The 56,858-nt window shown below is 45.2% G+C and carries 61 protein-coding genes and 1 tRNA gene (1 of these 62 running past the window's edge); 3 read left to right on the forward strand and 59 right to left on the reverse strand.

Annotated elements, in window-relative coordinates; genetic code table 11:
* The 8 genes from NFR62_RS02235 to ruvC form a co-directional block, all read right to left on the reverse strand.
* Window positions 1-317 carry the 5' end (the start) of a YifB family Mg chelatase-like AAA ATPase gene (locus tag NFR62_RS02235; RefSeq protein ID WP_251613110.1) on the reverse strand. The gene continues 1,216 nt to the left of window position 1, outside the view, so the window shows 317 of its 1,533 coding nt (coding positions 1-317); it begins with the start codon at window positions 315-317; the stop codon falls past the left edge of the window.
* A gap of 54 nt (window positions 318-371) precedes the next feature.
* Window positions 372-1,913, reverse strand: coding sequence for a hypothetical protein (locus tag NFR62_RS02240; RefSeq protein WP_251613114.1), 1,542 nt, complete (start codon window positions 1,911-1,913; stop codon window positions 372-374).
* A 203-nt stretch (window positions 1,914-2,116) separates the two neighbouring features.
* Window positions 2,117-2,464, reverse strand: a complete 348-nt coding sequence (gene rplS / locus NFR62_RS02245; protein WP_251613115.1) for a 50S ribosomal protein L19 — start codon at window positions 2,462-2,464, stop codon at window positions 2,117-2,119.
* A gap of 174 nt (window positions 2,465-2,638) precedes the next feature.
* Entirely contained in the window at window positions 2,639-3,754 is a 1,116-nt protein-coding gene (tgt, locus tag NFR62_RS02250; protein WP_251613118.1) for a tRNA guanosine(34) transglycosylase Tgt, read from the reverse strand.
* Window positions 3,755-3,792: 38 nt separating this feature from the next.
* Window positions 3,793-4,815, reverse strand: coding sequence for a tRNA preQ1(34) S-adenosylmethionine ribosyltransferase-isomerase QueA (queA, locus tag NFR62_RS02255; protein ID WP_251613122.1), 1,023 nt, complete (start codon window positions 4,813-4,815; stop codon window positions 3,793-3,795).
* Window positions 4,816-4,829: 14 nt separating this feature from the next.
* Window positions 4,830-5,864: a Holliday junction branch migration DNA helicase RuvB gene (gene ruvB, locus NFR62_RS02260; RefSeq protein ID WP_251613124.1), complete on the reverse strand. Its 1,035-nt coding sequence runs from the start codon at window positions 5,862-5,864 to the stop codon at window positions 4,830-4,832.
* 71 nt (window positions 5,865-5,935) lie between these two features.
* The gene (gene ruvA, locus NFR62_RS02265; protein WP_251613127.1) at window positions 5,936-6,520 is read right to left on the reverse strand and encodes a Holliday junction branch migration protein RuvA; all 585 of its coding nucleotides are present in this window, start codon (window positions 6,518-6,520) and stop codon (window positions 5,936-5,938) included.
* Between the two features lie 13 nt (window positions 6,521-6,533).
* Window positions 6,534-7,025 (reverse strand): crossover junction endodeoxyribonuclease RuvC, encoded by a 492-nt coding sequence (gene ruvC / locus NFR62_RS02270; RefSeq protein WP_251613130.1) that lies wholly within the window; start codon window positions 7,023-7,025, stop codon window positions 6,534-6,536.
* A 103-nt stretch (window positions 7,026-7,128) separates the two neighbouring features.
* Between ruvC and NFR62_RS02275 the strand changes: the two genes are divergently transcribed.
* Complete coding sequence (locus tag NFR62_RS02275) at window positions 7,129-8,340, forward strand: argininosuccinate synthase (RefSeq protein ID WP_251613132.1); 1,212 nt, start codon at window positions 7,129-7,131, stop codon at window positions 8,338-8,340.
* A 14-nt stretch (window positions 8,341-8,354) separates the two neighbouring features.
* The gene (gene argH, locus NFR62_RS02280) at window positions 8,355-9,728 is read left to right on the forward strand and encodes an argininosuccinate lyase (protein ID WP_251613147.1); all 1,374 of its coding nucleotides are present in this window, start codon (window positions 8,355-8,357) and stop codon (window positions 9,726-9,728) included.
* Between the two features lie 65 nt (window positions 9,729-9,793).
* Here the strand turns inward: argH and NFR62_RS02285 are convergent, their stop codons facing one another.
* The 8 genes from NFR62_RS02285 to thrS all read right to left on the reverse strand — a co-directional run bounded on the left by NFR62_RS02285 (window position 9,794) and on the right by thrS (window position 19,671).
* Window positions 9,794-13,381 (reverse strand): M60 family metallopeptidase, encoded by a 3,588-nt coding sequence (locus NFR62_RS02285; protein ID WP_251613150.1) that lies wholly within the window; start codon window positions 13,379-13,381, stop codon window positions 9,794-9,796.
* 258 nt (window positions 13,382-13,639) lie between these two features.
* Window positions 13,640-14,875, reverse strand: coding sequence for a glutamate-5-semialdehyde dehydrogenase (locus NFR62_RS02290; protein WP_251613153.1), 1,236 nt, complete (start codon window positions 14,873-14,875; stop codon window positions 13,640-13,642).
* Window positions 14,875-15,618, reverse strand: a complete 744-nt coding sequence (locus NFR62_RS02295; protein ID WP_251613156.1) for a YebC/PmpR family DNA-binding transcriptional regulator — start codon at window positions 15,616-15,618, stop codon at window positions 14,875-14,877. The genes NFR62_RS02290 and NFR62_RS02295 overlap by 1 nt, the downstream gene beginning before the upstream one ends.
* A gap of 21 nt (window positions 15,619-15,639) precedes the next feature.
* Window positions 15,640-16,386, reverse strand: coding sequence for a TrmH family RNA methyltransferase (locus NFR62_RS02300; protein WP_251613160.1), 747 nt, complete (start codon window positions 16,384-16,386; stop codon window positions 15,640-15,642).
* Window positions 16,387-16,422: 36 nt separating this feature from the next.
* Window positions 16,423-16,782 (reverse strand): 50S ribosomal protein L20, encoded by a 360-nt coding sequence (gene rplT, locus NFR62_RS02305; protein ID WP_275556876.1) that lies wholly within the window; start codon window positions 16,780-16,782, stop codon window positions 16,423-16,425.
* A 16-nt stretch (window positions 16,783-16,798) separates the two neighbouring features.
* On the reverse strand, window positions 16,799-16,996 hold the full coding sequence (gene rpmI, locus NFR62_RS02310) for a 50S ribosomal protein L35 (protein WP_251613165.1): 198 nt from the start codon (window positions 16,994-16,996) through the stop codon (window positions 16,799-16,801).
* A 20-nt stretch (window positions 16,997-17,016) separates the two neighbouring features.
* The gene (gene infC / locus NFR62_RS02315) at window positions 17,017-17,508 is read right to left on the reverse strand and encodes a translation initiation factor IF-3 (protein ID WP_251613167.1); all 492 of its coding nucleotides are present in this window, start codon (window positions 17,506-17,508) and stop codon (window positions 17,017-17,019) included.
* Between the two features lie 201 nt (window positions 17,509-17,709).
* Window positions 17,710-19,671: a threonine--tRNA ligase gene (gene thrS, locus NFR62_RS02320; RefSeq protein ID WP_251613170.1), complete on the reverse strand. Its 1,962-nt coding sequence runs from the start codon at window positions 19,669-19,671 to the stop codon at window positions 17,710-17,712.
* Window positions 19,672-20,074: 403 nt separating this feature from the next.
* Here thrS and NFR62_RS02325 point away from each other — a divergent pair, with 403 nt between their 5' ends.
* Window positions 20,075-21,250 (forward strand): nucleotidyltransferase family protein, encoded by a 1,176-nt coding sequence (locus NFR62_RS02325; protein ID WP_251613173.1) that lies wholly within the window; start codon window positions 20,075-20,077, stop codon window positions 21,248-21,250.
* A 5-nt stretch (window positions 21,251-21,255) separates the two neighbouring features.
* On the opposite strand, the gene NFR62_RS02330 is transcribed toward NFR62_RS02325, so the two are convergent.
* From NFR62_RS02330 to NFR62_RS02540, 43 genes are all read right to left on the reverse strand, one after another.
* Window positions 21,256-22,044: a patatin-like phospholipase family protein gene (locus NFR62_RS02330; protein WP_251613177.1), complete on the reverse strand. Its 789-nt coding sequence runs from the start codon at window positions 22,042-22,044 to the stop codon at window positions 21,256-21,258.
* A gap of 50 nt (window positions 22,045-22,094) precedes the next feature.
* On the reverse strand, window positions 22,095-23,126 hold the full coding sequence (locus tag NFR62_RS02335; RefSeq protein ID WP_251613501.1) for a 3-deoxy-7-phosphoheptulonate synthase: 1,032 nt from the start codon (window positions 23,124-23,126) through the stop codon (window positions 22,095-22,097).
* A 20-nt stretch (window positions 23,127-23,146) separates the two neighbouring features.
* The gene (locus tag NFR62_RS02340) at window positions 23,147-23,611 is read right to left on the reverse strand and encodes a magnesium transporter CorA family protein (RefSeq protein ID WP_251613181.1); all 465 of its coding nucleotides are present in this window, start codon (window positions 23,609-23,611) and stop codon (window positions 23,147-23,149) included.
* Window positions 23,612-23,615: 4 nt separating this feature from the next.
* On the reverse strand, window positions 23,616-24,107 hold the full coding sequence (gene coaD / locus NFR62_RS02345) for a pantetheine-phosphate adenylyltransferase (protein ID WP_251613183.1): 492 nt from the start codon (window positions 24,105-24,107) through the stop codon (window positions 23,616-23,618).
* On the reverse strand, window positions 24,100-24,651 hold the full coding sequence (rsmD, locus tag NFR62_RS02350) for a 16S rRNA (guanine(966)-N(2))-methyltransferase RsmD (RefSeq protein WP_251613185.1): 552 nt from the start codon (window positions 24,649-24,651) through the stop codon (window positions 24,100-24,102). Before rsmD ends, coaD begins: the two co-directional genes overlap by 8 nt.
* 1 nt (window position 24,652) lies before the next feature.
* Entirely contained in the window at window positions 24,653-25,234 is a 582-nt protein-coding gene (locus NFR62_RS02355) for a hypothetical protein (protein WP_251613189.1), read from the reverse strand.
* Complete coding sequence (locus NFR62_RS02360; protein WP_251613216.1) at window positions 25,231-25,773, reverse strand: 5-formyltetrahydrofolate cyclo-ligase; 543 nt, start codon at window positions 25,771-25,773, stop codon at window positions 25,231-25,233. Before NFR62_RS02360 ends, NFR62_RS02355 begins: the two co-directional genes overlap by 4 nt.
* Entirely contained in the window at window positions 25,774-26,763 is a 990-nt protein-coding gene (alr, locus tag NFR62_RS02365; RefSeq protein WP_251613219.1) for an alanine racemase, read from the reverse strand.
* A gap of 82 nt (window positions 26,764-26,845) precedes the next feature.
* Window positions 26,846-27,265 (reverse strand): ATP synthase F1 subunit epsilon, encoded by a 420-nt coding sequence (gene atpC, locus NFR62_RS02370; protein ID WP_251613222.1) that lies wholly within the window; start codon window positions 27,263-27,265, stop codon window positions 26,846-26,848.
* Window positions 27,266-27,272: 7 nt separating this feature from the next.
* Entirely contained in the window at window positions 27,273-28,682 is a 1,410-nt protein-coding gene (atpD, locus tag NFR62_RS02375) for a F0F1 ATP synthase subunit beta (protein ID WP_251613225.1), read from the reverse strand.
* Window positions 28,675-29,565: an ATP synthase F1 subunit gamma gene (atpG, locus tag NFR62_RS02380; RefSeq protein ID WP_251613229.1), complete on the reverse strand. Its 891-nt coding sequence runs from the start codon at window positions 29,563-29,565 to the stop codon at window positions 28,675-28,677. Before atpG ends, atpD begins: the two co-directional genes overlap by 8 nt.
* Window position 29,566: 1 nt before the next feature.
* Complete coding sequence (gene atpA, locus NFR62_RS02385) at window positions 29,567-31,081, reverse strand: F0F1 ATP synthase subunit alpha (protein WP_251613232.1); 1,515 nt, start codon at window positions 31,079-31,081, stop codon at window positions 29,567-29,569.
* Window positions 31,082-31,089: 8 nt separating this feature from the next.
* On the reverse strand, window positions 31,090-31,308 hold the full coding sequence (locus NFR62_RS02390; RefSeq protein ID WP_251613236.1) for a F0F1 ATP synthase subunit delta: 219 nt from the start codon (window positions 31,306-31,308) through the stop codon (window positions 31,090-31,092).
* Window positions 31,301-31,792, reverse strand: coding sequence for a F0F1 ATP synthase subunit B family protein (locus NFR62_RS02395; RefSeq protein WP_251613239.1), 492 nt, complete (start codon window positions 31,790-31,792; stop codon window positions 31,301-31,303). Before NFR62_RS02395 ends, NFR62_RS02390 begins: the two co-directional genes overlap by 8 nt.
* An 8-nt stretch (window positions 31,793-31,800) precedes the next feature.
* A complete protein-coding gene (atpE, locus tag NFR62_RS02400; RefSeq protein ID WP_251613242.1) occupies window positions 31,801-32,064 on the reverse strand; it encodes an ATP synthase F0 subunit C in 264 nt (87 codons plus the stop codon).
* A gap of 28 nt (window positions 32,065-32,092) precedes the next feature.
* Entirely contained in the window at window positions 32,093-32,788 is a 696-nt protein-coding gene (locus tag NFR62_RS02405; protein WP_251613245.1) for a FoF1 ATP synthase subunit A, read from the reverse strand.
* A gap of 260 nt (window positions 32,789-33,048) precedes the next feature.
* A complete protein-coding gene (locus tag NFR62_RS02410; protein WP_251613248.1) occupies window positions 33,049-33,423 on the reverse strand; it encodes a YraN family protein in 375 nt (124 codons plus the stop codon).
* The gene (locus tag NFR62_RS02415) at window positions 33,423-34,064 is read right to left on the reverse strand and encodes a ribonuclease HII (RefSeq protein ID WP_251613251.1); all 642 of its coding nucleotides are present in this window, start codon (window positions 34,062-34,064) and stop codon (window positions 33,423-33,425) included. Before NFR62_RS02415 ends, NFR62_RS02410 begins: the two co-directional genes overlap by 1 nt.
* A complete protein-coding gene (gene ylqF, locus NFR62_RS02420; RefSeq protein WP_251613267.1) occupies window positions 34,061-34,903 on the reverse strand; it encodes a ribosome biogenesis GTPase YlqF in 843 nt (280 codons plus the stop codon). Before ylqF ends, NFR62_RS02415 begins: the two co-directional genes overlap by 4 nt.
* Before the next feature lie 5 nt (window positions 34,904-34,908).
* Window positions 34,909-35,607 (reverse strand): tRNA (guanosine(37)-N1)-methyltransferase TrmD, encoded by a 699-nt coding sequence (gene trmD / locus NFR62_RS02425; RefSeq protein ID WP_251613270.1) that lies wholly within the window; start codon window positions 35,605-35,607, stop codon window positions 34,909-34,911.
* Entirely contained in the window at window positions 35,597-36,109 is a 513-nt protein-coding gene (gene rimM / locus NFR62_RS02430) for a ribosome maturation factor RimM (RefSeq protein ID WP_251613291.1), read from the reverse strand. Before rimM ends, trmD begins: the two co-directional genes overlap by 11 nt.
* Before the next feature lie 90 nt (window positions 36,110-36,199).
* Entirely contained in the window at window positions 36,200-36,427 is a 228-nt protein-coding gene (locus tag NFR62_RS02435; RefSeq protein ID WP_251613294.1) for a KH domain-containing protein, read from the reverse strand.
* Window positions 36,428-36,448: 21 nt separating this feature from the next.
* A complete protein-coding gene (gene rpsP, locus NFR62_RS02440; protein ID WP_251613297.1) occupies window positions 36,449-36,745 on the reverse strand; it encodes a 30S ribosomal protein S16 in 297 nt (98 codons plus the stop codon).
* A gap of 37 nt (window positions 36,746-36,782) precedes the next feature.
* A complete protein-coding gene (gene ffh / locus NFR62_RS02445) occupies window positions 36,783-38,123 on the reverse strand; it encodes a signal recognition particle protein (protein WP_251613301.1) in 1,341 nt (446 codons plus the stop codon).
* Entirely contained in the window at window positions 38,107-38,445 is a 339-nt protein-coding gene (gene ylxM, locus NFR62_RS02450) for a YlxM family DNA-binding protein (protein ID WP_251613304.1), read from the reverse strand. Before ylxM ends, ffh begins: the two co-directional genes overlap by 17 nt.
* Before the next feature lie 93 nt (window positions 38,446-38,538).
* On the reverse strand, window positions 38,539-39,438 hold the full coding sequence (gene ftsY / locus NFR62_RS02455) for a signal recognition particle-docking protein FtsY (protein WP_251613307.1): 900 nt from the start codon (window positions 39,436-39,438) through the stop codon (window positions 38,539-38,541).
* 21 nt (window positions 39,439-39,459) lie between these two features.
* Window positions 39,460-43,050, reverse strand: a complete 3,591-nt coding sequence (gene smc, locus NFR62_RS02460) for a chromosome segregation protein SMC (RefSeq protein WP_251613310.1) — start codon at window positions 43,048-43,050, stop codon at window positions 39,460-39,462.
* A 93-nt stretch (window positions 43,051-43,143) separates the two neighbouring features.
* Complete coding sequence (locus tag NFR62_RS02465) at window positions 43,144-43,791, reverse strand: ribonuclease III family protein (RefSeq protein ID WP_251613313.1); 648 nt, start codon at window positions 43,789-43,791, stop codon at window positions 43,144-43,146.
* Window positions 43,784-44,818 carry a phosphate acyltransferase PlsX gene (gene plsX / locus NFR62_RS02470; protein WP_251613356.1) on the reverse strand — a complete coding sequence of 345 codons (1,035 nt, stop codon included), beginning with the start codon at window positions 44,816-44,818 and terminating at the stop codon, window positions 43,784-43,786. Before plsX ends, NFR62_RS02465 begins: the two co-directional genes overlap by 8 nt.
* Before the next feature lie 123 nt (window positions 44,819-44,941).
* On the reverse strand, window positions 44,942-45,130 hold the full coding sequence (rpmF, locus tag NFR62_RS02475; protein ID WP_251613359.1) for a 50S ribosomal protein L32: 189 nt from the start codon (window positions 45,128-45,130) through the stop codon (window positions 44,942-44,944).
* An 87-nt stretch (window positions 45,131-45,217) separates the two neighbouring features.
* A complete protein-coding gene (locus NFR62_RS02480; protein WP_251613362.1) occupies window positions 45,218-46,111 on the reverse strand; it encodes an SPL family radical SAM protein in 894 nt (297 codons plus the stop codon).
* Window positions 46,112-46,113: 2 nt separating this feature from the next.
* Window positions 46,114-47,034 carry a SufB/SufD family protein gene (locus tag NFR62_RS02485; RefSeq protein WP_338049880.1) on the reverse strand — a complete coding sequence of 307 codons (921 nt, stop codon included), beginning with the start codon at window positions 47,032-47,034 and terminating at the stop codon, window positions 46,114-46,116.
* A 7-nt stretch (window positions 47,035-47,041) separates the two neighbouring features.
* On the reverse strand, window positions 47,042-47,761 hold the full coding sequence (locus tag NFR62_RS02490) for an ATP-binding cassette domain-containing protein (RefSeq protein ID WP_251613365.1): 720 nt from the start codon (window positions 47,759-47,761) through the stop codon (window positions 47,042-47,044).
* A 150-nt stretch (window positions 47,762-47,911) separates the two neighbouring features.
* Window positions 47,912-48,451 carry a nitroreductase family protein gene (locus NFR62_RS02495; RefSeq protein WP_251613368.1) on the reverse strand — a complete coding sequence of 180 codons (540 nt, stop codon included), beginning with the start codon at window positions 48,449-48,451 and terminating at the stop codon, window positions 47,912-47,914.
* A 26-nt stretch (window positions 48,452-48,477) separates the two neighbouring features.
* Complete coding sequence (locus tag NFR62_RS02500; RefSeq protein WP_251613371.1) at window positions 48,478-50,010, reverse strand: SEL1-like repeat protein; 1,533 nt, start codon at window positions 50,008-50,010, stop codon at window positions 48,478-48,480.
* Between the two features lie 27 nt (window positions 50,011-50,037).
* Complete coding sequence (locus NFR62_RS02505) at window positions 50,038-50,685, reverse strand: hypothetical protein (RefSeq protein WP_251613374.1); 648 nt, start codon at window positions 50,683-50,685, stop codon at window positions 50,038-50,040.
* Window positions 50,686-50,689: 4 nt separating this feature from the next.
* Window positions 50,690-52,048, reverse strand: coding sequence for an SEL1-like repeat protein (locus tag NFR62_RS02510; protein ID WP_251613378.1), 1,359 nt, complete (start codon window positions 52,046-52,048; stop codon window positions 50,690-50,692).
* 117 nt (window positions 52,049-52,165) lie between these two features.
* On the reverse strand, window positions 52,166-54,325 hold the full coding sequence (locus tag NFR62_RS02515; RefSeq protein ID WP_251613381.1) for an ABC transporter ATP-binding protein/permease: 2,160 nt from the start codon (window positions 54,323-54,325) through the stop codon (window positions 52,166-52,168).
* A 21-nt stretch (window positions 54,326-54,346) separates the two neighbouring features.
* A complete protein-coding gene (locus tag NFR62_RS02520; protein WP_251613385.1) occupies window positions 54,347-54,538 on the reverse strand; it encodes a hypothetical protein in 192 nt (63 codons plus the stop codon).
* Between the two features lie 156 nt (window positions 54,539-54,694).
* Window positions 54,695-55,333 carry a hypothetical protein gene (locus tag NFR62_RS02525; RefSeq protein ID WP_251613388.1) on the reverse strand — a complete coding sequence of 213 codons (639 nt, stop codon included), beginning with the start codon at window positions 55,331-55,333 and terminating at the stop codon, window positions 54,695-54,697.
* Window positions 55,326-55,883 carry a TetR/AcrR family transcriptional regulator gene (locus NFR62_RS02530; RefSeq protein WP_251613391.1) on the reverse strand — a complete coding sequence of 186 codons (558 nt, stop codon included), beginning with the start codon at window positions 55,881-55,883 and terminating at the stop codon, window positions 55,326-55,328. Before NFR62_RS02530 ends, NFR62_RS02525 begins: the two co-directional genes overlap by 8 nt.
* 167 nt (window positions 55,884-56,050) lie before the next feature.
* Window positions 56,051-56,133 (reverse strand) — tRNA-Leu (locus NFR62_RS02535).
* A 66-nt stretch (window positions 56,134-56,199) separates the two neighbouring features.
* Window positions 56,200-56,820, reverse strand: coding sequence for an NYN domain-containing protein (locus tag NFR62_RS02540; protein ID WP_251613394.1), 621 nt, complete (start codon window positions 56,818-56,820; stop codon window positions 56,200-56,202).
* Window positions 56,821-56,858: the final 38 nt, after the last annotated feature.

Genomic DNA, 56,858 nt, shown 5'->3' on the forward strand with positions numbered 1-56,858 from the left:
ACAAATACCGTGTCTTGAAGTCGCGCGGCGTTAAGCTGCTGCGTAGCCGCTAAAACCGCAAGCGCAATGGGAAGGTCATATAGCGGACCTTCTTTTTTAATATCTGCGGGAGCTAAATTTATTGTAATTTTATTTGGCGCGAATTTATATGCGCTGTTTTTAATCGCACTGCGAACACGCTCTCTGCTTTCTCTTATGGCGGCGTCCGGCAATCCGACCATTTCAATGCCGGGAAGTCCTGCGTTAACGTCTACTTCAACGTCAACTTCGTATCCTATTAAACCTGTTAAGCCGAAGCTTTTCACTTTCGCAAGCATTTGCCGTCCCTCGTCTTTTTTTTAAGAGCGTTTTACTTCTTTATTTAACCGCGCTTATTTGTTTTTTAACGAGAAAAACGAAACCATAGCTTTCTTGAAATCCGCGTCGGCACAATAAGGCAAAAGTTTTCTTTTGTTGCTCATCGAAATATCCAAAAGCACTACCGTAGCATACAAGTGAGTCAGCACGGCAAGCGCGGAGCAAACTATTGTAACTGCGGAAATCCCGCCTTTTAGAACGGGCGTTCCCGATAACACATAATAATCCGAAAGATTGTTGTAATACCCCGCATACGACATAACTGTGGTAGCGTTAATAGTTACGAGTATAGATAAAACACCGAAAATCAAAATTATGCGTTTGTCGCGTATCAACAAAAACGCCATAATGAAAATAACGATAGCCGTAAGCAAACTGAATTCCGAAAAGCCTACGAAATAAGTGGCAAGCGTTAAAATTATATATCCGCCCAAAAACATGAGATTAGCTCTGTTCTTTTTGCTGAGATAAACCAAAAGAACAATACCCGTGATAATAACGGCGAACAAAACGGTGAAAACAACTGACGGAAAACGCGAGTTGAGCGACACGCCGTTGCGCAAAAACAGATTGAATATGCCGAGCGAATTGCGTCCGAAAACTTCGAATGACGCAAGCGGCTTTAAATACAATTCGTATATAAACGTAAAGAATCCTGCTCCGTAAGACGAATAAACAACGGGAAGCGACAAAAGATACGAAGCGAGCAAAAATCCTACAATCGCTACGGGAACGGTAAAAACAGGGCGCATAGAAGGATTTTTAAGAACCTCGCCGAAAGTAACGCCTTTTGCTTTGCGAACTGAAACGCTCGCTTTAACAAGTCCGTAAATCACAAATACCGCCACAAGCGGGAACAAAAACATCGCGTCTTTATGGCACAAAAGAGCCGCCGAAAAGCATCCAACGGTAGCTATAAAATTCTTTTCAACAATGAAATACAACGTGAGCACCAAAAACATGGCTAACAGCGAATACAGCGTAGCCCACACTCCCGACGCGAAAACAAACAACGGGCACACGCACACAAATCCCGCAACTACCGTTGACGCGGCGGAATTGAGATATTTTTTTGTAAGTTTAAAAAGAATAAACGCGGTTATAAGGTCGGCTATTATAAGCGGCAACTTTATGAGAACCGCTAACACAACGGATTCCGTGCCCAACCCGAACAAATTCGCAAACGCTCCGATTAGAGAATAAATATAATATGTTATAGGAAATATGTTTGTTGAGTAATTATTGCCGAATCCGTTTTTAAGCGATGCGAACATCGATATAATTTTATTGAGTTCGGGTCTGTATCCTTTAACCGCAAAAGCGAAAATAAGTCTTAAAATCAGCCCCATAACAAGCAATATCAACAGCAATGCCGTAAAATTTATACGTTTTGCTTGCTCGGGCGTTTCCGCCGAAGAAGGCGCGTCGGTTTTACCTATAAAACGAACCATAAGCCATATAAAAACGATTACGGCAACCGCAGTAAGCAAAGAAAAGAATAACGGATACAGCACGCCGGCGACTTTAGCCGAAAGCAACCCACTCGAAAAGTTCATACGTTTTTCACTCCGATTTTTTTAATGCGCTTCGAAAAAAACAACTAATACAATAAAAACAGTTTTTTCCTATTCTTTATAATAATATACTTTTTCGAAATAATCAAGCGTTTAACGATAATAGCCTAAAAATGAGCGTCTTAGGAATTACGCCGAAATAAAGAAAAAGGCGCCGGTTCCGCGCCTTTAACTTTTGAAAACAATTATTTAATTTCCTTGATTTTTGCCGCCTTACCCGAAAGCTTACGCAAATAATACAACTTAGCTCTGCGCACCTTGCCTTTACGAACAACGGTTATGCTCTCGATACGGGGCGAATGAAGCGGGAAAGTTCTCTCGATTCCAACGCCGAACGAAACGCGACGCACGGTAAACGTTTCTCGAACGCCGCCGTTGCGTTTGGCAATTACCGTTCCCTCGAACGCCTGCGTTCTTTCGCGGTTTCCCTCAACAACTTTCACGCCTACCTTAACTACGTCGCCCACGTTAAACGAGGGAACTTCGGCTTTAAGGTATTCCTTTTCGATTGCTTCAATAAGACTGTTAGACATGACTATACCTCCTTTGGGTTCTTATACGCACGTTCATGCTCTACCGAATTTTAATATAAAACAGCGGACCGTGCGAGCCATACCGAAATATTATAACAAAATCTTTGCATAAACGCAAGCAAATAAACGCAAAAACTTACATCTTTCTTGTTGAAATTTGTTTGCGACTTTATTTTAGCAATATTCGGACGACAAACGAAACGCGGAGACAAAATCCCCGAATTTATCGGCGAAAATAGCCTCTCTCATTCTGTTCATAAGGTTCGTAAGATAGCTTATGTTATGAATACTCAAAAGTTCCGCTCCGAGAATCTCGTCCGCGTTTATCAAATGTCGCAAATATGCTTTGGTAAAATGCTTGCAACAATAACAATCGCAATTCGGGTCAAGCGGCGTAAAATCTTCTTTGTAGCTTGCGTTGCGTACCACTACTTTCCCTTGAGTAGTCATTGCGGTGCCGTAACGCGCCGTTCGAGTGGGCAACACGCAATCGAACATGTCTATTCCGCGCAAAACCCCTTCAACAAGGCAATCGGCGCTGCCTACGCCCATCAAATATCGAGGCATACTTTTAGGGTAGTACGGACGCATTACATCCATTATTTTGTACATTAAATCTTTTGGCTCGCCTACGCTCAATCCGCCCACCGCTATTCCGCATTTTGCATAAGGCAAAGTCTCGTTCAACGATTTAAGACGCAAATCTTCGTACATATTCCCTTGAATTATGGGAAAAAGCACTTGTTTGGGATTTGTATGCGTGTCATAACACCGTTTTAGCCACTTTAAAGTGCGTTTAAGCGCGCTTTCGGCATATTCGTGAGTGACTCCGTATTCGCTGCACTCGTCGAACGCCATAATAATATCGGCACCTAAAGAATTTTCAATTTCTATCGCAAGTTCGGGAGTGAAAAAATGTTTGCTTCCGTCTATGTGCGAATTAAACGCAACGCCGTTGTCGGTTATATTGTTCAGCTTTGCCAAAGAAAAAACCTGAAAACCGCCGCTATCCGTTAAAATAGGCTTATTCCAACCCATAAACTTATGAAGTCCGCCCGCCTTTTCAACCGTTTTATGTCCGGGTCTCATGTAAAGATGATAAGTGTTGGAAAGTATAATTTGAGCTCCCGTATTTTCCACAGCCTCAGGCGTTAAAGCTTTAACGGTGGCTTGCGTTCCTACCGGCATAAACACCGGCGTTATAATTTTGCCGTGCGGCGTAATGAATTCGCCTACGCGAGCTCCGCTTTGTTTGCAAACATGCAATTCTTTGTATTCGAAATTATTCATATATTACTTATTTACTCCGTTAAAGCATTTTATTTAAATCAAAAGAAAGCGCATGCGTCGCCGAAACTGAAAAAACGATACTTCTCTTTTATCGCGGTACCATACAATTCGAGAATTTTCTCTCTGCCGCAAAGCGCCGACACAAGCATAAGCAAAGTTGATTCCGGCAAATGAAAGTTCGTAATCAAAGCGTCAACTATTTTAAACCGATATGGCGGATAAATAAATATATCGGTTTCTCCGCTCGACGGAACAACTTCTCCATGCCGTTTAGCCGCGCTTTCCAAAACTCTGACAGACGTAGTACCGACAGCTATAACTCTGCGCCCCTCTTTCTTTGCGGAATTTATGATATTACACGCGTTTTGAGTAATTTCGTATCGCTCGCTATGCATCTTATGTTCGCTTAATTCGTCCGCTTTAACGGGGCGAAAAGTTCCGAGCCCGACATGCAACAACACTTCCACTATTTCAACGCCTTTCAGCCTTATTTTTTCCAACAATTCCGGCGTAAAATGCAAACCTGCAGTGGGCGCCGCGCTCGAACCCTCTTCTTTGGAATATACCGTTTGATAACGTTCGGAATCTTCCGGCTTTTCTTTAATATACGGGGGAAGCGGCATTTCGCCGATTTGCGACAACACCGACTCGAAAACTCCGCTGTATTCAAAGCTCACTTTTGCAATTCCTTCGCTTTCTATCTTTAAAATTTTCGCACAAAGCGAAGGCGAAAAAATTATATCGCTTCCCTCTTTAAGACGTTTTATAGGGCGCGCCAAAACTTCCCACTCGTTTAAATTTAAACGCTTGTGCAGTAAAAATTCTATTTTTGCTCCCGTGTCCGCTTTCGTGCCGAAAATTCTTGCCGGCAAAACCCGCGTATTATTAACAACAAGAACGTCTCCTTTTTTCAAGTAGTCGGGCAAATCGGAAAAAATTTTATGTTCCACACAATCTTTTGCCCTATTATACACAAGCAAACGCGAGCTGTCGCGCGGATTTGCGGGGTGTTGAGCAATCAGTTCTTGAGGTAAATCGTAATAAAAATCGCTTTTCTTCATTTTTAACCTATATTTTATTCAAGAGGCAACGAAATCTGTCCGGAATTCAGGTTGTTCTGAGCTATTCCCAAATGCTTGTATGCGGCGGGCAAACATACCCGACCTCGCGGAGTGCGTGCTATAAATCCGAGCTGCAACAAATACGGTTCCACCACGTCTTCTATTGTAACGGATTCCTCGTTTATCGCCGACGCCACCGTATCGAGCCCCACAGGTCCGCCTCCGAATTTTTCTATAACGGCGCTCAAATACTTTCTGTCGTTAAAGTCGAGCCCCAACTCGTCCACCTCGAGAAGTTCGAGAGCGCGTTTGCATAAAGCGGTGTCAACCTTTCCGTTCTGCTCAACTTCCGCAAAATCGCGCACGCGTTTAAGTAATCGGTTTGCAATACGCGGCGTACCGCGCGAACGCCCCGCAATTTCAATCGCCGCATCGCGCGAAAGTTTGATTTTTAATATTTCGGCGCTCCTGCCAACAATCACGGCAAGTTCTTCGGGAGAATACATCTCAAGCCTGCATATAACTCCGAACCTGTCGCGCAACGGTCCCGTAAGCATTCCCGCTCTGGTTGTTGCGCCGATTAAAGTAAAATGCGGCAAATTCAGTCTCATACTCCGTGCCGACGGTCCCTTTCCTATAACTATATCGAGCGCATAGTCTTCCATAGCGGGATACAGAACTTCTTCCACTGCTCTGTTAAGCCTATGGATTTCGTCCACGAATAAAACGTCGTTTTCATTCAAATTCGTTAAAATTGCAGCTAAGTCGCCCGCTCTCTCTATAGACGGTCCGCTTGTTATGCGAAGCTGAACACCAAGCTCTGAAGCTATTATGTGAGACAAAGTAGTCTTTCCAAGTCCGGGAGGTCCGTATAAAAGCACATGGTCGAGCGCCTCTTTTCTCTTTTTGCTCGCTTCTATAAACACTTTGAGGTTGCTTTTAATTTTATCTTGCCCAACATATTCGTTCAACGTTTTAGGGCGCAGTGTTACGTCAAGAGCGCCGTCGTCCGCAGTTTTTGTGCTTGTAATAAATCTTTCTTCATCCATTTTGTAACCCGTAAACCTCCTACCGCAAAACGTTTCGAAAACGCGGCGACGCGTTAATCGCGTTCGAACTTTTACCCTTTTAAAGCGGCAAGCACAATCTCTTCGGTGCTCAGCCCCGCCTTTTCAACCCGCGCGACTGCCGCCGTCGCTTCTTGCCGAGTGTACCCTAACGACATCAACGCTTCCACAGCCTCGCCGTTTGCGGGAACGGAAACGTTCGATTGCAACGCGCCCGCAAAAACAGATTCGCTACCCGGAGCAAGCTTGTCGCGTAGTTCCAAAACCATGCGCTCGGCAGTTTTCTTTCCTATACCCTTGATTTTTCCGAGTTTTGCAACGTCGGCTGTTGTAATCGCTAAAATTATGTCAGACAAACTACCGCTGCCGAGTATTGAAATAGCCATTTTACAACCGATTCCCGACACGTTAATCAACTTAATAAAGAAATCCTTTTCGGCTTGCGTGGCAAATCCAAACAAACTCATTTCGTCTTCTTTCACGTTTAAATAGCAATATATTTTGCACTCGTCGCCTATTTTGCCAAGCCGTTGCATTGTGTCGCCGCTCGCATAAAGTTCGTAACCTATGCCGCCCGATTCCACAACAACATAGTTCTCTCCCGCGAAAACATAGGTTCCTTTTATATAATTATACATGTTTCATTCCTCGCTAATTAAGAACTCTGTGCGCGTACTCGCCGAAATGAGCATGGCATACGGCTGCGGCCAAAGCGTCCGCAACGTCGTCAGGTTTTGGTATTTTATCAAGTTTTAAAAGAGCTTTCACCATAAACTGTATTTGATGTTTTTCAGCCCTTCCGTTTCCGGTTAAAGCCTGTTTGATTTGAAGCGGCGTATATTCGTATAACCTACCGCATTTTTTGATAGCGCACAGTAATATAACTCCGCGAGCCTGCGCCACTTTTATACCCGTAGTTATGTTGGTGTTAAAAAAGAGTTCCTCAACCGATATTGCGTCAGGCTTGAATTTTTGTATTATAGCGGTTAAAGCGTCGTCGAGCATGGCAAGCCTTACGGGAATACTCTCCTCCTTAGGGGTTTGAATTACGCCGTAATCCACCGCCGACAGATTGCCGCCGTCTTTGGATATTACTCCGTAGCCTATTGTGGCATAACCGGGGTCTATTCCTAAAATTATCAAAATATGCTCCTGTTTTTCTTGCTAAATTCGTCGAAATGTATTATTATAAATATAGTATTATTTTAGATTAAAGTCAAGCAATTGACGCATTAAGGAGCTAATAATGAAAAAAATGAAAATTGTACTTGCGTACTCGGGCGGACTTGATACCACTATAATAATTCCGTGGCTTAAAGAAAATTACGATTGCGAAGTAATTGCTGTTGCCGCCGACGTAGGACAAGGCGAAGAACTTGCTCCGCTAAACGAAAAGGCGATTAAAAGCGGCGCATCAAAAATTTTTATAGAAGACCTAACCGAAGAATTTGTGCGCGACTATGTGTTCCCCACCCTTAAAGCGAGCGCGGTATATGAAGGAAAATATCTGTTGGGAACAAGTTTTGCTCGCCCCGTTATAGCCAAACGTTTGGTAGAAATTGCCGAACGCGAAGGTGCCGCAGCTATATGTCACGGTTGCACGGGAAAAGGCAACGACCAAGTTAGGTTCGAGCTTTCCATAAAGGCGCTTAGCCCCGATATGAAAATTATCGCCCCGTGGCGCGTGTGGAATATTAAGTCGCGAGAGGAAGAAATCGCTTATGCCGAAGAGCGCGGACTCGACGTGCCCGTTTCCAAAAAACACCCCTATTCTATGGACCGGAATATATGGCATCTTTCCCACGAAGGCAGCGACCTCGAAGACCCTTGGAATGAGCCGAAAGATGAAATGTTGCTAATAAGCAATCCCATTTCCAAAACTCCCGATATTGCCGAATATGTGGAAATTGAATTTGAAAAAGGCGTTCCCGTAGCTGTAAACGGCAAAAAGCTTTCGCCCGTCAAGATTTTGGAAACGCTGAACGCAATCGGCGCAAAACACGGTGTAGGCGTATGCGACATGGTTGAGAACCGTTTGGTAGGCATGAAATCGCGCGGAGTTTACGAAAACCCCGCAGGTTCTATTTTATATGCGGCGCACCACAACCTTGAAGAACTGACGCTCGACCGCGCCACATTCCACTACAAAGAACAAGTGGCTATACGATTTGCGGAGCTCGTTTACGACGGCAACTGGTTTACTCCGCTGCGCGAGGCTCTCAGTGCGTTTGTAGACTCAACGCAAGAAACCGTGAGCGGCACGGTGCGCTTAAAACTCTTTAAGGGCAATATAACGGGCGCGGGTGTGAAATCGCCCTACTCTTTATACGACGAGGACATTGCAACATTCGGCGCCGACGAAGTATACGACCAAAAAGATTCGGCGGGATTTATAAATCTTTTCGGACTGCCGCTTAAAGTGCGCGCGAAAATGCTCAAAAAGAACGACAAAAAATAAAGAGGCGCAACATAATGAAAATGTGGTCCGGACGTTTCGCGTCCTCGCTAAACGAGCAAGCGGATTTATTCAACCGTTCGCTTCCCGTAGACAAACGGCTTTATAAACATGACATTATCGGAAGCATAGCTCACGCAACCATGCTCGGCGAATGCGGCATAATTCCTAAAAATGAGGCGGAAAGCATTTGTCACACTCTCTCGGACATATTCTACGATATTAAAAACGGCAAACTGAAAATTGCCGACGCCGAAGACATTCACATGTTCGTGGAAGAGGAACTCACCAAAAGATTAGGGCAAACGGGCAAAAAATTACATACAGGGCGTTCACGCAACGACCAAGTTGCTCTCGACATACGTTTATACATGCGCGACGCAATTTCGGAAATTACAGAGCTGTTAAAAGAAGTAATCGCCACTCTTTGCGACATATCCGAAAAACATACCGAAACTTATATGCCCGCCTATACCCACATGCAAAAAGCGCAACCCACCACTCTCGCCCACCATTTGGGCGCTTATTGCGAAATGTTCTTGCGCGACGCCGAGCGACTGCTCGATTGCCGCAAACGCGTAAACGTTATGCCGCTCGGAAGCGGAGCCTGCACAACAACTTCGTATCCTATTAACCGCAATCGCGTGGCTCAACTTCTCGAATTTCCGAAAATAACACAAAATTCTCTCGACGGCGTTTCCGACCGCGATTTCGCAATCGAATTTGCGGCTTGCTGTTCCATTTTAGCCATGCACCTTTCGCGGTTTAACGAGGAATTCATATATTGGGCTACCGACGAATTCGGTTTCGTTACGCTAAGCGACGAATTCAGCACAGGCTCGAGCATAATGCCGCAAAAGAAAAATCCCGATATGAACGAGCTGATTCGCGGCAAAACGGGGCGCGTATACGGAGACCTCATTTCGTTGCTTACAGTTATGAAAGGGCTTCCGCTTGCCTACAACAAAGATATGCAAGAAGATAAAGAAGCCGTTTTCGATTGCGAAGATACGGTTAAAATGTGCCTCGCCATTTTTAACGCTCTTTTGCCCTCTCTTAAATTCAATACCGACGTTATGGGTAAAGGCGCGGGCGGCGGCTATACGGCGGCAACCGATTGCGCCGACTATCTTGTTAAAAAAGGAGTTCCGTTCCGCGACGCTCACAAAATTGTTGGACGCCTCGTAAGATACTGTTGCGAAAACGGCAAAACGCTCGACGCTCTCGACATTGACGAATACAAAAGCTTTTCCGAAATTTTCGAAAAAGACATATTAAAAACGGTGTGTATTCCCGACCTTGTCGCAGCAAGAAAAGCTGTGGGCGGACCGTCGAAAAAGGCGGTCGAAAACCGTATCGCCAAAATACGAAAAACGCTTCAAACGCTTTAATAAAATCTTAAATAAACAAATAGAGTCGAAACAAATGTTTCGACTCTATTTTAGTTTTTACACGCTTACCAAACTACAAGCGAATCTATATTGGCATTGCCAGAGCACACTATAATAACTTCGTGCTTGCCGCTTGAAAGCTCCGAAGAAATATATACCGCGCGGGAAACCGCCAAATCTTCTTTCAATTCCACGCTTTCCGCTTTCTCGCCGTCTATAATCACTTCTATATTACCGCCGAGCGGATTCGCCGAAATTATGCCCACTCGTTTCCCTTCAAACTCAAACGACAGCATTGCGTTTCCGTTGCTTTCGTAAACATGCCCGTAAGTGGACGCCGTATGTTTTACGTTCCACGCGCCGCAATACTCCAAAAATTCGCTGTCCGGCGATATAATTTTACCGTTCGGGTAAGACACCTCGTAAGTAAAACCTATGGCGTTTAAAGCTATATATTTTGGATTTGTGCGAGTAACCGTAAGCTTATAAAACCTAAATTCGGCTTCGTCGAAAGATACGGTTATATTTGAATTCACATGTCTTTGATTGGTATATTCGCCGAGAGCAAAAAACTCGGTTCCGTCCAAACTTCCGTAAAGCGCAAAGTCTACGGGTATTTGCAGGTTTTGCATTCCCGCAGGATGAGTATTGCCGTAAAGCGTCATTCTGTTCGCTTTAACCGTTTTACCCAAATCTACGGTTATTTCGAAAGGATTGCTTTCGGTAATCACATTTTGGGAGTGAATGTTCGTGTCGGGGTTTCCGTCGAAAAGATTTTCTATTTTATAGTCGTAAATAATATTCCCTTCGGCGTCTAATCTGCTCGCTGCCGCAGTAAAATTCACAACGCTGACAAGCGTTTGATTCGTGTCTATTTGCTTAGTGTCATTATAGCTATATGAGTAATTTCGCGTATAGAAATAATCCGTAACGAATTCGTCGGTTGAAAACTCGTAGTCGTTTCTGTATGCGCTCGCATATTTTACCGAAACGGTTTCAGGCAATACGCTGCCTGCGGGAAGCTTATTACCTGCGGCGTCTATAATATTCCCCTCTTCGTCTATAGTTCCCTGCGTTTCGAATTTTCCGAAACCCAGCCCGAAAAAGCTCAGCGTTCCGCCGTGCTTTTCAACAAGCATAATTTCTTTGAAATACACCCATTTATCGCCGTCTAACGTGCAATCCATAAATGTTTCGGAATTGTTGGTATTAAAACCGTTGCCATTATCCGATTTAACTATAGTAGCGGCTTTCTCGAACGTTTTACCTTCGTCGAACGAAAGATAGAGCGCGCAATTCCACCTACCGCGAAAAGCTATTCTGTATTTTCCCAGCTCGTCTATATATATTTTTCCGCTAACCTCCATAATCTTGTGCTCGCCCGGAAATTCCGAAAGCCACACGTCGCTATTGCTGTTTTGAACTTTGTTTACGCTATCTATTTCCTCTAAATCCGTGTAACCTTCGTAATCGCTTTCAAACGCCGAAACGGCGCTATCATATTTATCGGAATCGAAAGTATATATTTTTCTTTCCAAAATCGTCTTGTTCTTTTCATGCGATTGCTCGAACTCAAAAACCAAATCCACATCGTCAACGCCGTATGCGCCGTCGTTTTTTGTTATTTCGAGAGTAACGAAAATTTTTCCCGAACAGGCGGCAGCGGTATCGGGCGTGTAAGTTAAAATTTTAGTGTCGGCATTCCAAGAAACGGAACCGTGTTCGGGCTGCGTAACGTTTTTTACTCTGTGCGTAAATTCGTCGGGCAACACTATGCCGCCGCTTATATTCAATCCGTTTTGAACATATTTTGATAAATTTGCCTCGAACTTTTCTCCGTAAGGAATAACGTACGGTCTCATAGTTTGAGTGTAACGTTTTTCTCCGTCGTACATGTAACTTCTGCCCGTTTGATAAACCGAAGCTACGGGCACGAATTTGGAATAGTTTTTCTCGGCATACGAATTCGTGAGCGCTACGTCTAAATTAGCGTTAAGGACGTCGTTAAAGAAATACGTCATATCGTTGTGAGTAGCTTCACTCAACGCTTTATAGTAGCCCGCATAACTTTGACCGAAACCGCTTCTTTGCAGCCTTATAGCGCTCATAAACGGCTCCTGACCGAAATTGTGCAACAAGGTGGCGTAAACGCGCAAAAAGTTTTCGGTGCCGTTCAACGTTTGATACAGAGCCCACGAAGCATTCGTGTAGCGGTTCCATCCGCCCATTCCGTCGCTTCCGCCTCCGTATGTTCGAGCGGCGGAAATCTTAGTGAACAAACTGTATTCCACAAGAGTTAGCGCGTTGTTGGTAACTTCTCCGCCACCGGGAATTCCCCAACCGCTTTGAAAATTATGGTTGTATTCGTGCATGTTGCCCCATGCGCCCGACGTAACAAGACCGTTATAGTTAAGCGAATTTCTCATCCAGCCGGAAGGGCAATTCACCGACTGCTGACCGGGAAACGCAACAGCCGCGCCGGCCGCTACAAAGGGGTCGTACAAAAACACTATTCCCTGAGTGGATACCTGAGTGGAAACGAGAGCAACTTTATCCCAGTATACGGCAACTTTGTATAAATCTTCGTAACTTAAACCTTTTGCGTTTATGGCGGGTCCCGAATGTAAAACTCCGCTATCCCACACTTCCAAATCGAAATAAGGCGCCGAAGATTTTTCATTTTCGGCAAACTCTTCGGGCGTTGTATATCCCAAAATAAAATGCGAATATCTTACGCCGCCCGAAACCGTTACCGAAAATCCCGTGCGATTATTATTGCGCACATAAACGGGACCTCCGAGAAATGAGCCGACATACGCCGTGTATACTCCGTTTTCAAGAGTTGCCGTGTTGGTGTTAACAACCATTGTGTTTAGAATTACGGGCATACGGTTTATATTGCGTTGCGCCCAAATATTGTTCGCTTTTGCATTATAAAGAGCTTGCCCGATGTGAATTACAATTCCGCCTGTAGCCGTCATGTCTTTTTCGCTGATTTGTATTTTAATTACCTCGCCTGCGGGCGCATATACGCCCGTAACGCTGTAACCGTAGCTACGCGGCAAAACGGAAATTTTCTTAACAATGCCCGGCTCGTCGGGCGACACGTCGCCGCGATACATTTGCGCCGCCGAAGTGTGTTTATATAATGTTTTGCCGGTATCCTCGCCGTTAAGGTAAAGTCTGCCGTCCGCATCCATTTTATCAAACGTATTTTTGGGATAGCCGTCGGAACCGACACGGGTATTAACCGAACACAAACTCCAACTTTCGCTTATTATCGCGTTTTTTTGTTCTGCCGTAAGGCTAAGCGTATGGTCGTATACGGGATACTGCGCAATAACACCGTCTTTCACAAGACCGCCGTCTTTACTTTCGACGGGTATTTTACGCTCGACAGTGCCGAGATATTCAGCCGAATATCCCGCTCTCGTAACGGTTTTATGCTCGCTTTCAAATTTTTCAAGTTCGGGCTCTTTAATTACTTCGTCGGGAACGGTAAAATCGCTCGGGTCTTTTTCTTGCGAACTGCGCCCGCAGCCGCACAAACAAGAAAACACCGCAAGCAACAAGCACATTAAAAAAACCGCGCCCGTTTTCATAAAAAATGTACCGCGCTTGCATGCAACAAAATCGATTCGCTTGTTTTGCATAACCTCTCCTTGCCGATTATATTTAACTGTATATATTAAATAACGGAGCTATTTTAGCAAACCGCCGAAAAAAAGTCAATTTATTTCGCTATATGCTTATTCTCAATATATGCGCTCTTATACGGTATTGAACACATATTTGCGGAAAACGCTTTAAAAACACCATACTATGACAAGCATAGTAATCTTTTTATGGCATTTGTCACATAAAAAAACGTCTCTCTTCTTTTGGAAAGAAAGACGCAATAACATTTTCGGCTATTTTCGGATTTGACCGTTACCGCATATCACATATTTTTCGCTCGTAAGCTGTTTCAATCCCAAAGGTCCGCGCGCGTGAAGCTTTTGAGTTGAGATTCCCATTTCGGCTCCGAACCCGAATTGAAAACCGTCGGTAAACCGCGTGGAAGCGTTCACATACACGGCGGCGCTGTCTATATGCGAAGTAAAATAATCGGCGGCTTCTTTGCTCTCGGTAATAATTACCTCGCTGTGTTTTGTTGAATGTCGGTTGATATGTTCGCAAGCTTCCCTCAGTCCCGACACTACTTTAACCGATATTTTAAGCGATAGAAATTCTGTAAAGTAGTCTTCGTCGGACGCGACGCCCACAAACGGACATATTCGGCGCGCCTTTTCGCACCCCACTACTTGCACACCCGCATCTTTTAACGCTCCGAGCACAACAGGCAAAAAATTGCCCGCAACGGCTTCGTCTATAACTAAACTCTCCAACGCGTTGCACACGCTCGGACGCTGCAATTTGCCGTTCAAAATTATTGGCAAAGCTTTCTCGATGTCGGCGTTCTTTTCAATGTAAGCGTGGCAATTTCCCGCCCCCGTCTCTATAACAGGCACTGTTGATTTTTCCACCACAGCGCGGATTAAAGCCGCCGAACCGCGAGGAATAAGCACGTCTACGCTTTCGCGACACTGCATAAGCGTTTCAGCCCCCGCACGGCTCGTATCGTCTACAAGTTGAATAAATTCGGGATTATAGCCGTTCGCTTTTAAACTTGCCTTTATAGCCTCTACAACGGCTTTATTCGAGCGGTATGCTTCCCCGCTTCCGCGCAAAACCACCGCATTGCCCGACTTTATGCAAAGCCCCGCAGCATCGGCGGTAACGTTAGGACGCGCTTCGTAAATTATTCCGATTACTCCGAGAGGCACGCGAACTTTTTTAATGTTCAAGCCGCTGTCGTTCACCCACTCTTCAACCGTTTCTCCTACGGGGTCGGGCAAGTCAATTAACTTTTTCAACCCGTCCGCCATTTCTTCGAGCCGAGCACGGTTAAGCATAAGTCTGTCGGTAAAATGCGGCGGACGTTCGCACGCTGCAACGTCGGCAGAGTTAGCTTGCAAAATTTCGTTTTCGGCTTTTAATATAGCTCCGGCAGCCAACGCAAGCATTTTGTTTTTTTCTTCGGTAGAGGCAAGCGCAACGAAAGAAGCGTTTTCTTTCGCCTTACTGCAAATCTCTTTAACCGTCATTATTCTTCTTCCTCTTCTTCGGGAAGGTCGGCGTTGTGATAAACGTTTTGAACGTCGTCGTTTTCGTCGAACATATCGAGCATGCGTTGCAGTTTGGGCATAGCCGCATCGTCAACCGTTATATAATTAGAAGGAATTTTTTCGATTTCGCTCTTAACGAAAACAACTCCTTTCGATTCGAGACTTTCGCGCACCGACGAAAAATCGGCGGGCGTAGTCAAAATTTCGTACATGCCGTCCTCAACGTTAAAATCGTCGGCTCCGCAGTCAAGAGCAAGCATCATCATTTCGTCGTCGTCATCGGTCGGCTTTTTTTCCACCGCAAGCACACCGCGAGTTTCGAACAAATACGAAACGCAACCCGTAGTGCCCATAGAACCGCCGCATTTATCGAAAATATGGCGGACGTCTCCCGCAGTACGGTTTTTATTGTCGGTAAGAGTTTCAACTATAACGGCAACGCCGCCAACTCCGTATCCCTCGTAAGTAATGGAATCGTAGTTGATGCTTCCGAGTTCTCCGCTCGCCTTTTTAATGCTGCGAGTAATATTGTCGTTCGGCATGTTCGCCGCTTTCGCTTTCGAAATTACGTCTCTGAGTTTTGCGTTATTGTTGGGGTCGGGACCTCCCGCCTTAACCGCAACCGCAAGTTCTCTGCCTATTTTCGTAAAAACGTTGGCTCTCGCGGCGTCGGTCTTTCCCTTAGCTCTTTTAATGGTAGCCCACTTACTGTGTCCGGACATAAACTGTATCTCCTTTTCCGTTTAACGTATTGAGTTTTTCATATATTTAAAATTGTACATAAGTATTCCCGCGCTCACGGCGGCGTTTAACGACTCCATACCGTCGCGCATGGGAATGGTAACCTTTTCGACGCAGTCGCGCAAAACGGTTTCGCTTATTCCGTCCGCCTCGTTTCCGATTACCAAACAAACTTTTTTAAAATTAAATTCTGCGGCGAACGCGTCTTTTCCGCCGAGAACTGCGCCTACGGTAACATAATCGCGTTCGGCAATACTCGCAAGCGTATCGGCATAGTGAAATTTCACTCCGAGCACTCCAGTCATTGAACTGCGAATCACCTTAGGATTATACACGTCTACGCAATCGCGCAAAATAATGTCGGCATAGCCCGCAGCGCACGCCGTTCGAATTATCGCTCCCATATTGCCGGGGTCGCGCACTCTGTCGAGAAACAAGCAGTAATTGCCTGAAAAGTCGTCCGTATTGTCGGGTATTTTCATAAGCGCCATTATGCCCTGATTGTTTTCCGTAAAGGACAACTCGTCAAAAATAGAATCATCGAGCACAACATCCGCCGAGCCGTCGAAAGCCGAGCGCGAAGAAATTACCGCCAACACGTTTTGAGGACACAACCGCTTAGCGTCCGCAATCCAGCGCTTGCCTTCCGCAATATATTCGCCGTATTCCGTTCGGTACTTTCGGTCGGCAAGTTTTCTCAACTTTTTTACAAGAGCGTTCGTTTTTGAACTTATAGACGTTTGAACCATATATAAAAAGGGCGCCGCAAAGCGGCACCCCGAAAATTACTGCGCTACCGCTTTTTGCGCGGTTTCAGCCAAAGCCTTAAAGCCTGCGGCGTCTTTAACTGCAATATCGGCAAGCACCTTGCGGTTAAGGTTTATTCCCGAAACTTTAAGACCGTGCATAAACGTGCTGTACGACATTCCGTTCATTCTCGCGGCAGCGTTTATTCTCGCTATCCACAATTTGCGGAAGTCGCGCTTTTTAAGTCTGCGACCTATAAACGCGTACATTTGCGATTTCATAACCGCTTCGCGCGCGATACGGTACGAACGCGATTTCGAGCCAAAGTAACCTTTGGACAGCTTCATTATTTTTCTACGCTTTTTAACTGCGTTTACTGCTCTTTTAATTCTCATAATTCATGCTACCTCCTACTTACTTCTGAATCATAGACTTTATGGTGCGAGCTTCTTTGTTCGACGCCATGTAAGCTCCCTGACGGAGCGAATCCTTGCGTTTGCGGGATTTTTTTGTAAGAATATGATTCTTTCCTTGCTGGGCGCGCTTAACGCGACCCGAAGCGGTTACGCGAAAACGCTTTTTCGCGCCGCTGTGACTTTTCATTTTTGGCATAATATATTCCTCCGATAAAGTTATTTTTTAGGTGATAAAATCATGAGGATGTTTCTACCCTCAGTTGTGGGCTGTTTGTCGATTACAGAGTCTTGTTCTACGATTTTATAAAAATCGTGCATAACTTCAACGCCCAAAGCGGCGTGCGCCTGTTGGCGTCCTCTCATGCGAATGGAAACTTTAACTTTGTCGCCGTTGCGCAAAAACTTTTGCGCCGCTTTCGCTTTGGTTTCAAGGTCGTGAGTGTCTATCGTCATAGAAAGCCAAACTTCTTTAAGCTCGGTGACTTTTTGATTCTTGCGCGCGTCTTTTTCACGCTTTTGCATTTCGAACTTGAACTTGCCGAAATCCATTATTTTGCAAACGGGCGGTGTCGCGTTGGGGCTGATTTTTACAAGGTCGAGATTTTTGGAATCGGCTATGCGATTTGCTTCCGCAGCCGACATTATACCGAGTTGGGTATTGTCGTCGTCTATCACGCGGACTTCACGGTCGCAAATTCTGTCGTTCAACTCAACGTCTCTGAGATTGATAATCGTATTCCTCCACAAAAAAATTAGAGCGAAAGCAAACTTCCGCTCTAAAACACATAACAAAATTTTACGGTTACGCTGTTTTATGAACGCGGCGCGACGCAAGTCGGCCGGTGAAACGGAATTCCGTTTGCTTTCTATAAAAACAGTATACAACTACTTTAACAAAAAGTCAACCGTTCAGCACACCTTTTTGTCTATTTCTTCCAAGAGTTTTTCAAGAAGTTCGGTAAACTTCATTTGCCCTAAGTCCCCCGCTCCGCGCGAGCGAACGGAAACGCAATCGTTTTCAGCTTCTTTATCGCCTATTATAAGCATATACGGGATTTTTTCCATTTGAGCTTCGCGGATTTTGTAACCGATTTTTTCGTTTCGGTTGTCAGACTCGGCGCGTATGCCGGCTCTTAACAGTCTTGCCGTAATTTCATCCGCTTTTTCGGCGTTGCGCTGAGTAAGCGACAGCACGCGCACCTGCGTAGGGCTGAACCACAACGGGAAAGCCCCCGCATATTTTTCTATAAGCATTGCGAGAGTTCTCTCGTAGCAACCTATCGAACTGCGGTGAATAACGTAAGGCGTGCGTTTTACGCCGTCGGCGTCCACATATTGCATGTCAAAGCTTTCGCCTGCCGCAAAATCCAACTGAATTGTGAAAAGGGTGTCTTCCTTCCCGTATACGTTAGTTCCCTGTATGTCGAGCTTAGGTCCGTAGAAAGCCGCTTCGTCGTCGGCTTCCACATATTGCAACTTTAAATCGTCGAGTATGGTTTTCATCATCGCTTCGGTGGAATTCCACGCCTCGTCGTTATCAATGTATTTATCGGATTTAACATTGCCGCGTTTGGAAAATCTGTACGTTACGTCGTTTCGCATTCCGAGACAATCCAAAAGATAATACGTTAAATCGAGGCACCCTTTGAATTCTTCTTCCACCTGTTCTTTCGTGCATATAATGTGCCCGTCCGAGAGAGTGAATTGCCTCACGCGAATAAGACCGTGCATTTCGCCCGAAGCCTCGTTTCTGAATTCGGTGGCGGTTTCGGAATATCTGCAAGGAAGGTCGCGGTAAGACTTTAAACCGTTTTTATAAATCTGATATTGAAACGGGCAAGTCATAGGACGCAAAGCCATGATTTCCTCGTCCTTTTTAGCGGCTTCGCCATGCTCGTCAACCTCGCCCAAAACAAACATTTTGTCGCGGTAATGCGCCCAGTGCCCCGATATTTTATAGAGGTCTGATTTCGCCATGTTGGGAGTGCGGGTAATCATAAAACCGCGCTTCGCTTCTTCGTCTTCAACGAACCTTTGCAAAACCTGCAATATTTTAGCGCCTTTGGGCATAAGAATAGGAAGCCCTTGCCCCACAACGTCACTCGTCATAAAAATACCCAAATCGCGCCCGAGTTTGTTATGGTCGCGGCGCTTAGCCTCTTCCATACGCTCGATATATTCGTTAAGTTCGGATTTTTTTTCGAAAGCGGTGCCGTAAATGCGCGTAAGCATTTTATTTTTCTCGTTGCCGCGCCAATATGCGCCCGCAATTTGAGTCAATTTAAAGTTTTTAACTTTTCCCGTGCTCGGCAAATGAGGTCCGCGACACAAATCGGTAAAACCGCCCTGCTTAAACAACGTTATTTGCGCGTCCTTAGGCAAATCGTCTATAAGTTCGATTTTATACGGCTCATCGAAGCCTTTCATTTGAGTTAGAGCCTGTTTCCTTGTAACAACTTTTTTTTCTATCTGAAAATCGGCTTTAACGATAGCCTGCATTTCCTTTTCTATTTTTTCGAAATCAGCTTGCGTAATGGGTTCTTCGAAATCGAAATCGTAGTAAAATCCGTTTTTAACAGCCGGTCCTATCGCAAGCTTTGCTGTGGGATAAATATTTTTAACTGCCTGCGCCAAAATATGCGCCGTAGTATGGCGGTAAACTTCCCGACCTTCTTCGTCTTTAAAAGTAAGAATTTGCAATTCGCAATCGGAGTCGAGTTTCTCGTTAAGCCCTATAAGCTCGCCGTTCACTTTTGCCGCAAGCGCGACGCGAGCAAGTCCTTCGCTAATCAACGCTGCCGCATCCGCCGCCGATATGCCCGATTCGGCTTCGATAACGTTACCGTCTTTCAATGTGATTTTGATTTTCATATTTGTTCTCCTCAAAAAAAATCCTTCGGCATAACAGCCGAAGGACGAGTTTTATTCGTGGTTCCACCTTCGTTCGTTGCAAAAAGCAACCTCAATACGCGGAATTGCGTCCGCATACGCTTTCCTACTGCGGCGGTTTCGAATCCGACTACTCTTTTACGCACGCTCTCAGCCACGACGCGCGCTCTCTTATAAACGTTTTTCGGCTCTACTTGTCCGCGATTTACGGAAAATTCATTTTTTATAGTATAGCACCCGCAACAAACGTTGTCAAGAAAAATAAGTCAATTTCGGCGCAAAAGAACCTATAATAACGCCGCAACTTTTTCTACTACGCTTATTTTTATTTGTAAAACAAGAAATGTAATGGTATAATATAGTCAACGTAACTTTGGAGGAAAAAATGTCGGCAGTAGCAATAGTGTGCGAATACAACCCGTTCCACACAGGTCATGCGTATCATATAGCCGAGTCGAAAGCGATATGCGGCGCCGAAACCGTAATAGGCGTTATGAGCGGTTTTTTTGTGCAACGCGCCGAACCCGCTTTCATAATTCCGTCGGTGCGCGCGAAAGCCGCCGTAATGAGCGGCATGGATTGCGTAATACAGTTACCCACCCTGTTTTCTTGCGCGGCGGGCAACGTTTTTGCCGAAGGAGCGGTGAGAATTATTTCCCGTATTCCCGAAATAAAATATCTTGCGATGGGAACCGAAAGCGACGGAAATATATTGCGCGAAGTTGCGGATATTCAATTAAAACAACCGCCCAAATTTTTGGAAGCGCTAAAAAGCGCGCTTAATAAAGGATTACCTTACGCCCACGCAATAGCTGACGCCACAACAAAAGAACTGAACAGCACGGCTCAACTGTCGGAAATTTTAGCAAAACCGAACAACATACTTGCAATAGAATATTTAAAAGCTATAAAAAAGTTGAACGCAAAAATCGAACCTGTGTTTGTGAAACGCAAAGGAAACGGCTACAACAGTTTGAAAACCGACGGAGAATATATTTCTGCAACTGCGGCGCGAAAATTATTCGAACTTAAAGATTACGACACATTATCTAAGTATATTCCCAAACAATCCTTTGCCGCCATAACGGAAGAATATTCGCGGTTTCCCGTCAACCCTTTTATATACGACGCGCTAACCGTGTTTTCTTTGCGCACAAACGATATAAGTTTGTCGCCCGATTGTGCGGAAGGGCTCGACATTAAAATAAGCGAATGCGCAAAACGCTATGCCTCGCTATGCGATATATTAAACGCCGCAAAAAGCAAACGATACACAATGGGACGAATAAAACGAGTATGTTTGCAAACGCTTCTCGGAATAACGCACGACTCCCAAAGGTTATACGAAGAGGCGGCGGGAAAAGTAATAGCCGTAAAAAACGACAAAAAAAGTATTTTAAAAAAATTAGTCGGCGTTGCGATTAAAAACACCGACTATAAAAAGCTTGGAAAGGACGCCGAACTTTGCGCCGAAATAGACGGCAGAGCGGGCGGAATATATTCGCTGATAACTAAAAGAGACGGCAACGCTTTTTGGAACGGGAAACTCGAAACGGTGTAACCGAATTACGCAATTACTTCGAAAATCTGCGGCAACATTTCTTCGGCGGCAATACGTCCGCATTCTATTGAATACGCATTGTCTTTAAAGCGGTAGGTAGACCTGTTGCCCTGTTCGGGCACAATTACCAAATCCGCTTTTTTTATGTTTTCGCGGCAATTTTGCCAATCCATTAAAAGATAGCTTCGCTCCAACATGCCGAAAAGCCCGTTCGGTTCGAAATCGGTGCTCGGCACCCCGCCCAACGCGTCTACCGCTATCACAACGTCGGCGCCCATTTCTTTGCAACAGTCTATAGGAATACGTTCTAATATTCCGCCGTCAACCAAAATTTCATTGCCGGAAGAAACCGCATGAAATGCTACGGGTATAGACATACTCGCCCTCATTGCGTCAATCACTTTTCCGCTATCGAACACTTTAAGCGTTCCACTCCGAACGTCGGTTGCCGTAGCTCTGAACGGAATCGGGCACTCCTCTATATTTATTTCACCTATCAGCGGCTTAATTACGTTTACGGCTCTTCTGCCTTTAACAAGCCCGCACTTGCTATATGATATGTTTATATCGAGCACAACGCTTTGATTTATTTTTTCGGCTACCGATTTCAGCTTTTCAAGCGGCACTCCCGCGCAGTAACAACCGCCCACAATAGAACCCATAGAGCATCCCGAAATGCAATCTATGGGAATATTGTTTTCTTCCAACACTTGCAAAACGCCTATGTGGCAAAAACCGCGAGCGCCGCCGCTTCCGAGCGCAATACCTATTTTTTTTCTTTGAGTTTTCGCCATTGCTAAATTCTCCTAACGGGCAAATATTCACGCGCACGCCGTAAAAAATTTTACTTGATTTTTTCAGCTAAATTCAATATCAGGCGTTCGGTTTTTTGCCAACCGAGACAACCGTCGGTAATAGACTTACCGTATACGGTTCCGTCGGGCGGTTGATTGCCGTCTTCTATATAGCTTTCCACCATAAGCCCTTTAATCATACCGCTTAAATCGTCGCAATTATTTTTCAGAGTAAGAACTTCATCGGCTATACGAATCTGCTGGAACGGATTTTTATTGCTGTTGCTGTGGTTCGCGTCTATGATAACTGCCGGATTTAGCAATTTTTGCTTGTCGTATGCCGTTTTCAGTTCAACAAGGTCTTCGTAGTGGTAGTTAGGGCGATTATTGCCGCTCATATCCTGACCGCCTCTAAGCACAGCGTGCGCGAGAGGATTACCGCAAGTTTTAACCTGGTTAGCATGATATTGAAACTCGCTTCCGAGTTGAGCCGCGTATACGGAATTCATCATTGCCGAAATGCTTCCGTTCATAGGGTTTTTAATTCCAACCGGCACTTCTATTCCGCTCGCAACAAGTCTGTGCTGTTGGTTTTCGGTAGAACGCGCCCCAACCGCCACATAAGACAATACGTCTTCGAGATAGGCATAATTATCGGGATAAAGCATTTCGTCAGCCGAAGTAAGCCCGGTTTCGCGCACAACTCTTATATGCATGTGTCTAAGTCTCAAAATACCTTCTTGAATATCGGTTCCCTTATGCGGGTCGGGATTATGAAGCATTCCTTTGTAGCCCTCGCCGCGTGAGCGGGGCTTGTTTGTGTATACGCGCGGCACTACGAAAATTTTGTCTTTTACTTTTTCTTGAATTTCGGCAAGTCGCAACACATAGTCGCAAACGGCGTCCTCATTGTCGGCCGAGCAAGGTCCTATAATAAGCACAAAACGCTTATCTTTGCCCGTAAAAATATTTTTAAGTTCGGCGTCGCGCAAGCTCTTTATTTTTTTTAAAGCGTCGCTAAACGGCACTTGTTCCGATACCTCTTCGGGCGTCATGACTTTTCGCACTATTTCAAACATAATTTTTCCTTAGCAGCAATATTTTACGAACTTTTGCCTGTTTTAACAATCATAGCCCCGCGCAACTCTTCGCGGTTATTGCGTATCATTGCAAGCGCGGATTGTAAAAATTGTTCCACGTCGCGGAACATAACGTCTAAATGGGCTTTCGTTTTGTCAACCAAAGCATCGCACTGCATATAGGCGGTTTCCATAAGCTGTTTCGCTTCCAATTCAGCGCGTTTGATAAGCTCGGAATTGTCTATTATATGCTCTGCGCGTTCTTCCGCTTCGCGAATGGTGTTTTTTGCAACACTGTCTGCATTTTCGAGAATTTTTTGCTTGTTGTCAACCACATACGCCGCTTCTCTCAATGAATCGGGCAAAGCATTTCTTATTTGCCGCGTAAGCTGCACGCATTTGCCTATGTCGATTTTTTTTGTGAATAGCCCGCCCTTGCGGTCGCCAAGCTCATATTCGAGCTGTTCTATAAGCTGCATTAAATCCATGTTGTCAGCCCCTCCTGCCGTAAACTTTTTCAACAGATTTTCTTGCCGATTCGCAAACATATCCCGTAAGCGAACCGCCGGAAAGCGCGAGGTCGCGCACAATCGTGCCTGATATATGCGAGAATTCAGGCAAAGAAATCAAAAACACCGTTTCTATATCTTTCCACTGCGATTTATAAACTTGCGAAAGCGACTTCTCGTATTCAAAGTCTTTAAACGTGCGCAAGCCGCGCACAACGGTGCTTGCACCTATTTCTTTCGCAAAATCGGTTAAAAAGCCGTCGAACGTATAAACGCAAACGTTCGATATGTCGGCGACGGATTTTTTGACTATTTCGGTACGCTCTTGCAAAGTCGCCACACAACGCTTATTGCCCGTGTCGGCGGCAACCCCTATATAAAGATGTGTAAAAAGTTTCGCCGCGCGAACGGCAATATCGTAATGCCCGAGCGTAAACGGGTCGAACGAACCCGCAAGCAATCCTATGTCAGTCATTGATTTCCTCCGATTGAGCGATGAACGAAATACTCGTGTTCCCGCAATTACGCGTATTTATTATAACCGATACGGGTAAATTGAGCAAGCTATTTTCACGCGAATGTTCCACAAAAATTAAGCCGTTAGGGCTCAACAATTTTTTTTCGATTATAATTTTAATCGCATTTGCTTCGATTTTGTCGTGATACGGCGGGTCGAGAAGAATTAAGTCGAAAGGCTCGTTAAGCTTTTCGAGAGCCACGCGGTAATCGGTGTTAAACACCTTATACGGCTCTGCAATGCCTTTTAAATTCTCGTATGTAAGCTTAACTGACTGAGGCGATTTATCTACGAAAACCGCAGATTCGGCTCCGCGAGAAAGCGCCTCTATTCCGAGTGCGCCGCTCCCGCAAAACAAATCGAGAACTTTTCCGTGCAAAGCATTTCTGCTTGCGAGAATATTGAACACCGTTTCCTTTATTCGGTCGGTTGTGGGGCGCACGTTGTTGTCGGACGGCGGCAGTAGCTTTTTGCCTCTGTATTTGCCTGCAATTACTCTCATATCAGTTGTCGAACGACCTCAATTCGCTTTTGATTTCGGCATGACGTTTTTTTAGCTGCAAAATTTTGCGAATATATCCGAATACAAAAACGCCCGCCACAATTAAAGTGTAAGGAATAAACACAGCCAAAGTGAGCGGAGTTGTTACGTCGAGCTTAATAACTTTTACCGACGAAAACAACAACGCTACGGGAAATTCGAAAATCATTGCCGCAAGACGCAAGGCGTTGCTTTTGAGAATAACCGCGATAACATACACAACCGTAAGCGGCACCACAAAACCCAAAACATGAAAAACGCATTTATAGTAGGGAATTTCAATGGGCATTTCTCCGTGCAAATCGGAAAGAGTGGTTTTTGCGTGAGCCTTAAACAATCTTTCTCCCTGCGCCTTTCCCTGAGTGAGCGCAATATAAATCGTAGGCGCTATAAAAATAAAGCTCACGACGATTCTCGCCCACGCTGGAATTTTGTCGCTCACTATAAATATTAAGCTGAACAACGAAAAAACAAGAGAAAAGCCGAGAAGCGAAATCGAACTCACGGCGTATCTGCCTATTTCCTTTTTGGTCTCTTTTGTCATTTTATTCTCCTTATAACCCTATCGGGCGTTATAATAATATCCATAGGAATGTCCGTTAAATCATGCTCGAATTTACAAAATTGTTCTTCGAAAGCAAGTCCTACTTTAAGCCCGCCCGCAAACTTTGCAAAATATCTGTCGTAACACCCCGCGCCGTATCCTATTCGGTGACAATCCGAATCGAATCCGAGAAGCGGTACAAAACTAAGTTCGGCTTGTCCGTCGAAAAAAGAATCGGGCGAACGTATAATATTGCCGTAATTGTCCGTTTCGTTCAAATTTGCCGACGGCGGAAACATAACCGCGCGCATAAATCCGCTTTTGTCGGTATGCGGCACAAATACCTTAGTATTTTGTTCAAGGCTCCGTATTATTCCGTGCGTGTCAACTTCGGAGTTCATGGAAACGTATATAAACACGCTGCCGAACCTCGAAGCCAAATCAAGCGCGCGGCTTGCTATTATTGCGTTTTTTTCGTCGCGCCCCGTAATTTCGGAACGAACTTTCATAAGTTTTTTTCTAAGCAGGGTTTTGTCCATTTATTCTCCGATATATTCTCGTCTTACGCGGCGGGAAAAGCCCGTAAGAACTTCGTAGCATATTGTTCCGTACGACGTAGCCAACGCCTCGCACCCGTATAAAGAGCCTATAATTCGCGCTTCGTCGCCTACCGAAACATTTAGCCCGCTCACGTCCGCCATAGTAGCATCCATGCAAACCTGCCCCGCAATCGGGCACAAAGAACCGCCTATTTCCACATATCGCGGAATATTACACGCCGTGCGCCTGAATCCGTCGGCATAGCCTACGCCGAGCACCGCCACTCGCCTGCATTTGCCGCTGAGCCATTTGCCGTAGCCTATGTTTTCGCTTGCGCTCACGTCGCGTATTTGAGTAATTCCGCACGATGCCGTTATCGCGCTTTTTACATGCGAATTACCGTAGCCGTAAAGCACTATTCCCGGACGAACCATATCGAGGTGCATATATTGAGGCAAAACGGCAAAATTGCTTGACAAAATGTGTTTTTGCGGTATGTAGTCGGAAAGCGGGTCAACACATTTCATAAACTTTTCGAACTGTTCTTCGGCGGCGCAAAGAGTATATACATGAGAAAAAACACTCTTTACTTTAAGCCGTCTTTTTTTTGCCTCCATAAGCATGGAATCGAGAGACGCGGGCGGAGCACCGTAGCGGTTCATTCCCGTGTTCACCTTTATATTCACAGCTGTCGTCCCTCGCTTTGCAACAAACTCCATGTCGTCCGCCGAGCTAACCGACGGATATATTCCCAAGCTGTAAGAACATGAAACGGTTTTATCGGGCAACGACAATATGTTTATAGGTTTATCTGTAAGTTCTCTTGCCTCGCAAGCTTCGCCTATGCTCGAAACTGCAAATTCGTCGGCGGCATCAAACGCGTCGAGCGCCTTTATTCCGTGCCCGTAGGCGTCCGCTTTCACAACCGCGCAAATCTTTGCGGAAGTCAGCTTTTTTAACTCGGCAAGGTTGCTTTTCAGAACGCTCATATTCACTGTAAGACGTAACGCGGGTACCACCTCCGCTGCCGTTTTACATTTATTTATGCCGTAGCAACGCGCAATGTGCGAGCTAATCGCTTTTGTTTTTCAGTTTGAGTTTTGCAAATTGCGCGGCAAGTTGGGCTTTTGCCATTTTGTATTCGTATGCGGATTTTGCTTTCCGTTCGCGTTCTTGCAACTCGCATATTTCTTTGTCTATAATATCGGCGTCAATCTCGTGCGGCCATTCGCAAGACTGGGTGAGCACGGTTACTCCGTCTTTAAGCACCGACACAAATCCGTCCGAATTTGCCGCTTCCATCCACCTCCCGTTTCGTCTTATTTTCATAATGCCCGATTGCAAAACGGTTACGAGCGGCAAAGTTCTATACAGTATGCCCATTTCTCCGCTAACCGTATTCACAACAAGCGACTGAACCTCTCCCGAAAAAAATTCGCGTTCGGGCGTTACTATATTCAATTTAAAACTTTTTTCCTCAGTCTCGCCCATACCTTACCTACATTCCTTTCGCCTTTTTCTTAACTTCGTCGAGGTCGCCGACCATATAAAACGCGCTTTCGGGATACTCGTCGGCTTTGCCCGACAATATTTCGTCGAAACATTCAACGGTTGTTTTAACGGGAACGTATCTTCCTTCCATGCCCGTGTAAACGCTTGCCACAAACATTGGCTGCGAAAAAAATCTTTGAATTTTTCTGGCGCGATACACCGTGCGTTTGTCATCTTCTCCGAGCTCGTCCATTCCGAGTATGGCTATTATGTCTTGAAGCTCGGCATATCGCTGTAACGTTTCCTGCACTTTTCGAGCGACCCTGTAATGCTTTTCGCCCACAACTTGCGGCTGTAAAATCCTGCTACCCGATTCGAGAGGATTAACGGCGGGATAAATTCCCTGTTCCACCACTTTGCGGGAAAGCACGGTTGTGGCGTCCAAATGAGTGAAAATCGCCGACGGCGCGGGGTCCGTCAAATCGTCGGCAGGAACGTAAACCGCCTGTATCGAAGTAATGGAACCGCTTTTCGTTGTGGTGATTCTTTCTTGCAACGCACCCATTTCAGTAGAAAGCGTCGGCTGGTACCCCATAGCGCTCGGCATTCTTCCGAGCATTGCCGAAACTTCGCTTCCCGCTTGCACAAACCTGTATATGTTGTCGATAAAAAGCAACACGTCTTTGTTCATTTCGTCGCGGAAATATTCGGCAAGCGTCAGCCCTGTTAGCGCTACTCTCATACGAGAACCGGGCGGCTCGTTCATTTGCCCGAATACCAACGCGGTTTGCGAAAGCACTCCGCTTTCGGTCATGTCTCGAATCATTTCGTAGCCCTCGCGGCTCCGTTCGCCCACGCCCGTAAAAATAGAATAGCCGTTGTGCTCATGAGCCACGTTGCGTATAAGCTCCATAATAAGCACCGTTTTGCCTACGCCTGCCCCGCCGAAAAGTCCTATTTTTCCGCCGCGAGCATAAGGAGCGATAAGGTCTATCACCTTAATACCGGTTTCTAACACGCGCACAGACGGCGACTGTTCCGAAAATTCGGGCGCTTTGCGGTGAATAGACAAAAACTTTTCGCATTTTATTTCGCCCTTTTTATCTATCGGCTCTCCGAGAACGTTCATAACTCTTCCGAGAACGCCCTCGCCTACCGGAACTTTTATATGTTCGCCCGACGCATAAACGGGCATTCCTCTGCTCATTCCTTCGGTGGAACGCAAAGCTATGCAACGGGCAACGCCGCTCTTAACGTGGCTGAACGTTTCGAGAGGAACGGAAAAAGAACCGTCGGATTTTACAAGCAATTTTTCGTGTATTTTGGGCATATAAGCGCCGTCGAATTCCACGTCTACAACAGGTCCCAAAACAACGGTAACCTTGCCTATATGAACGTTTTTGTTTTCGCTATTCACAGTTGCCGTACCCTCCCATAGACGCGGTGATAATTTCCGACAATTCGCCCGTAACAGATTCTTGACGCGCTCTGTTATATTCGAGTTCGAGACTTTCGAGCAATCTCGACGCGTTTGTTGTGGCGCTGTTCATAGCGCTGTGTCGGGAACTGTGTTCGCACGCCGAACTCTGAATTAACGCCCCGTATATCATGCCCGTTAAATATTGAGGAATAAGCAACGACAAAACTTCTTCGGCGCTCGGCTCGTATTCGAGCTCGTGCAACGCAAATTCCTCGCCCGCGCTCACTTCGTTTTCGTGAACCACTTCGGCACGCTCGAACGGCAACAACCTTATTTTCTTAGGGCTCATTTTTCCGTGCCCCGCCATCTCGGTAAAAATGATATACGCGCCGTCTATAACTCCGCCGATAAACATTTTATATAGCTTTTCGCTCATTTCGGCGGCTTCGCTTATAGTAGGATTATACGAAGCGTCCGCAAAAGCAACGTCCGCCGCAATTTTTCGAGAGGCAAAAAACTCGCAACACATTTGCCCTACGGCAAACAAATGCGGCTCGCGCGCGCCGAGCATTTGACTACGGGCAAATTCAAGCACGGCATGATTGAATCCTCCAGCTAATCCTTTGTCGGACGCAATAACAATAAACGCCTCTTTCCCGTTTTCCTTAACGGACGAAAAAACTTTATGTTCCACACCCTTAGTATACAGAACTATATTGCTTATCGTTTTTCTTACCGTTTCGAAATACGCTTTGTTGCTCTCGTACCGACTCAAAGCTTTTTGCATTTTCACAACGGAAATCGTTTCCATAGCGCTCGTTATTTTCCGCGTGTCTGAAATGCTCTTTATTCTGTGCTTTATGTCGGTTATATTCTTCATTCTACTCCTTAAAATAAACCGCGCCGAATTCGTTAACGGCATCTTCGATAGTAATTCCCGCTTCCATATTCAAATCGCCCGAAGCCTTTACCGACTGAACGACATCGGGATAATGCGCGTCGAGGTATTTTAAAAACTCTTTGTTAAAATCCGCAATATCTTTCACAGGCACTTTTTTTAAAAGCTCTTTAACCGCCAAGTATAACAGCACTATTTCATGCTCAACGTCTAACGTGGCGCGTTCTTCTTGCTTTAAAGTTTCGATAATTCTTTTACCCTGTTCGAGTTTTGCCGCAGTGAGCGGGTCAAGTTCCGAACCGAACTGCGCGAACACTGCAAGTTCTCTGTATTGCGAAAGGTCGAGGCGAAGTTTTCCGCTTACCTTTTTCATTCCCGCAAGTTGTGCCGCCGAACCTACGCGCGACACCGAAAGTCCTACGTTTACCGCAGGGCGAATCCCCGAATTAAACAACTCGCTTTCAAGATAAATTTGTCCGTCGGTAATCGATATTATGTTTGTAGGAACATACGCCGAAATGTCGCCCGCCATAGTCTCTACAATGGGTAGCGCTGTAATGGAACCGCCCCCGTTTTCGTCCGACAGCTTTGCGGCGCGTTCGAGGAGCCTCGAATGTAAATAGAAAATGTCGCCGGGATATGCCTCTCTGCCGGGAGGACGCTTTAAAAGTAAACTCATAGCCCTATACGCAACCGCATGTTTGGAAAGGTCGTCGTATATAATGAGCACATCTTTCCCTTTGTGCATAAATTCTTCGGCTATTGCGCATCCGCTGAAAGGCGCAATATATTGAAGCGGCGCCGAATCTTTCGCGGTTGAACAAACTATCACCGTATAACTCATGGCGTCGTGCTCGTTTAAAGTGTGCAATATTGCCGCGACGTTACTCGCTTTTTGCCCTATGGCAACGTAAACGCACACAACGTCTTTGCCCTTTTGATTTATAACGGTGTCTACCGCAATCGAAGTTTTTCCCGTTTGGCGGTCGCCTATAATCAATTCGCGCTGTCCGCGCCCTATCGGCACCATAGAATCGATTGCAAGGATACCCGTTTGAAGCGGAGTGTCAACTCTGCCGCGCTCCGAAATTTCGGGAGCGGGAGCCTCTATCGGTCGACGGGAAGCGCCTTTAATAACGCCCAAACCGTCTATTGGAACGCCCAACGGATTTATCACTCTTCCGAGAAGTTTTTTACCTACGGGCACTTCCACTATTCGTCCCGTAGCTTTAACAATCATGCCCGCCGAAGCCTTATCTTCTTCGCCGAGAACAATCGCGTCAACCTCGTTTTCGTACAAGCCGAGAACAATCGCATCGGTAACGCCGCCTATATCCAAAAGTTCGCCGTATTTCGCGTTGCGCAATCCGTCGATTTTAACAACGCCGTCGCCGCTAAACTTAACTCTGCCCGCAGGCATTGCGGAACGGTCGAGCGACACGGAATTTATCTTTCCGCGCAGGCGTTCTTCTATTCGGGTAATTTCTTCTTTGTTCATATTCCCGCCTACAATAAACTGCGTTTGAGCTTTGCCAACCTTCCCGCAACTGTGGAATCGTAATAATCGTTTCCGTCTATAATCAGTAAGCCGCCCAAAAGCGCCGCGTCTACGCTATAAGAAAACTCCACCGCGCCGGAATGTTTTTTGGAAAATATTTTTTCTATGCGGGCTTTGTCTTTTTCGCATAATTCGCTCGCCGAAAAAACCGATACTTTTTCAGTCATTTTCCCACTCCGACAGACTTTCGTCTATAATCTTGCGGTTATCTTTTTCGTTCACTTCGCGTTCGAGTATTTTTTCGGCAATTTCAATCGCTATATGCCCTACGGAATCGTGAAGTTCGTGTTGCATTCTGTTACGCTCCGTCAACGCTTCTTTCCGAGCGTTTTCCAAAATCGCAGCCGCTTTGTTCTGAGCTTCTTCCACAATTTCGGCGCCGCGTTGCGCCGCGCGGCGGCTTATTTGCGCACTCTCTTCAAGAGCCTTTTGCTTCATGCCGTCGCATCTTTCCTTGAAAGTTTCGGTTTCTTCTCTGAGTCGAGCGTTTTCTTTTCGAATGTTTTCGAGTTTATTTCTGTGATTCGCAATAATTTTTTTAACAGGCTTATACAAAAGAAAATACAGCGCCACAATCAGTATCGCCAAATTAACGGCGTGAAATAGAATTTCCCAACCGCCGAGACCGAGTTTTTCGAGAATTTCTTTCATACCCGAATTTAAAGCACCATTATAAGAATTGCCACAAGCACGCCGTAAATAGCGGTAGTTTCGGCAAAAGCAAGACCGAGCATCATAGAGCTGCGAATTTTCTTCTCTGCTTCGGGCTGGCGCGCGATTCCCTCTACCGCCTTGCCTGCGGTTATGCCCATTGCGATTCCAGCGCCTAATCCTGTGAACGCCGCGATTCCCGCGCCGATTGCGGTTAATCCGTCAACCGAAGTTAAGAACGTTATAACCGCCGTAAATACCGATAATGTCATTTTGGCAACTACCTCCAAATTTTTTCAGTCAGTCTATTGCTTCGCCTATAAAACTCATAGAAAGGAACATAAATATATAACTTTGAATGAGCGCGTGAAATAAAGTGAAAATTACCGAACCTACGGCAGGCAACGCCACGCGGGCAAAAATCGGCAAGCCGTAAATCAAATGCATTATAATGTAGCCTGAAAACACGCTGCCGAACATTCGCAGAGCAAGCGACACCGGCACAACCACGTCGCTTATCACGTTAATGGGATTACAATAATGAATAAGCCTTTTAGCCTTTTTTTTGCGAAATCCGAAAAACGCAATTAAAACAAACGACATAAAACCCAAAGCGAGCGTGGCGTTTAAATCGCTTGTGGGAGGGCGCAAACCTGTAAGCTCCATAAGTGTGCCGAGCGCTATAAATGCCGCGCACGAAAAATAGAAAGGTCCTACGAATCCGCCGTAAGCTCCGTTTTGCTCGGTTGCCGACGAATCGAACATGTTCACCATAGACTCTATAAAAAGTCTGAACCCCGAAGTACGAGAGTCGTCGCGCCGCCAACGCGGAATACAAAACACACGCACCGCAACAGCCAACAAAATGAGCGCGAGCGTAGTTATAAGCGCGCTTACCATAGTGTTGGTAATCGGCACGGGGCCGATGTGAAAAACGGTTTCGGGCGGAATGGATACGTCCACCTTTACCGATAATGCGACGGGCAAAACTGTCATTTTTAGTTCCTTGCGTATTTTGGCTTATACGGATACGCTTTTACAATCGAAGCACCTATACGGTTTTCCGCGATTTATATTTAAATATATTGCGTTATCCGTGTTACATATTTTACACCTAATCGAACACGATTGCAAGCGTTAGCACCGAAAAAACAAAATTTGCCGACAAAGAAATTTTCGTCGGTGCAAACCGTTTACATATATTGTGTTTCCTGAGCGCCGTTTATATGCGCGCGCAAAACGACGACAAAACCCGCTCAATATCTTAAATAGCTGTCGAACGCGTTCACTATATGGTTCACTTCTTTTGTTCCTATATAAACTTCTATCACGTCGAAGCGCACGGGAACGTCGAAATATCTGAATTTTTTTATGTATTGCGATGCAACTTCGCTTATTTTACGACGCTTATGGTAATTAACCGCTTCGGCGGGGGTGCCGAACGCATCGTCCGTTCGCGTCTTTACTTCGATAAAAACAAGCGCTTCCGAATCTGCCGCCACAATATCGAGTTCGCCGAGCTCGGTGGAAAAATTTCTGTGAAAAATTTCGTATCCCTTTTTTTTAAGGTATGCGCAGGCAATTTCTTCGCCCGCTTTTCCTTTAAGTTTGTTGTCGCTTTTTTTTCTCATTATTGCGCTTGCCTTTCGGAATGTTCCTTTTCTACCGTCGGCATCGAAAAGTTTTTAATAAAAGTTGCTCTGTGCAAAGGACAACTTCCTTCCGCTTCGAGCGCGGCGATATGTTCCGCAGTTCCGTAACCTTTGTTTTTTGCGAACTTATACGCGGGATATTCCGCGTCGTAACCGCGCATAATTCTGTCTCGAGTAACTTTTGCTATAATGGATGCGGCAGCTATGTTATAGCTTTTGGCGTCTCCTTTTATAATAGCTCTCGTTTCGCACGAAAGTTCCAAACCTTTCACGGCGTCCACAAGCAAAAGCGTGGGAACAAGTTTCATTGCGTTAAAAGCTTCGCGCATAGCTTTTTTAGTTGCGTTTAATATATTTATTTCGTCTATAACATAGTTATCCGCTATTCCCACACCGTAAGAAATTGCGACGCGAACAATTTTTTCGTAGAGCTCTTCCCTGTTTTTCTCGCCGACTTTTTTACTGTCGAATATTCCGTCTATGGGAGAATCGAGCGGCATTATAACGCACGCCGCAACCACAGGTCCCGCAAGCGGACCTCTGCCCACTTCGTCCATCCCCGCAATCATCGCAGGCAAAAGAGCTCTGTCGTATTCGAATATTTTATTCGTGTCGTTCAACTTAACTCCTCCACGCTGTCGAGCGTAATTTTGCCCAACCGCCCTTTTCTGAAATCGTCCGTAAACGCAACTGCCGCGCGCTCAACGTCCGGCTCGCCTCCGCGCAAAAGATAGCCGCGCGCGCGAGCTATGCGTGCCATACATTCCTCACCCGCGCTATTTTCCACATTGTAACGCGAATTTATTATGCCCGGTTCGATTGCGTTAAGTTCTTCAGATAAACTGCATGCAAGTTCGAACGTGTCAAGTATTTCGTCTTTTATGCTGCCTATATATGCAAGACGCCGAGCAATTTTTTGGTCTTCGAGTTTGGGATATAACGTGCCCGGCGTATCGAGAACTTCAAGATAATCGTTTACCCTAACCCACTGTTTGCCTCGCGTAACTCCCGCTTTATTTCCCGTGACTGTTTTTGCACTTCCGCACAAATTGTTTATAATTGTAGATTTGCCTGTGTTCGGCACTCCGAGCACCATACATTTAATCGTTGTACGCACGCCTTTTTCGCGGTATTTAGCTATCTTTTCGCCGCTCAATTCTTTAATGGCGGCAACCATAGGCGACGCGGTTTTAGAGGCGGTAGCGTTAAGCGTAAGCGCCCGTCTGTTGTTTACCGAAAAATATTCACACCACCGTTTAACTCGGGTCACATCCCCTAAATCGGCTTTATTAAGCGCATAAATCACCGGAGTTCGCCCGAGCATACTTTCGAAATTCGGGTTTATGCAACTATACGGCGCCCGCGAATCGAGAACGTATATAACAACGTCGGCAATGCGCAAATTCTCTTCTATTATGCGCATAGCTTTCGCCATATGACCAGGAAACCAATTTATCATAACTACTATTCCTTAGCGGTGTTTTTTGACGCGAAGTTCTCTATAAGGTCGGGACGCAAACGCGAAGTTATGGCAAGCGATTGTTCACGCCGCCATTTTTCAACGTTCTCGTGATGACCGCTCACAAGCACTTCGGGAACTTCCAACCCCTCGAAAACACGAGGGCGGGTATATTGCGGATATTCAAGCAACGAGTCGGAAAAACTTTCGTCAACAGCCGACTGCTCGCTGCCGAGCACACCCGGCACAAATCTTAACAGCGAATCTATTGCAACCATTGCGGCAAGTTCTCCGCCCGTTAAAACAAAATCGCCAAGCGACAACTCTTCGTCTATGCACAAATCTATTGCGCGCTGGTCAACGCCCTCGTAATGACCGCACAAAAACAGCAAATCTCCGCTCTCGGAAAGCTGTTTCGCTTTCGCCGCCGTTAAAGTTTGTCCTTTCGGCGAAAGATAAATTCTGCGACAAATTCTTTGGGGGTCTACGGCTTGCACCGCGTCGAAAATAGGCTGAGGAGTCATAACCATTCCCGCGCCGCCGCCGTAAGGATAATCGTCGCATTTCAAATGCTTATCTTTGCTGAAAGAGCGAATATTCACAACGTTCAGCCGCACTACTCCCGATTGAATAGCTCTGCCGATTACGCTGTGTTCGAGAGCGGCAAACATTTCGGGAAAAAGCGTGAGAACGTTAATCGTCATACACGCACACCTCGTCGAGCAATCTTTTTTTCACGACAAACTTTTTTTCAGTCACGCTCACCGAAGCAACCAAACGATTTAAAAAAGGAAATCTGAACTCTTTTCCGTTAATCCCTTTCGCGTTTATTACGTCTACGGCTCCTCCGTTTTGAAAAATATCGGTAATAACGCCCAAAACGTTTCCGTCATCGCTCACAACGTTACAACCGATTAAATCCGCAACAAAATATTCGCCGTCGCCAAGCTCGATTGCGTTCACTCTGTCTATTTGCAAAAACTTGCCGCGCATAAGTTCCGCCGCATTTCTGTCGTCTATCCCTTGAAGTTTAACGTAGGCATAATCGCGGTCTAACCTTAATCCCGTAATTCTCAGCGGTCTGCCGTCGATATAAAACACCCGAAGCTTTTTAAACCTTTCGGGACTTGCCGTAAGCGGTTTAACTTTTAATTCGCCCGCAATTCCCTGCGCTTTCAGAACTTCTCCTACGGTTATATATTCCATTTGCAACGCGGCTCCTTTGCTTTATGCGAATAATACGGCGGGAAATAACAAGAAGAGAGAATATGTTGCAATTCTCTCCGTTGCCCGTCGTTATTCGGCTTCCAAAATGTCTACGGTATATGTTTTTTCGCCGCCGGCGCAAGCCGCTTTCACAATAGTGCGAATTGACTTTGCTATTTTACCCTGACGGCCGATTATCTTACCCATATCCGCCTTGTCTACGCTTACCGAAATAATTCCGTCTTCCGACTCCGTAACTTTCACGGCTTCTTTATTATCGACAAGCTTGGTAACAAGGTACTGAACAAGTTCTACCATTAGTTTCTCCCCGAAGTCCGATTATTCCGACTTCTTCTTTTTAACCGCTTTGGTTTTTGCGGGCGCTTTCTTAGCGTTTTGAATTATACCCGCGTTAACGAACATAGCCTTAACAGTGTCGCTGGGAAGAGCGCCCACCGAAAGCCAGTGTTTGGCTTTGTCTTCGTCGATTTTGATTTCCGCAGGTTCGGTAAGCGGATTGTACGTTCCCACAATGTCAATAAACTTGCCGTCGCGGGGTGCGCGAGAATCCGCAACTATAATGCGGTAGAAGGGGCTCTTCTTATCGCCCATACGGGTCAGTCTGATTTTTACCATTTGTTTTCTCCTTTAAAATGTGATTACCTAATTTTATTTAAAACGGAAAGCGGCGTCCGCCTTTCCCCATTTTACCCATTTTGCCGTTTTTCATCATGCGCATCATTTCTTTCGTTTGTTCGAACTGTTTTAACAGTTGGTTCACGTCTTGAATAGAAGTTCCGCTGCCTGCCGCGATGCGCTTTCTGCGCGAAGCTTTTATAATTTCGGGATGTTCGCGCTCGTACATGGTCATGGATTTTATAATAGCTTTAAACCGCTCTATCCGCGCTTCGTCAACGTCTTTTTCACTTATGCGCATATTGTTGGGAAGTCCCGGAATCATAGACATAACTTCCGACAGATTACCCATTTTTCCGAGTTGCTCGAACTGCGTAAGAAAGTCGTCGAGAGTGAAAGCGGATTCGCGCAATTTTTTTTCGAGCTTTTGCATCTCCTCTTCGGTAACGGCAGACTGCGCTTTTTCTATAAGAGTAAGAACGTCGCCCATTCCGAGTATGCGCGAAGCCATTCTGTCGGGATAGAACGGCTCTATGTCGCCCATTTTCTCGCCCGTTCCGCAGAATTTAACAGGCTTTCCCGTAACCGCTTTAATGGAAAGCGCCGCGCCGCCTCTCGTGTCGCCGTCGAGCTTAGTAAGTATCACGCCCGATATATCGAGACGCTCGTTAAACGTGGCGGCAACGTTAGCCGCTTCCTGCCCCGTCATTGCGTCTACCGTAAGAAGAATTTCGGTAGGACATACTTCGAACTTTATGTTTTCAAGCTCGCGCATAAGTTCTTCGTTTATTTGAAGCCGACCCGCCGTGTCTATTATAAGCGTGTCGCAACCTCTGCTGCGCGCTTCTTCCACCGCAAGCTTAGAAGTTTTAACAGGGTCTTTATCGCCGCGCTCGTATACTTCCACACCGACGCTTCGCCCTACAACTTTTAATTGATTGATTGCCGCAGGACGGTATACGTCGCATGCCGCAAGCAGCGGACGTTTGCCCTGTTTTTTAAGTAGCTGCGACAGTTTGCCGCACATGGTAGTTTTGCCCGCGCCTTGAAGCCCCACCATCATTATTACGGTTGGCAACTTGCTCGAAACGCTCAACTTCGCGTTTGTAGAACCCATAAGCGCTATAAGCTCGTCGTTTACTATTTTAATAACCTGTTGACCGGGCGTTAAACTGTTTAAAATAGTTTCGCCTACAGCCTTTTCGCTCACACGCGCTATAAAGTTTTTAACTACGCCGAAATTTACGTCCGCTTCTAACAAAGCGACGCGAATTTCGCGCATAGCCTGTTTTATTTCAAGCTCGCTGAGCTTGCCGCGCGATTTCATTTTGCTGAAAATGTGATTGAGTTTTTCGCTGAGGCTACCGAACAGTCCCATAAACACTCCTTATAAACTCTTCAAGCTCGGCAACTTTTTTCGCCGCGTCGGCGCACCCGTTGCAATCGCGTTTGATGTCTTGCAATCTTTTAGCTATTTCCGAAACAAAGAAACGGATTTTAAACTTGCTCTCGAACTCCGACAAACTTTCTTCCGACTGCTTAACCGCAGAATGAACCGCTTGGCGGCTGACTCCGAAATTATCCGCTATTTCGGAAAGAGAATAGTCGCGCTCGTAGTAGTCGGCAAGCATGTCCCGCTGCTTTTCCGTAAGAGCGTCGCCGTAAATATCCATAAGAGCAAGATAAGTATAGTCTTTCATGCGCCCTCGTTTACGAACGGAAAAAATAAAGGTGTAAAGCAATTTTACTTTACACCTTATTATACTCTTTCGCTTGGACGTTTGTCAAGCGTTTTATTCTATTATGGCGTCTATAAATTCGCGCGAATCGAAATCTTCGAGGTCGTCTATTCCCTCGCCTACACCGACGTAAACAACGGGCACTCCGAGCTGCCCCGCTATTGCAAGCACCACGCCGCCTTTCGCCGTGCCGTCGAGCTTAGTTAAAATAATACCGTCTATGTCTATCGCCTCGTTAAACACGTCAACTTGCGATATGGCGTTCTGTCCCGTAGTGGCGTCGAGCACAATATAATTAAGATACATGCAGTCGGGATATTCCCGTTCTATAATGCGGTTGATTTTTTTCAACTCGTCCATTAAATTCTTTTTGTTGTGTAATCGTCCGGCAGTGTCTATCAAAAGCACGTCGGTATTTTTGCTTTTGGCGCTCATCACGGCATCGTATACAACCGCTCCGGGGTCGGCGCCTTCGGCGTGTTTTACTATGCGCACTCCCGCTCTATCCGCCCAAACCGTAAGTTGGTCGGCTGCCGCCGCGCGAAACGTGTCGGCGGCAACTATGGTAACGCTTTTCCCCGCTTTTTTAAATTTTTTGGCAAGTTTTCCGATTGCGGTAGTTTTGCCCACGCCGTTCACTCCCGCCACAAGCAACACGAGCGGATACTCGTATTCGGGAACGGGATTCTCGTCGAGAATGTCTATCATGAGCTTTTTGAGTTCATCTTTAACTTCGGCGGTGTCGCGTATGCGTTTTTCGTCTATAACGTCGCGCAAATTGTCCATAAGATTCTCCACCGTTTCGGCGCCTATGTCGGAAGAAATTAGCGCCATTTCAAGCTCGTCGTAAAAGTCGTCGGTTAAAACGCCGCCTGTAAACAGCTTATTGAGCTTGTAAGCAATGGCTTCTTTCGTCTTTTTGAGTTTTTCTTTGATTTTTCCGAAGAATCCCATATTCTTCTCCTTTTAGCAACGTTATTGCTGTTCTTCCATTTTAATGGCGTCGCTCAGTTTAACCGACACTATTTTGCTCACGCCTTTTTCTTCCATAGTAACGCCGTATAAACTGTCGGCAAGTTCCATAGTGGGCTTACGGTGAGTTATAACTATAAATTGAGTGTCTTCCGAAAATCTGCGCAAATATTTTGCAAACCTTCCCGCGTTCGCGTCGTCGAGCGCCGCCTCTATTTCGTCGAGTACGCAAAAAGGCATAGGTTTAAGCCGAAGTATCGCAAACAAAATAGCTATAGCCGTAAGAGCGCGCTCTCCGCCGGAAAGAAGCGATATGCTCTGCAACTTCTTTTCGGGAGGCTGAGCCACAATTTCTATTCCCGCATCGAGCGGATTTTCGCTGTCGAGCAACAGTAAGTCGGCGTTGCCGCCGTCGAACAATTCTTTGAAAATCTTTACAAAGTTTACTCGTATTTGTTCGAATTGGCTTGTGAATTTTCCGAGCATTTCAGCCGACAATTCGTTGATTATTTTCACCAAATCGTTTTCCGCTTTAACAAGGTCTTCGCGCTGAACGTCCATTTCATGGTAGCTCGCATACATCTCTTTGCACTGCTCAATGGAATCGAGGTTAACGTGTCCGAGCGCGTTCATCTGCCTATTTAAACGGTTGGCTTCCGCCACGCCTTTCGCAAGGTCGTAATTTTCTTCTTTAAACGGCAAGCAGTCGTCGTATTCGAGCTCGTAATTCTCTTTAACTTTCTGTTGCATTATTTCTATGTCTGTATCTACTTTGGCAAGTTGCATTTCTTCCCGACTTTTCTTTTCGTGCAACTTGTTCAGTTCTTCCACAAGAGCCATGCGTTTGGAGTCGAGCGCGGCTATTGATTCGTTAAGCTCTTGCTTATACTCGTCAAGATTGGCGAGCTTATACCTCACCTCTTTAACGCGATTACTGTCGGCAGAATTTTCGGTGTTCATAGACTCCGTAATCGTTGCGTCGAGTTCTTTAATAAGAACGTCGTTGTCGGCAATCTGTTTCGTCTCGTATTGCGACTTTGCCGCAATAGATTCCATATTGGCTTTAAGTCGCGCTATTTCACCGTCGATAGCCGAATACTTGGCTTCGAGTGTGGAAACGCGCACGCGAGCGCTCGTCATCATTTCGTGAAGCTCGTTGCGTTGTTTTCTCAAAGCATCGAATTGATGCCTTTGTTCTTCGCCGCTTTCATTGGCACTGTCTTTCTTTCCGAGAACAATTTGTTCAAGCTCGCCCACGCTGTCTACGTCGCGCGTAATTTCTTCTATCCTGAGCCGAGCTTTGGTTTCCTCTTCCGTTAGCCCTTCAAGTTCGGCGCGCAACTCTTCGTCGGCGGCTTTAAACTTACTGAGGGCTTCCGTTCGAGTTGCAATCTCCACTTCCAACTTGTGCACTTCTTCGCTTACGGTGCGAATTTGTTCGCTCGTTACTCGTTGCAATTTCGCCTTTTCGTCGCGAAGAGCGTTAAGTTCGGTCAACTTTTTATCCATCTCGGCTATTTGCGCCGCAAACGTTTCGATTTCTTTATCGTAACCGAACACGTTCGTGGAATCAGCCCTTTTGCTACCGCCCGTAATGGAACCGTGCGGCGTAAGCACGTCGCCCTCTTTCGTAACGATTTTAAATCCGTAACGCGACTTGCGCGCAACCGCAATAGCCGTGTCCATATTATCCACCACAACGGTGTTCCCTAACAGTCCCGAAAACACGGCTTCGTATTTTGGGTCAAACGAAACCAAATCCACAGCTACGCCGCAAACTCCGCTTTCGCTTAAAAGTCTGCGATATTCAGATTCGAGGGAACGCGGCTTTGCGGCGGATATGGGCAAAAACGTTGCTCTGCCGCTCCTTGTGCGCTTTAAAAATTCCACCAAATATTTTGCGTCCTCTTCAGTGCGGGTAACTATATTCTGAACCGCATTTCCGAGCGCCATTTCTATCGCGGTTTCAAATCCGTCGCTCACGCTCAGTAACGATGCAACCACGCCTTCTATTTTCGACGAAAGCTCTTTGTTTTGCTTAGCTTCCGTCATGAGTTTTCTTACGCTTAGCACAAAACCGTCGTAAGACTGTTGCAAATTAACAAGCATGTCATGCCGCGTTTTCGCGCCGTGATATTTTGCACTGATAGAATCTATCTTTTCTGCGGCTCTGCTTATTTCGGCTACGCAATTACTATTTTCTTCGTATAAAACTTCAAGCTTTTCGGATAGAGCGTTCTTTTCTTTAATTTTGTCGCCCGTCTCGTTATCAAGTCTTTCCGTTGCGGCAAGCCCCGAATCGAGTTTTTCTTTGCATGCCGAAATACGCCTGTCAAGGTCAGAGATACGCGAATTCAATCCGTCGCGCTCGGCTACGAGTCTCGACATATTCGCGCGAATTTCGGTGAGTTTATCCATAGCTTCCACTACGGCTCTGTGATTCGATTCTACCTCGCCTTCGCCCTGAGTGAGAGTATCCACAACCGCGCAATATTCTTCGTTGAATTTTTCCGCCTCTATGCGCGCGCTTTTGAGTTCCTCTTCCGTTTTTAAAAGCTGTTCGGAGCCCGCCGCAATAAACCGTTCGGTTTGTTCGTATTCCTCGTTATGCTGTTCGAGTTCTTTTTTAAGATTCTCGTTTTGCATTTCAAGATACGATAGACGTTCTTTCAACACCTTAGTGTCGCCCGCCGCTTTTTCGATTCCTACGGTGAGTTCAAGCAATTCGTCGCGCAGCGAATTAACCGTTTTGTCGGTTGCGCCGTATTTTTCGCGCGCCTCGTTGTATTGAACGGTCGCGTCGTCGCAATCCTTTTGTCTCAACTCTATTTCCTGCGTCACACCGTCGAGCCTGTTTTGAATCGCGGCTTTCGCCTGACTTGCCGAATCGTATTGATATATGTAAATATTTATTTCGTGAGTTTTGAGCTTGTCTCTAAGTTCCAACCATTTTCGCGCCGCTTCCGACTGCTTTGTGAGAGGTTCGAGCATAGACGCCTTTTCGTGCAAAATGTCGTCTATGCGAACAAGATTTTCGCGCGTGCGCGCAAGCTTGCGCTCCGAATCGAGCTTGCGAGCTTTAAACTTAGATATGCCCGCAGCTTCTTCGAATATCGCGCGGCGGTCTTCAGGCTTCGCGCGCAAAAGTTCTTCTATTCTGCCCTGTCCTATAATCGAATAGCCTTCTCTTCCCATGCCGCCGTCGCGCAATAATTCGGTTATATCTTTCAGTCTGCACGGTGTGCGGTTTAAGCAATACTCGCTTTCGCCGCTACGGTACAACTTACGCGAAATAACAACTTCGTCGTAATCAAGCGAAGGAAACAATTTTTCAGTGTTGTCGAAATACAGATTTACTTCGCAGTACGAAAGCGACTTGCGGTTTTCCGTTCCGTTAAATATAACGTCTTGCATGGAATTACCACGCAAAAGCTTCGCCGATTGCTCGCCGAGCACCCAACGAATAGAGTCGGCAACGTTGCTTTTGCCGCAACCGTTAGGACCTACGATTGCGGTAACACCCGCTCCGAATTTAACTTCCAGCCTGTCGCCAAAAGACTTAAAACCGGCAACTTCCAACTTCTTAAACTTCAAACCAACTTTCCTCTAAGTAGCAAAATTAACTGTTATTTTAGTATAATTGTATCAAAAAAACGAGTAAAAATCAAACGATTGACACGGCGTTATTTATATTGCGCGCGAATCGAGCGCGTTTTTTGCCGCTTGTTGCTCGGCGTCGATTTTTTTTCTTCCGCTTCCGTAAAATTCTTTTCCGCACACGGATAACACGCTTGAAAATCCGCGTTCGCTCGGCTCGGTTTTAAACGAATACCCGATGCCGTTTGCTTCCGCTCTTTCTTTCAGCTCCGACTTATAATCGCGCGCGGCACGGTATCGCTTATCAAGCAATTTGAATTTAACGAAAGCTTTTGCGGACTTCATTCCTCCGTCAAGATAAATAGCGCCGAGCACCGATTCGAAAATATTCGATTTGAATTTCTCGCTTATTGACTGCAAATTTTTTTCGGCGCCTTTCCCGAGCAAATAATAGCGCATAAGCCCCATGTCGTCAACAGCTTTCGAGAGCGGCGAACGCGAAACGATTTCGGCGCGTTCTTTCGAGAGCACGCCCTCGTCGCTGTTTTCCGAATTATATAGCGATTCGGCAACTATAAAATTCAAAAGTCCGTCGCCCAAAAATTCGAGACGCTCGTTGCCCGTTCCACCGTGCTCGTTCACATAAGATTCGTTTGTGAGCGCTTGGTTTAAAAGCGAACGGTTTTTAAAAACATAGCCTATTATTTTTTCTACTTCGGAGAGTTCGCTCTCACGCATTTTCGCCGTCCTGCGAAACCGTTTGCGCGGCAAGCTTTTCCATTTCGGATTTTATTTTGCCTACAAGGTCGGCGTCAGCCATTTTTTTAACCTGACGAAGAGCCGCAAGAACTGCGGCGGGATTTGCGGCGCCGTGCGCTTTAACAACCACCTTTTTAACTCCCAAAAACGGCGCGCCGCCGTAAGCGTTATAGTCCATATCTTTTTTGAGAGTGCGAAACGCTTTTTTCATAAACAGAGTGCCGAATTTCGCCGCCGTAGACTTCATAATAGCGCTTTTAAGCTCGCTCATTACCATGCCCGCCGTTCCTTCAACCGACTTTAAAAGCACGTTGCCCACAAATCCGTCCGCCACAAGAATATCGTATTCTCCCGAAACGGCGTCGCGCGCTTCCATATTGCCCAAAAAGTTTATAGGCAACTTCTTTAAAGCTTCGAAAACCTCTTTCGTGAGAGCGTTACCCTTATGGTCTTCAACGCCGACGGAAACAAGCCCCACTCTCGGATTTTCAAGACCTTCAACCGAGCGCATATAACACACTGCCATAAGAGCGAACTGCACCAAAAAGTCGGCGCGGCAATCCACGTTTGCGCCGCAATCTATTAAACAAACTCTGCCGCCTCCCTTAGTGGGCAAAAGCGGGGAAAGCGCGGGGCGTTGCACGCCGTCTATTCTTCCCACTTTAAGCACGCTTCCCGTGAGCACCGCGCCCGTGCTGCCCGAGCTCAACATACCTTTAATATCGTCGTCCGATTTAAGCAAATCGAAAGCCCGAACAAGCGACGAATCTTTTTTGGCGCGAATTGCCGCAGTAGGCGATTCGTCGTTAGAAATTACGTCGGGCGCATGTTCTATAAAAACTCTCGACTCGTCGTATTTAAATTCGGACAACGCGCTCTCTATTTTGGCTTTATCGCCCGTAAAAATTATGTCGGCGCCTTTTTGCTCTTTTAAAAACTCTACTGCGCCCGCAATTTGAGCGCGCGGAGAATTATCGCCGCCGAAAGCGTCCACAACTATCTTCATAAATTTTCTCTCCTATCAATATAATCGTTGCGCATAAATTTGCGCAATAATACTTTTCCTTATAGAATAAAACGACTCCGCAACTGTATGCGGAGCCATTGAATAAGCGTTTTAAGACTATAATTACTCTTTTTCCTGCTTAATGTCAATCTTCTTCACACCGTCATAGTATCCGCAAACTTTGCAAACTCTATGATTCTGCTTCATTTCATGACACTGAGGGCATTCGCTAATCGAAGAACTCTTAACTTTCCAATTAGCAAAACGCGAGTTACTCTGTTTTTTCGACGCTTTATGCTTGGGTACTGCCATATTTAGCACCTCCTATCAACGAATTTTAATCATGCTATACTATTATACATATTAGGACATACGTTGTCAAATGTTTTCGGGCGAATTTCAAAAATCAAAGAGAGAAATCTGCCGCGTTTCATACGGGCGCTTGCTCTCCGCAACAATGGGATCCATAGTATATAGCAATCCTTTTTGCAAGCAACGTTCGGTAAAAGTTTTCATAAGTTCGCCAGAACGCGGCGAAATACAAAAGTAATCGTCGCCGAATGCGTCGAGGTAGCGGGCTTTCATGCCCGGAAAAAGTTTTTCCGCCTTGTCGAGAAAGTGCGCTCGTTGGCTGTCTCGCATCGTAACGCCGAAAGCTCTCCCCGCATAAGCGAACTTACACCCTGCCGACGCGGCTCTATCTACTAATGAAATCACGCTTGCGCTGTCGTCTTCTATAAAAGGAAGTATCGGTGTCATAAGCACTCCCGTAAATAACCCCGCGTTCGAAAGCGTCTCTAAAGCTGCGAATCGCTTTTTCGGCGAGCTCGACTTCGGTTCGAGCTTTTTTGCGAGCTCGTCGTAAGGCGTGGTAACCGTAAACTTGACTATAACGGGAGAATGCGACGATATTGATTTTAAAACGTCGGCGTCACGCAAAACGAGTTCCGATTTTGTTTCCAAAGTAACGCCGAAACCGTAGCGGTCCAAAAGTTTTAAAGCTCCGCGCGTAAGTTCGAGTTCTTTTTCGCAAGGATTGTAGCTGTCGCTCATAGAACCGAGCGACACTATTCCCTTTTTTCGCTTGCGCGACAATTCGTCGGCAAGAATTTCGAGCGCGTTACGCTTAGCCTTAACGGTATCGAAATGTTTGATTGCGTAGCAGTCGCTGCGGCTGTCGCAATATATGCAACCGTGACTGCAACCGCGATAAAGATTTATATTGTATTCGCTACCGAACCATTCGTCGCTGTCCGTTACCATCAAAACGGACTTTGCAGTTATGTACTCCATACTTATTCCAAAAATCCTTGAATTATAGTATCTTCCGCTTCTTTTTCGTCAAGTCCGAGCGTCATAAGCTTTAAAAGCTGTTCGCTCGCTATTTTGCCGATAGCCGCTTCGTGAACCAAGCTCGCGTCTTTATGCGCGGCGTCTATTTCGGGAGTGGAACTTATGCGCGCGTTGCCTATAAGTATTCCGTCGCATTCCACATGCCCGAAACACTTGTTTTTCCCCACCAAAGCGGATTTGAAATGCTGAAAAGAATTTCCTCTCGCAACGCTGCGGCTTACAATTTCGGCGCTGCTGTCTTTGCCCGAAAGTTTAACCGAAAACACAGACATCGCGCGTTCGGAGTTATCTGTAAGCAATTTTTCTTTTACCGAAAGTTTAGCGCCTTCGCCGAGTGTAGCCGAAGTTTTGCGCACGGTATTTGTAACGCCGCCGAACTGTGTGGTTTCCATTAGCATAAAAGCGTTCTTTTTAAGGCGGATTTTGGTTACCGGATTAAAAATTTTACCGCCGCTGCCTTCGCCCGTTCCCACATGGCGTTCAACATACTTAACTTTTGCATTCTCTTCCAAATGAAAAGAATGAATCCCGTCGTGCGCGCTGTCGCTCGAAGAACCGTTGTGTATACCGCACCCCGCCACAATAATAACGTCGGCGTCTTTCCCGACATAAAAATCGTTATACACCAAATCTTTAAAACCGCCGTCGGTAAGAAGCACAGGTATGTGCACGCTCTTGTTTTTAACGCCAGGCTTTACGAAAATATCTATGCCGTTCTTATCTTTTTTAGGAATGATTTCTATATCCGCCGTTGAGTTACGGGCAATCGATTCGCCGTTTTTTCGAATGTTATAACTGCCGTTAGGCACTCCGTGCAATTCGGCGATTTGTTCGAGAAGTTTTTTATCCGTATCGTTCATCATAAAACGTTCAATTCCTTCTGAGTTTGCCGCATACTTCTTCGGATTCGGCAAGCAAGGGTAGCATTTGCTCTCGCGTTCCCGCTTGCGGCTCCGTGCCGTGATTCAAAAGCACTATCGTGTCGGCAATTTCCAAAATCTTTTTTTGATGCGTCACTATTATAACCGTTCTATCGGCAAGCGATGAAAAAGTTTTTATAAGTTCCTCAAAGCTCCATAAATCTATGCCCGCCTCAGGCTCGTCTAAAATAAACACGTCGCCGCCTTTCGCAAGCGCGGTTGCAAGCTCGATACGTTTCAACTCGCCGCCCGACAAAGTGGAATCCACTTCGCGGTTCACATAGTCTTTAGCGCACAGCCCCACAGCCGAAAGGTATTCGCAAAGCTCGCCCACCATTCTCTTTCTTCCCGACGCAAGTTCGAGTAATTTTCCGACAGTGATTCCTTTAAATCTTACCGGTTGTTGAAACGCAACCGAAAAACCGAGTCTCGCCCGTTCTGTTACGCCCAGCGAAGTTATGTCTTTGTTTTTATAATATATTTTTCCCGCAGTTGGCTTTTCCATGCCCATCAAAAGCTTAACAAGCGTGGATTTGCCTCCTCCGTTATGCCCTGTGATTGCGGTTATATTCGAACCGCGAATTTCAAGATTTACGTCGTTTAATATTATTTTTTCTTCTGCGGTTTTTTCGTCTTTTACCGAAAAACGCACATTGTCGAATTTTATCATTGAGTAGTTTCTCCGCATTCAGCCATGCGCTTATTGTTTGCAAACAGTATAGCACATACTCCGAAAAAAGACAAGAATTTCGCGGCGGTCAACAAAAAAGGTCGAATTTTTTTCTCTAAAATTCTATATGCCAAGTTCGCCGAACTCTCTTTACTTTTCGTAAAAGCGGGCAATTTCACACACGGATTTTCGCGGCGGCATTTCGGGCGAAATGTCGCTGTATCCAACAGCTATAACGCCGACAACCGATTCTGAAACGGGTATATTTAAAACCGATTTTAACTTGCTTGCATCGCGCAAACCCATTACAAGCGTTGACAATCCTAATTCTGTGGCTTTTAACAGCAAATTCATAGTTTGCAAACCGCAATCGAAATACCCCCAACCGTTGCCTATTTCGTTTGAAGGTGTACCGTCGGAATTAAAACCCGAAACGTTTGGCACAACGGTGCCAACTATGAGCACGGGCGCAAGTTCCGTGTTCGCTTTGTTATAAGGAAACAATGTCGCTTTAACCGCCGACAACGTTTCTTCTCCGCTAACAACATAGTAGCGCGACGTCTGAGAATTTTTCCACGACGGCACAAGTAAAGCCGCCTTTATAATATCTTCGAGTTTTTCTCTTTCAACCTTTTTACCGTTATAACCGCGCACGCTTCTGCGTAAACTCATTGCCTGTTGCAATTCCATTGTTTTTTATTCTCCTTTAATAAAAATTACAAAACAATCTTGGCGAACTTCTTTTTGCTCAACATATATGCCGCCGCTTCTTCGCCGTTTTCGAGCGCTTTTTTATACCATTCTGCGGCTCTTTTCAAATCTTTTTTAACGCCGCAACCGCGTTCGTACATATAGCCCAAAGAAATTTGCGAATCGACGCTGCCGAGCGCTGAAGCTTTTTCGTACCATTGAACGGCTTTTTCCGCATCTTTTTTGACACCGTCGCCGTGCCTGTAACAGCACCCCACATTATACAACGCGTTAACGTTGTTTTGTTCCGCCGCTTTTAAATAATATTTAAACCCTTCGGCAGTATTCCTTTTTGTTCCGATACCGTTAAAATAACAATATCCCAAATCGCTCTGAGCTTGCGCGTTATTTTGCGCGGCTGACTTATTAAGCCACTTAAACGCTTCGGCGCCGTCAGCTTTCACTCCGTTTCCAACTTGATAGCACCAGCCGACGCGGAGTTGCGCTCTGTCGTCACCCTGTTCGGCGGCTTGCAAATGCCAATAAAACGCTTTTTCTAAATTTTGAACTATTCCTTTGCCTTCTTCGTAACATATCGCCAAATTGTATTGCGCCCGCATGTTGCCTTGCTTTGCCGCTCTTTGGAACCAACGCACAGCCTCGTACAAATCTTTCTTCACTGTCTTTCCTACAACAAAGCACCATCCGTATGCGTTTTGCGCGGCAGGATAACCCGCTTCAGCCGCCTCACGATACAGCCTTACCGCTTCATCATAATCTCTTTCTATTTTCTCCCCGCCGTCGTAAAATTCGGCAAGAACGTATGCCGCAGGCGCATAGCCGTCGTCCGCCGACTTGCGGTAATACTCAATCGCTTGCGAAATATCTTTTTGTACTCCGAATCCGTTTTCGTAACAGTAGCCGAGCCTGTAAACCGACGGGGCGTAGCCGTCCGCCGCCGCGCTTTCGAAAAGTTCCAACGCCGCGTCGAATTTTTCGTCGTTAAAATAACATTCGCCCAACATGTGTTTTGCGGGAACATAATTCTGCTTTTGAGCTTGCGTAAACCAATATAAAGCCTTCGACTTCGAAAACGGCAATTCATTGCAATGCGAGTAATACAACCCTGCGCGGTATTGCGCATAAACGTAATTTTGCTCGGCAGATTTTAGACACCACTCGAAAGCCTCGCCAAAATCCGTTTTTACTCCTTCGCCGTATTCGTAACATAAGGCAAGACCGTATTGCGCGCATTCGTTCCCTTTTTCGGCAGCGCTTAAAAAAAATTTGAACGCTTCGGCATTATTCGCTTCCACACCCAACCCTTTCGAAAAACATATCGCCAAGCAATATTCCGCATGGTCGTCGCCTAAACGGGCTGCGGTCATCCAACATTCCGCAGCTTTTTCAAACTCTTCGTTATCGTAAAATTCTACAGCTTTGTCGCATAGCTCTTTTACGTTTCTTGTCTGCGTCTCGTTTTCTACTTCGTTAAAGTTTTCTTTATGCTTATAAAACAGCTTTATAATGCCTTCGTCAAAATCGAACTTATTTTGCACGTTACTTTCTCCGCTCTACAATAAAACTCAATTTTCGGAGTCGCCAAGTTCGCAATCGGTCATGTCCTCAATTCGCTTTCGAAGCTCGGCGAAAGTTTTCATATCTTTCATCGTGGCGGCATAAGGCATGCTGTCCCATTCTCCGCTGCTTTCAAGTTCCACAGCGTCGTTCGTTTGTTCTTCCCATAAAAGTTCGTCGTTTTCGCTTTCCGCTTCCAAATCTATTCCGAGCATAGCCGCCGCCTCGTCGGGCGTAATTGCTCCGTTGCTCGCCACAGGCATATTCGGCTCGGCATATCCCGACACTATTCCGCAATACCGCATCTTTTCGTTTCCGTCCGCATTAGCGCGTTTAGGACGAATGGGTTGCGCTAAGCGTTTGCCGTATGAGTAATCTATTACCTTTTTAACAACCTCTTCGGGCAAACATTCAAAATATACGTCGCTGAAATGAAGCGGTTCGTTTTCAGACGCTGCGGTTATTTTTTTTGGAAACTCTTTTTCATAAGAGGGATGCCGTCCCCATACCGTAAGTTTTGCGCCTTTTGCGCTTTCGCTCAATGTGGCGAAAGCAGTTTCGTATATAGTATAACGAACGCTTTTCCATTCGTGCATTACTCTTTTGGTAGCGTTAGGCAAACTCATTATGTACTTTTCGACTTCTTTCAAATCCATACTTCTATTTCAATCTTTTAAGCGCCTTTTTAGCGCCCGCATTTCCTTGCGCGGCGGCTCTCGCGTACCATTCCTTAGCCTCCGCAATATCGCTCTCTACACCTATGCCCTCTTCGTAGCAAACACCCAAAGAGTATTGCGAATCCGAATCGCCTTGATTTGCCGACGCCGTAAACCATTTTAAAGCCTGTTCGGAATCTTCGTCTATTCCTATGCCATCCAAATAAAAACACGCTATTTTATATTGAGCGTCGGCGTCGCCTCTTTTCGCGGCTTCCAAAAACCAAAACGCCGCCTCTTCGTCGTTCTTTTCTATGCCTTTGCCGTTATATAAATGTTGAGCAAGGTTAAATTGTGCTTCCGCAAATCCGCTTTCGGCAGCTTGGATATAATATTTAACCGCAAGCTTATTGTCAACTTTCACGCCTTTTCCGAAAGCGTAAACGTTACCCAAATTATATTTAGCCATAACGCTGCCGAGTTCCGCGCCTTTTTCGTACATTTCTATTGCTTTCGCCATATCTTTTTTAACGCCGTTGCCTTCCTCGTAGCAACAGCCCAAATTACAATACGCTTGAAAATAGTTGTTATGAGCGGAAACAATGTACCACCTTATCGCCTCTTCCATGTTGCGCGCCACTCCGCTACCCTTTTCATAACAATACCCCACATAACACTGAGCCTTAGGGTGATTGAGTTGCGCGGCTTTCTTATAAAGCCCAAAAGCCTTAATCGCACTTTGAGCAACGCCCTCTCCGTCGTCGTAGCACTCGCCCAAACGGAATAACGCGTCGGCAGAACCTTGTTCGGCTGCAAGCGTATACCAATTAACGGCTTCGCCATAATCGCGCTTAACGCCTTGCCCCGCATAATACGCCTTTCCGACGTAAAGTTGCCCCGTAGGGTCTTTTAAATCGGCAGACTTTTTAAACCATGCGAACGATTCTTCGTATCTTTTTTCGGAATCCGCTACACCTATTCCGTTTTCGCACAAAAGTCCCAAATTATTCATAGCTTGCGTGCAATTCTGCTCGGCAGACTTTTTAAACCGTTCGACAGCTTTGTCGGTATCTTTTTCAACTCCGATTCCGTGAAGGCAACACAATGCGGCAAAACACTGCGCTTGGGCATGACCGAGTTCCGCCGCTTTAAAAAAATAACCGCTTGCCGTAACCGCGCATTTTTCTTCGTCGGTTTCTTCAACACCCGTTTTATAATTGTAACAAATTCCGAGCATATATAAAGCTTCGGCGTCGCCTTTTTCCGCCGCTTCACGATATAGTTCGACAGCTTCGGCATAGTTCTTTTCACCGTAACACTTATTTGCTTTTTCCAACAGCTCTTTCAACTTGTTTTCAGACATTGCATTTAAAACCCCCGTTGTTTGATATTATGTATTATAGCACCGTTCGCACTTATTTGTAAAGCGATAAGCAAAAAGCCGCGCTCCGTGCGGCGCGGCTTTTTTTAGCGAAAATTTTTATTGCTTGCCTGCGTTTATGATTTCCACAGGCTTTTTTCGCATAAGTCGTATTAACGGTATTAAAATTCCAAGCGTTGAAAACGCCACCTGCAAACCTATTATGATTAAAGGTTGCAAAATCGAAAAACTCACCGGAAAGAATAACAAATCGAAAAAACTCTTAAACACATGCCCGCCAACGCTGAGCACTATTGCGGAAAATATAATTGACGCCACCACTATAAAAGCTGAAAGAATGAGCGCTTCGAATATAAACAGCAAGCATATTTGCCATTTGGAAAAGCCGTTTGTGCGCAACACTCCCACGTCTTTTATTCTGTCGGAAATTACGCCGCTGAAATAGTTTAATATTAAAAGCACCAAAATAACGGCAAAAACTACGGCGGCTATTCCCACCACTTTGGCAACGGTTTCGAATACGGCATTCACCGCTTTAACACCGTAAACTATTTCGTTTCGCAACTTATAAAAACAATATTCGTTCGTTTCGTTGTCGGCATTCGGAGGCGGTAAATTATCTCGCATTTTCAAATCGCCTACCGCAAGCTGCTTTTTAATGCCTTTAACCGTAGATGCGGGCTTAATAAAAACATGCGCAATAGAATTTTTATCAAGCTCCAAGCGTTCGATATAATTTTCGGCAACATAAAGCACTGCATGCGGACTAATCTCGTATACGCTTTCAAATTCGCTATAACGGAATTTCAATTCATCGTCCAAACGTTCTCCCATAAAATCATAACGTTCGTAATCGAGATTAGTATCCAGAATTCCGACAACTGTAAAACTCTTATAATCCGAGTTCCTATCGACTCTTATTTCTTTGCCTATTAGGTCGTCGCGAGTATTTATGGGAATTGTTTCTTTATCGTATCCGTCGGGCATATATCCTCCAAATTTAAACAGCCTAAAAGCATATTCGCTGAGCACAGCTTCGTTCGTCTCTTGCGGCAACCGTCCGTAAAGCGTATAGCCGTATTTATCTATAAATTCGTTTGTAAGCTCCACGCTTCCTTGAATAGTCGTACTGTAAAAACCGGGTACAGACGGATGGCTGTTATTGTCATAGGACACACTCTTTAAGTCACCTTTATGATATGTGTATACTCTGTCCGCTTCCGTTCCGAAATCTTTTTCAAGCTGCTCCGCTTCGAGTTCGGTCATTTTTATATGACCTATGTATCCCGACACTCCGTATTCGGTCTCGTCATACACGCCGTAAACTTGCTTCGTTACCGAAAAATAGTCGGCGCCTTGCGAATGCATTGTGCGCGCAATGAGCGAGTTTTCGTTATACGATGCTATAGCGGTTAAAAGCGACAGCATTACAAATATGAGCAATGCCGTTACCGACATAAACGCGAATCGCACAGGTTTCAGTTTTGCATACCGCGCCGCTATTCCGAACAGTTGTTTTGCTTTGCGCCGCTTCGACACAATCGCTTTATGCTCTTTCTCTCCCTCTTGCCGTAATTCTCGGTCTTTTTCCCGTTCTTCGCCAGTCAATTTATCCGAGACTATTTTCCCGTTCTCGATTTCTATAATTCTATCGGCATATTTGCTTGCAGTATCTACGTCGTGCGACACAACCACAACAAGCTTTTGCTTTGAAATCTCTTTTAGCGTTTCAAAGATTTTTCGCGCATTTGTTGGGTCGAGCGAGCCCGTAGGTTCGTCGCACAGCAAAATCTTGCTCCCCTTTATGAGAGCTCTGGCAATCGCCACGCGCTGACGCTGTCCGCCCGATATTTCTTTCGGAAGTTTATCCAAAAGTTCCCCGATGCCAAGCAATTCGATAAGCTCTCCGTGCGACGTCTCTATATCGTCATGTTCGCTCACAAGTTGTAAGTTTTGCCTAACAGTGTAGCTCTCAACCAAATTCAAATCTTGAAATATAAACCCGAGCTTATTCGAACGAAACTCGTCTTTTTTCTTTTCGGAAAGCTCGTTAACGTTTGTTCCATCCAAAAACAGTTCGCCGCAGGTGGGCGAATCGAGCAACCCCAAAATATTGAGAAGCGTGGTTTTTCCGCTACCCGATTCGCCTACTACGCACACAAGCCCGCTTTCGCCGAAAGAAACGCTTATGTCGTTTAATGCCTGCGACTTCCGCTTTTTGGATTTGTATACCTTAGAAATGTTTTTCAGTTCTAACATACAATCCTCTCGCCGTTTGTTTTATTTGTGATACACTATTTTTACGCGGACTTCCTTATTCATCCAATCGTCGTTGCCCGTACCCGACGCACCATACCGCAACACAAGTATATTACTAAACGAAGACGTTGTCAAGCCGCTGAACGTATGCGAAACCTCACCATATTCCTTTCCCAAAGTACTGCCGCAATACGAGAACTCATGTCCGTCCACATAGTAATCAAGGCAACCGGAGAACGTTTAAATTACCGTAGCCGATAAACTATACGTTCGCGGCTAACTAATCCTATCTTGCAATGGCTTTTATTCGGTTGTTAAGTTTCTTCACTATTCTCAAATATTTATATCTCGCACATACACGGAGCAAAATTATATGCTTTCCTTTAAATTATTATCGTGTAATTTTTTAAAATGTAAAGTTGATAAAACACAAATAGGCAAAAAGAACAAACACCAACATATTAGCGCCACTGTGCCGCCGCTGCCTTGATTAGTTGCAGGTAAAGGCATAACGGGAAAGAACATACAAACAAAAAAAGCTCCGTGTAACATCAAAAGCAACTTTAACGCTTTATCAATTTTATTTCTCGGTTTTAATGTCAGCCCGACAAAAAAAGTGGAAATTGCAAGCAACCCGTACCCCAAAAGGTCAATATTAAACAGCCAACTGCCTAACGAAGAAAAGGAAAAAGCCTGCAAAATTTTTTCATCAACCAATTTATACAGAACGGTAGTTATTTGAGTAAAATACACTATGCTAACAAGCGTTGAATAAATTACACCTGTGGCAATGCCGATTTTTGCAGCTGCGGACCGTTCTTTATGAGCATAGCAAGAATATACGCATACAGTCGCTACATAGCACCACGAAAGAACAGTACAAGTCCCGTAACTTAAATTTTCAGTAATCACATTTTTAGTAAATAGCGCTACGATTAAACAAGTCAAGAAAATCACAATCATGCAACTCATTATAACCGACGAGGCAACGCCGATTTTTTTATTCATTTTCCACTCCGAAAATTTTTTCAACCAAATTATCAATCAAACTGTCCCTTTGCATTTTATCCGAAAAATCGAATTTATCTTTATACAATTTCGAGCGCAAAAATATTCCTTGCAACCCGTGTATTAAAAATACGGCTTTGAAAAAAACATCTTCTTTTAACCGTAAGTTATTTGCATAAAAATAGTATCGCTCTAATGTTTGAAAAGTGTTGTCATTTGCTTGTCCTTGAATAAAGTCGTCCAAAATCGATATTTTGGAAATTTCGGGATTGTCCATTAAAAAGTCAATAGAAACCTTTATAGAACACTTTAATTTTTCCATAGGCGATAATTTCTCCATGTTCGGTTTTGATTGAGCTATTACCCCACTGATTATTTGCTGCACGCATAAATCGATTAAATTTTTTTTACTTTGAAAATGGTAGTTAATAAGTCCCACTCCAACCCCAGCTCTTTTGGCAATTTGCCTAATCGTGATTTTATCAATACTACCGTTAGTTTCCTTTATCAAATCGATTGCGGCGTTAATAATTTGTTCTTTAATTTCCATTTGCAACCCCTCTTTGAACAGTGTTTTGAACAATGTTCAGTATATATTATAATATCAAATCCGTCAACTGTTTTTCCGCACTTTTTTTCATTTAGCTTTAAATCACAAAAGAAAAAGAAACCGAAAATTCGGTTTCTCTCTCGTTGGGGTGTTCGTATACCCTTGTATGGTACGGATGAAGGGACTTGAACCCACACACCTAAGGTATCGGCTCCTAAGGCCGACGCGTCTGCCATTCCGCCACATCCGCATATATATTATTATAGTTCATAAAACGAAAAATGTCAAATATCATTGTTAAATCATAAAAACACTTTTAATTTACAATTTCATAATCTACTAATTTTTGATAATTTAATTCTTGATGCAACAACGCACTATTAACTAATTCCATTTGCAAACGGCTATCTTTTCTGGCAAATGTTACTAATTTTGTTACTATATTTTTAGAATTTAAATAGTTCAATATTTCACAGAAATCCGAATCCCCCGATACTAAAATTACGGAGTTTATATTTGGATTCCTATTTAAGACAGTACACATATCAAGTACAATTTTAGTATCAACCCCCTTCTGCACCCACGTTATATCCGATTTGTCTTTATTATTTCGAACATCATTCCATGTTGACTTATTTTTAAGCTTGGTTTTTATCATTTTTCCCATGCGCAAAACAAAATTATAAGAAGCTAAACTATTCTCAACACTCTCCAAAAATTCCTTTTGCTCGTCAAATGTTTTTTTGTTTTCCGTTTCATCCAAACGAGCAGAATAATAATAGACATTATTCACATTACACTTGTCAGAAATACATTTAACAAAGTTTTCCCACTTAAAATCATTTTTAGTAATATTGCAATTTTGAGGTTTGCCCTTTATACTTCGCAAACTTTGCAACAAATATTCCGCATCTATAAATACTTCCGTCTCCTTCATTTAATACTCCTCCTAATTCTTACCATGTTTTTATAACA

The organism is Pumilibacter muris (genome assembly GCF_943193045.1).
GTDB lineage: Bacteria > Bacillota > Clostridia > Christensenellales > Pumilibacteraceae > Pumilibacter > Pumilibacter muris.

Bases quoted from the DNA above. Each gene is read 5' to 3' on its own strand.
- NFR62_RS02240 (WP_251613114.1), bottom strand. From the start codon at position 1,913: ATGAACTTTTCGAGTGGGTTGCTTTCGGCTAAAGTCGCCGGCGTGCTG.
- rplS (WP_251613115.1), bottom strand. From the start codon at position 2,464: ATGTCTAACAGTCTTATTGAAGCAATCGAAAAGGAATACCTTAAAGCC.
- tgt (WP_251613118.1), bottom strand. From the start codon at position 3,754: ATGAATAATTTCGAATACAAAGAATTGCATGTTTGCAAACAAAGCGGA.
- queA (WP_251613122.1), bottom strand. From the start codon at position 4,815: ATGAAGAAAAGCGATTTTTATTACGATTTACCTCAAGAACTGATTGCT.
- ruvB (WP_251613124.1), bottom strand. From the start codon at position 5,864: ATGGATGAAGAAAGATTTATTACAAGCACAAAAACTGCGGACGACGGC.
- ruvA (WP_251613127.1), bottom strand. From the start codon at position 6,520: ATGTATAATTATATAAAAGGAACCTATGTTTTCGCGGGAGAGAACTAT.
- NFR62_RS02275 (WP_251613132.1), top strand. From the start codon at position 7,129: ATGAAAAAAATGAAAATTGTACTTGCGTACTCGGGCGGACTTGATACC.
- argH (WP_251613147.1), top strand. From the start codon at position 8,355: ATGAAAATGTGGTCCGGACGTTTCGCGTCCTCGCTAAACGAGCAAGCG.
- NFR62_RS02285 (WP_251613150.1), bottom strand. From the start codon at position 13,381: ATGCAAAACAAGCGAATCGATTTTGTTGCATGCAAGCGCGGTACATTT.
- NFR62_RS02290 (WP_251613153.1), bottom strand. From the start codon at position 14,875: ATGACGGTTAAAGAGATTTGCAGTAAGGCGAAAGAAAACGCTTCTTTC.
- NFR62_RS02295 (WP_251613156.1), bottom strand. From the start codon at position 15,618: ATGTCCGGACACAGTAAGTGGGCTACCATTAAAAGAGCTAAGGGAAAG.
- NFR62_RS02300 (WP_251613160.1), bottom strand. From the start codon at position 16,386: ATGGTTCAAACGTCTATAAGTTCAAAAACGAACGCTCTTGTAAAAAAG.
- rpmI (WP_251613165.1), bottom strand. From the start codon at position 16,996: ATGCCAAAAATGAAAAGTCACAGCGGCGCGAAAAAGCGTTTTCGCGTA.
- thrS (WP_251613170.1), bottom strand. From the start codon at position 19,671: ATGAAAATCAAAATCACATTGAAAGACGGTAACGTTATCGAAGCCGAA.
- NFR62_RS02325 (WP_251613173.1), top strand. From the start codon at position 20,075: ATGTCGGCAGTAGCAATAGTGTGCGAATACAACCCGTTCCACACAGGT.
- NFR62_RS02330 (WP_251613177.1), bottom strand. From the start codon at position 22,044: ATGGCGAAAACTCAAAGAAAAAAAATAGGTATTGCGCTCGGAAGCGGC.
- NFR62_RS02340 (WP_251613181.1), bottom strand. From the start codon at position 23,611: ATGGATTTAATGCAGCTTATAGAACAGCTCGAATATGAGCTTGGCGAC.
- coaD (WP_251613183.1), bottom strand. From the start codon at position 24,107: ATGACTGACATAGGATTGCTTGCGGGTTCGTTCGACCCGTTTACGCTC.
- rsmD (WP_251613185.1), bottom strand. From the start codon at position 24,651: ATGAGAGTAATTGCAGGCAAATACAGAGGCAAAAAGCTACTGCCGCCG.
- NFR62_RS02355 (WP_251613189.1), bottom strand. From the start codon at position 25,234: ATGACAAAAGAGACCAAAAAGGAAATAGGCAGATACGCCGTGAGTTCG.
- NFR62_RS02360 (WP_251613216.1), bottom strand. From the start codon at position 25,773: ATGGACAAAACCCTGCTTAGAAAAAAACTTATGAAAGTTCGTTCCGAA.
- alr (WP_251613219.1), bottom strand. From the start codon at position 26,763: ATGAGCGTTCTGAAAAGCAACCTTGCCGAGTTAAAAAAGCTGACTTCC.
- atpC (WP_251613222.1), bottom strand. From the start codon at position 27,265: ATGGGCGAGACTGAGGAAAAAAGTTTTAAATTGAATATAGTAACGCCC.
- atpG (WP_251613229.1), bottom strand. From the start codon at position 29,565: ATGAAGAATATAACCGACATAAAGCACAGAATAAAGAGCATTTCAGAC.
- atpA (WP_251613232.1), bottom strand. From the start codon at position 31,081: ATGAACAAAGAAGAAATTACCCGAATAGAAGAACGCCTGCGCGGAAAG.
- NFR62_RS02390 (WP_251613236.1), bottom strand. From the start codon at position 31,308: ATGACTGAAAAAGTATCGGTTTTTTCGGCGAGCGAATTATGCGAAAAA.
- NFR62_RS02395 (WP_251613239.1), bottom strand. From the start codon at position 31,792: ATGAAAGAAATTCTCGAAAAACTCGGTCTCGGCGGTTGGGAAATTCTA.
- atpE (WP_251613242.1), bottom strand. From the start codon at position 32,064: ATGACATTATCGGTATTTACGGCGGTTATAACGTTCTTAACTTCGGTT.
- NFR62_RS02405 (WP_251613245.1), bottom strand. From the start codon at position 32,788: ATGACAGTTTTGCCCGTCGCATTATCGGTAAAGGTGGACGTATCCATT.
- NFR62_RS02410 (WP_251613248.1), bottom strand. From the start codon at position 33,423: ATGAGAAAAAAAAGCGACAACAAACTTAAAGGAAAAGCGGGCGAAGAA.
- ylqF (WP_251613267.1), bottom strand. From the start codon at position 34,903: ATGATAAATTGGTTTCCTGGTCATATGGCGAAAGCTATGCGCATAATA.
- trmD (WP_251613270.1), bottom strand. From the start codon at position 35,607: ATGACGATTAACGTTCTCACGCTTTTTCCCGAAATGTTTGCCGCTCTC.
- rimM (WP_251613291.1), bottom strand. From the start codon at position 36,109: ATGGAATATATAACCGTAGGAGAAGTTCTGAAAGCGCAGGGAATTGCG.
- NFR62_RS02435 (WP_251613294.1), bottom strand. From the start codon at position 36,427: ATGGTAGAACTTGTTCAGTACCTTGTTACCAAGCTTGTCGATAATAAA.
- rpsP (WP_251613297.1), bottom strand. From the start codon at position 36,745: ATGGTAAAAATCAGACTGACCCGTATGGGCGATAAGAAGAGCCCCTTC.
- ffh (WP_251613301.1), bottom strand. From the start codon at position 38,123: ATGGGACTGTTCGGTAGCCTCAGCGAAAAACTCAATCACATTTTCAGC.
- ylxM (WP_251613304.1), bottom strand. From the start codon at position 38,445: ATGAAAGACTATACTTATCTTGCTCTTATGGATATTTACGGCGACGCT.
- ftsY (WP_251613307.1), bottom strand. From the start codon at position 39,438: ATGGGATTCTTCGGAAAAATCAAAGAAAAACTCAAAAAGACGAAAGAA.
- NFR62_RS02465 (WP_251613313.1), bottom strand. From the start codon at position 43,791: ATGCGTGAGAGCGAACTCTCCGAAGTAGAAAAAATAATAGGCTATGTT.
- plsX (WP_251613356.1), bottom strand. From the start codon at position 44,818: ATGAAGATAGTTGTGGACGCTTTCGGCGGCGATAATTCTCCGCGCGCT.
- rpmF (WP_251613359.1), bottom strand. From the start codon at position 45,130: ATGGCAGTACCCAAGCATAAAGCGTCGAAAAAACAGAGTAACTCGCGT.
- NFR62_RS02480 (WP_251613362.1), bottom strand. From the start codon at position 46,111: ATGGAGTACATAACTGCAAAGTCCGTTTTGATGGTAACGGACAGCGAC.
- NFR62_RS02485 (WP_338049880.1), bottom strand. From the start codon at position 47,034: ATGATGAACGATACGGATAAAAAACTTCTCGAACAAATCGCCGAATTG.
- NFR62_RS02490 (WP_251613365.1), bottom strand. From the start codon at position 47,761: ATGATAAAATTCGACAATGTGCGTTTTTCGGTAAAAGACGAAAAAACC.
- NFR62_RS02495 (WP_251613368.1), bottom strand. From the start codon at position 48,451: ATGGAATTGCAACAGGCAATGAGTTTACGCAGAAGCGTGCGCGGTTAT.
- NFR62_RS02505 (WP_251613374.1), bottom strand. From the start codon at position 50,685: ATGGATTTGAAAGAAGTCGAAAAGTACATAATGAGTTTGCCTAACGCT.
- NFR62_RS02510 (WP_251613378.1), bottom strand. From the start codon at position 52,048: ATGTCTGAAAACAAGTTGAAAGAGCTGTTGGAAAAAGCAAATAAGTGT.
- NFR62_RS02515 (WP_251613381.1), bottom strand. From the start codon at position 54,325: ATGTTAGAACTGAAAAACATTTCTAAGGTATACAAATCCAAAAAGCGG.
- NFR62_RS02525 (WP_251613388.1), bottom strand. From the start codon at position 55,333: ATGAATAAAAAAATCGGCGTTGCCTCGTCGGTTATAATGAGTTGCATG.
- NFR62_RS02530 (WP_251613391.1), bottom strand. From the start codon at position 55,883: ATGGAAATTAAAGAACAAATTATTAACGCCGCAATCGATTTGATAAAG.
- NFR62_RS02540 (WP_251613394.1), bottom strand. From the start codon at position 56,820: ATGAAGGAGACGGAAGTATTTATAGATGCGGAATATTTGTTGCAAAGT.